The 57,671-nt window shown below is 29.7% G+C and carries 55 protein-coding genes, 1 tRNA gene, 1 other RNA gene and 1 pseudogene (1 of these 58 running past the window's edge); 19 read left to right on the top strand and 39 right to left on the bottom strand.

Translation table 11 applies throughout. The annotated features are described in order from the left end of the window. A protein-coding gene (gene dcd / locus L8W68_RS04440) for a dCTP deaminase (RefSeq protein ID WP_263675145.1) crosses the window boundary here: on the bottom strand, positions 1-189 show its beginning. The gene continues 372 nt to the left of window position 1, outside the view; only the first 189 of its 561 coding nucleotides appear in the window; it begins with the start codon at positions 187-189; its stop codon lies beyond the left edge, outside the window. A gap of 130 nt (positions 190-319) precedes the next feature. Between dcd and accB the strand changes: the two genes are divergently transcribed. Together accB and L8W68_RS04430 are read left to right on the top strand one after the other, a co-directional pair. After that, positions 320-769: an acetyl-CoA carboxylase biotin carboxyl carrier protein gene (gene accB / locus L8W68_RS04435; protein ID WP_039626958.1), complete on the top strand. Its 450-nt coding sequence runs from the start codon at positions 320-322 to the stop codon at positions 767-769. A gap of 1 nt (position 770) precedes the next feature. Continuing rightward, positions 771-2,102, top strand: a complete 1,332-nt coding sequence (locus L8W68_RS04430; RefSeq protein ID WP_263675144.1) for an acetyl-CoA carboxylase biotin carboxylase subunit — start codon at positions 771-773, stop codon at positions 2,100-2,102. A gap of 18 nt (positions 2,103-2,120) precedes the next feature. On the opposite strand, the gene L8W68_RS04425 is transcribed toward L8W68_RS04430, so the two are convergent. Continuing rightward, on the bottom strand, positions 2,121-2,948 hold the full coding sequence (locus L8W68_RS04425) for a peptidylprolyl isomerase (protein ID WP_263675143.1): 828 nt from the start codon (positions 2,946-2,948) through the stop codon (positions 2,121-2,123). A 64-nt stretch (positions 2,949-3,012) separates the two neighbouring features. Between L8W68_RS04425 and gltX the strand changes: the two genes are divergently transcribed. The 4 genes from gltX to gdhA all read left to right on the top strand — a co-directional run bounded on the left by gltX (position 3,013) and on the right by gdhA (position 7,933). Then, a complete protein-coding gene (gene gltX, locus L8W68_RS04420; protein ID WP_263675142.1) occupies positions 3,013-4,404 on the top strand; it encodes a glutamate--tRNA ligase in 1,392 nt (463 codons plus the stop codon). Then, positions 4,404-5,639 (top strand): malic enzyme-like NAD(P)-binding protein, encoded by a 1,236-nt coding sequence (locus L8W68_RS04415; RefSeq protein WP_263675140.1) that lies wholly within the window; start codon positions 4,404-4,406, stop codon positions 5,637-5,639. The genes gltX and L8W68_RS04415 overlap by 1 nt, the downstream gene beginning before the upstream one ends. Positions 5,640-5,887: 248 nt before the next feature. Then, positions 5,888-6,553, top strand: coding sequence for an MqnA/MqnD/SBP family protein (locus L8W68_RS04410; RefSeq protein ID WP_263675139.1), 666 nt, complete (start codon positions 5,888-5,890; stop codon positions 6,551-6,553). Between the two features lie 12 nt (positions 6,554-6,565). Next, positions 6,566-7,933: an NADP-specific glutamate dehydrogenase gene (gene gdhA / locus L8W68_RS04405; RefSeq protein ID WP_263675138.1), complete on the top strand. Its 1,368-nt coding sequence runs from the start codon at positions 6,566-6,568 to the stop codon at positions 7,931-7,933. 22 nt (positions 7,934-7,955) lie between these two features. Here gdhA and L8W68_RS04400 read toward each other — a convergent pair whose 3' ends face one another. From L8W68_RS04400 to selA, 4 genes are read right to left on the bottom strand one after another with little or no spacing between them, the layout of a single operon-like run. Then, a complete protein-coding gene (locus L8W68_RS04400) occupies positions 7,956-8,483 on the bottom strand; it encodes a hypothetical protein (protein WP_263675137.1) in 528 nt (175 codons plus the stop codon). Beyond that, positions 8,470-9,183, bottom strand: coding sequence for a thioredoxin fold domain-containing protein (locus L8W68_RS04395; protein ID WP_263675136.1), 714 nt, complete (start codon positions 9,181-9,183; stop codon positions 8,470-8,472). The genes L8W68_RS04400 and L8W68_RS04395 overlap by 14 nt, the downstream gene beginning before the upstream one ends. 53 nt (positions 9,184-9,236) lie before the next feature. Further along, positions 9,237-11,042: a selenocysteine-specific translation elongation factor gene (gene selB, locus L8W68_RS04390; RefSeq protein ID WP_263675135.1), complete on the bottom strand. Its 1,806-nt coding sequence runs from the start codon at positions 11,040-11,042 to the stop codon at positions 9,237-9,239. After that, positions 11,035-12,366, bottom strand: coding sequence for an L-seryl-tRNA(Sec) selenium transferase (gene selA, locus L8W68_RS04385; protein WP_263675134.1), 1,332 nt, complete (start codon positions 12,364-12,366; stop codon positions 11,035-11,037). The genes selB and selA overlap by 8 nt, the downstream gene beginning before the upstream one ends. 89 nt (positions 12,367-12,455) lie before the next feature. On the opposite strand from selA, the gene L8W68_RS04380 reads away from it, so the two are divergent. Next, a complete protein-coding gene (locus L8W68_RS04380; protein WP_263675133.1) occupies positions 12,456-14,108 on the top strand; it encodes a 4Fe-4S dicluster domain-containing protein in 1,653 nt (550 codons plus the stop codon). A 71-nt stretch (positions 14,109-14,179) separates the two neighbouring features. Here L8W68_RS04380 and L8W68_RS04375 read toward each other — a convergent pair whose 3' ends face one another. From L8W68_RS04375 to modA, 4 genes are all read right to left on the bottom strand, one after another. Beyond that, on the bottom strand, positions 14,180-14,434 hold the full coding sequence (locus L8W68_RS04375; protein WP_263675132.1) for a DMT family transporter: 255 nt from the start codon (positions 14,432-14,434) through the stop codon (positions 14,180-14,182). A 190-nt stretch (positions 14,435-14,624) separates the two neighbouring features. Then, positions 14,625-15,479 (bottom strand): sulfate/molybdate ABC transporter ATP-binding protein, encoded by an 855-nt coding sequence (locus L8W68_RS04370; protein ID WP_263675131.1) that lies wholly within the window; start codon positions 15,477-15,479, stop codon positions 14,625-14,627. Then, positions 15,473-15,862 (bottom strand): hypothetical protein, encoded by a 390-nt coding sequence (locus tag L8W68_RS04365; RefSeq protein WP_220566930.1) that lies wholly within the window; start codon positions 15,860-15,862, stop codon positions 15,473-15,475. The genes L8W68_RS04370 and L8W68_RS04365 overlap by 7 nt, the downstream gene beginning before the upstream one ends. Then, positions 15,859-16,605, bottom strand: coding sequence for a molybdate ABC transporter substrate-binding protein (gene modA / locus L8W68_RS04360; RefSeq protein ID WP_263675130.1), 747 nt, complete (start codon positions 16,603-16,605; stop codon positions 15,859-15,861). Before modA ends, L8W68_RS04365 begins: the two co-directional genes overlap by 4 nt. 211 nt (positions 16,606-16,816) lie before the next feature. On the opposite strand from modA, the gene L8W68_RS04355 reads away from it, so the two are divergent. Genes L8W68_RS04355 through L8W68_RS04345 form a run of 3 tightly spaced genes read left to right on the top strand, consistent with a single transcriptional unit; the run spans position 16,817 to position 20,512 of the window. Further along, positions 16,817-17,512 (top strand): VacJ family lipoprotein, encoded by a 696-nt coding sequence (locus L8W68_RS04355; protein ID WP_263675129.1) that lies wholly within the window; start codon positions 16,817-16,819, stop codon positions 17,510-17,512. A gap of 1 nt (position 17,513) precedes the next feature. Beyond that, complete coding sequence (locus tag L8W68_RS04350) at positions 17,514-18,083, top strand: ABC transporter substrate-binding protein (protein WP_263675128.1); 570 nt, start codon at positions 17,514-17,516, stop codon at positions 18,081-18,083. After that, positions 18,083-20,512 (top strand): efflux RND transporter permease subunit, encoded by a 2,430-nt coding sequence (locus tag L8W68_RS04345; RefSeq protein ID WP_263675127.1) that lies wholly within the window; start codon positions 18,083-18,085, stop codon positions 20,510-20,512. The genes L8W68_RS04350 and L8W68_RS04345 overlap by 1 nt, the downstream gene beginning before the upstream one ends. A 61-nt stretch (positions 20,513-20,573) precedes the next feature. On the opposite strand, the gene L8W68_RS04340 is transcribed toward L8W68_RS04345, so the two are convergent. Further along, positions 20,574-21,191, bottom strand: a complete 618-nt coding sequence (locus tag L8W68_RS04340) for a non-canonical purine NTP pyrophosphatase (protein ID WP_263675126.1) — start codon at positions 21,189-21,191, stop codon at positions 20,574-20,576. 76 nt (positions 21,192-21,267) lie between these two features. Here L8W68_RS04340 and L8W68_RS04335 point away from each other — a divergent pair, with 76 nt between their 5' ends. Further along, positions 21,268-22,569, top strand: coding sequence for an MFS transporter (locus L8W68_RS04335; RefSeq protein ID WP_263675125.1), 1,302 nt, complete (start codon positions 21,268-21,270; stop codon positions 22,567-22,569). Between the two features lie 6 nt (positions 22,570-22,575). Here the strand turns inward: L8W68_RS04335 and L8W68_RS04330 are convergent, their stop codons facing one another. After that, complete coding sequence (locus L8W68_RS04330) at positions 22,576-23,619, bottom strand: AI-2E family transporter (protein WP_263675124.1); 1,044 nt, start codon at positions 23,617-23,619, stop codon at positions 22,576-22,578. After that, complete coding sequence (gene ruvB / locus L8W68_RS04325; protein ID WP_039619088.1) at positions 23,609-24,619, bottom strand: Holliday junction branch migration DNA helicase RuvB; 1,011 nt, start codon at positions 24,617-24,619, stop codon at positions 23,609-23,611. Before ruvB ends, L8W68_RS04330 begins: the two co-directional genes overlap by 11 nt. 87 nt (positions 24,620-24,706) lie before the next feature. Between ruvB and L8W68_RS04320 the strand changes: the two genes are divergently transcribed. Both L8W68_RS04320 and ssrA read left to right on the top strand, forming a co-directional pair. Beyond that, positions 24,707-25,117, top strand: coding sequence for a hypothetical protein (locus tag L8W68_RS04320; protein WP_039619086.1), 411 nt, complete (start codon positions 24,707-24,709; stop codon positions 25,115-25,117). A 1-nt stretch (position 25,118) separates the two neighbouring features. After that, positions 25,119-25,477, top strand: a transfer-messenger RNA (tmRNA) gene (gene ssrA / locus L8W68_RS04315). 4 nt (positions 25,478-25,481) lie between these two features. Here the strand turns inward: ssrA and L8W68_RS04310 are convergent. The 3 genes from L8W68_RS04310 to L8W68_RS04300 form a co-directional block, all read right to left on the bottom strand. Beyond that, positions 25,482-25,703 carry a hypothetical protein gene (locus L8W68_RS04310; RefSeq protein WP_263675123.1) on the bottom strand — a complete coding sequence of 74 codons (222 nt, stop codon included), beginning with the start codon at positions 25,701-25,703 and terminating at the stop codon, positions 25,482-25,484. A 119-nt stretch (positions 25,704-25,822) separates the two neighbouring features. Next, positions 25,823-26,752, bottom strand: coding sequence for a ribose-phosphate pyrophosphokinase (locus L8W68_RS04305; protein WP_263675122.1), 930 nt, complete (start codon positions 26,750-26,752; stop codon positions 25,823-25,825). 64 nt (positions 26,753-26,816) lie between these two features. Next, on the bottom strand, positions 26,817-27,221 hold the full coding sequence (locus L8W68_RS04300; RefSeq protein ID WP_039619080.1) for an acyl-CoA thioesterase: 405 nt from the start codon (positions 27,219-27,221) through the stop codon (positions 26,817-26,819). A gap of 64 nt (positions 27,222-27,285) precedes the next feature. Here L8W68_RS04300 and ciaB point away from each other — a divergent pair, with 64 nt between their 5' ends. Beyond that, complete coding sequence (gene ciaB, locus L8W68_RS04295) at positions 27,286-29,121, top strand: invasion protein CiaB (protein ID WP_263675121.1); 1,836 nt, start codon at positions 27,286-27,288, stop codon at positions 29,119-29,121. A gap of 18 nt (positions 29,122-29,139) precedes the next feature. Here ciaB and L8W68_RS04290 read toward each other — a convergent pair whose 3' ends face one another. From L8W68_RS04290 to L8W68_RS04195, 20 genes are all read right to left on the bottom strand, one after another. Beyond that, complete coding sequence (locus L8W68_RS04290) at positions 29,140-29,334, bottom strand: hypothetical protein (protein ID WP_087690067.1); 195 nt, start codon at positions 29,332-29,334, stop codon at positions 29,140-29,142. Beyond that, positions 29,327-30,796: a DNA methylase gene (locus tag L8W68_RS04285; RefSeq protein WP_263675120.1), complete on the bottom strand. Its 1,470-nt coding sequence runs from the start codon at positions 30,794-30,796 to the stop codon at positions 29,327-29,329. The genes L8W68_RS04290 and L8W68_RS04285 overlap by 8 nt, the downstream gene beginning before the upstream one ends. An 84-nt stretch (positions 30,797-30,880) precedes the next feature. Next, a tRNA-Ser gene (locus L8W68_RS04280) sits at positions 30,881-30,970 on the bottom strand. A gap of 49 nt (positions 30,971-31,019) precedes the next feature. After that, positions 31,020-31,574 carry a PepSY-associated TM helix domain-containing protein gene (locus tag L8W68_RS04275; protein WP_263675119.1) on the bottom strand — a complete coding sequence of 185 codons (555 nt, stop codon included), beginning with the start codon at positions 31,572-31,574 and terminating at the stop codon, positions 31,020-31,022. A gap of 63 nt (positions 31,575-31,637) precedes the next feature. Further along, a complete protein-coding gene (gene pssA / locus L8W68_RS04270; protein ID WP_173787723.1) occupies positions 31,638-32,348 on the bottom strand; it encodes a CDP-diacylglycerol--serine O-phosphatidyltransferase in 711 nt (236 codons plus the stop codon). Next, positions 32,345-32,962, bottom strand: coding sequence for a phosphatidylserine decarboxylase (locus tag L8W68_RS04265; RefSeq protein ID WP_087699227.1), 618 nt, complete (start codon positions 32,960-32,962; stop codon positions 32,345-32,347). The genes pssA and L8W68_RS04265 overlap by 4 nt, the downstream gene beginning before the upstream one ends. Further along, complete coding sequence (gene ftsH, locus L8W68_RS04260; protein ID WP_263675118.1) at positions 32,962-34,884, bottom strand: ATP-dependent zinc metalloprotease FtsH; 1,923 nt, start codon at positions 34,882-34,884, stop codon at positions 32,962-32,964. Before ftsH ends, L8W68_RS04265 begins: the two co-directional genes overlap by 1 nt. Further along, entirely contained in the window at positions 34,884-35,720 is an 837-nt protein-coding gene (locus L8W68_RS04255) for a 50S ribosomal protein L11 methyltransferase (RefSeq protein WP_263675117.1), read from the bottom strand. The genes ftsH and L8W68_RS04255 overlap by 1 nt, the downstream gene beginning before the upstream one ends. A gap of 12 nt (positions 35,721-35,732) precedes the next feature. Then, positions 35,733-36,110, bottom strand: coding sequence for a chemotaxis response regulator CheY (locus L8W68_RS04250; protein WP_039619063.1), 378 nt, complete (start codon positions 36,108-36,110; stop codon positions 35,733-35,735). Between the two features lie 111 nt (positions 36,111-36,221). Continuing rightward, positions 36,222-37,985 carry a UDP-N-acetylglucosamine 4,6-dehydratase (configuration-retaining) gene (gene pglF / locus L8W68_RS04245; protein ID WP_263675116.1) on the bottom strand — a complete coding sequence of 588 codons (1,764 nt, stop codon included), beginning with the start codon at positions 37,983-37,985 and terminating at the stop codon, positions 36,222-36,224. Position 37,986: 1 nt separating this feature from the next. Next, positions 37,987-39,147, bottom strand: a complete 1,161-nt coding sequence (pglE, locus tag L8W68_RS04240) for a UDP-N-acetylbacillosamine transaminase (protein ID WP_039628859.1) — start codon at positions 39,145-39,147, stop codon at positions 37,987-37,989. Next, on the bottom strand, positions 39,144-39,740 hold the full coding sequence (gene pglD / locus L8W68_RS04235; RefSeq protein WP_263675114.1) for a UDP-N-acetylbacillosamine N-acetyltransferase: 597 nt from the start codon (positions 39,738-39,740) through the stop codon (positions 39,144-39,146). The genes pglE and pglD overlap by 4 nt, the downstream gene beginning before the upstream one ends. Continuing rightward, on the bottom strand, positions 39,727-40,329 hold the full coding sequence (gene pglC / locus L8W68_RS04230) for an undecaprenyl phosphate N,N'-diacetylbacillosamine 1-phosphate transferase (RefSeq protein WP_087685512.1): 603 nt from the start codon (positions 40,327-40,329) through the stop codon (positions 39,727-39,729). The genes pglD and pglC overlap by 14 nt, the downstream gene beginning before the upstream one ends. Further along, positions 40,322-41,449, bottom strand: a complete 1,128-nt coding sequence (gene pglA, locus L8W68_RS04225; RefSeq protein ID WP_263675113.1) for a N,N'-diacetylbacillosaminyl-diphospho-undecaprenol alpha-1,3-N-acetylgalactosaminyltransferase — start codon at positions 41,447-41,449, stop codon at positions 40,322-40,324. Before pglA ends, pglC begins: the two co-directional genes overlap by 8 nt. After that, positions 41,446-43,584 carry an STT3 domain-containing protein gene (locus L8W68_RS04220; protein ID WP_263675111.1) on the bottom strand — a complete coding sequence of 713 codons (2,139 nt, stop codon included), beginning with the start codon at positions 43,582-43,584 and terminating at the stop codon, positions 41,446-41,448. The genes pglA and L8W68_RS04220 overlap by 4 nt, the downstream gene beginning before the upstream one ends. A gap of 1 nt (position 43,585) precedes the next feature. Further along, complete coding sequence (locus tag L8W68_RS04215) at positions 43,586-44,686, bottom strand: glycosyltransferase (RefSeq protein WP_263675110.1); 1,101 nt, start codon at positions 44,684-44,686, stop codon at positions 43,586-43,588. 1 nt (position 44,687) lies between these two features. Then, entirely contained in the window at positions 44,688-45,752 is a 1,065-nt protein-coding gene (locus L8W68_RS04210) for a glycosyltransferase (RefSeq protein ID WP_263675109.1), read from the bottom strand. Then, positions 45,749-47,443 (bottom strand): ABC transporter ATP-binding protein, encoded by a 1,695-nt coding sequence (locus tag L8W68_RS04205; protein WP_263675107.1) that lies wholly within the window; start codon positions 47,441-47,443, stop codon positions 45,749-45,751. Before L8W68_RS04205 ends, L8W68_RS04210 begins: the two co-directional genes overlap by 4 nt. Further along, positions 47,437-48,423: a UDP-glucose 4-epimerase GalE gene (gene galE / locus L8W68_RS04200; RefSeq protein ID WP_039626879.1), complete on the bottom strand. Its 987-nt coding sequence runs from the start codon at positions 48,421-48,423 to the stop codon at positions 47,437-47,439. Before galE ends, L8W68_RS04205 begins: the two co-directional genes overlap by 7 nt. A gap of 58 nt (positions 48,424-48,481) precedes the next feature. Then, positions 48,482-49,261, bottom strand: a complete 780-nt coding sequence (locus L8W68_RS04195) for a 3'-5' exonuclease (RefSeq protein ID WP_263675105.1) — start codon at positions 49,259-49,261, stop codon at positions 48,482-48,484. A gap of 66 nt (positions 49,262-49,327) precedes the next feature. On the opposite strand from L8W68_RS04195, the gene waaC reads away from it, so the two are divergent. From waaC to L8W68_RS04175, 4 genes and pseudogenes are all read left to right on the top strand, one after another. After that, positions 49,328-50,347 (top strand): lipopolysaccharide heptosyltransferase I, encoded by a 1,020-nt coding sequence (gene waaC / locus L8W68_RS04190; RefSeq protein ID WP_263675104.1) that lies wholly within the window; start codon positions 49,328-49,330, stop codon positions 50,345-50,347. Next, entirely contained in the window at positions 50,344-51,216 is an 873-nt protein-coding gene (locus L8W68_RS04185) for a lipid A biosynthesis lauroyl acyltransferase (protein WP_263675103.1), read from the top strand. The genes waaC and L8W68_RS04185 overlap by 4 nt, the downstream gene beginning before the upstream one ends. A gap of 8 nt (positions 51,217-51,224) precedes the next feature. Next, the gene (locus tag L8W68_RS04180; RefSeq protein WP_263675102.1) at positions 51,225-52,772 is read left to right on the top strand and encodes a glycosyltransferase family 2 protein; all 1,548 of its coding nucleotides are present in this window, start codon (positions 51,225-51,227) and stop codon (positions 52,770-52,772) included. A 3-nt stretch (positions 52,773-52,775) separates the two neighbouring features. After that, positions 52,776-53,946 (top strand): annotated as a pseudogene (locus L8W68_RS04175) (glycosyltransferase family 2 protein). Here the strand turns inward: L8W68_RS04175 and L8W68_RS04170 are convergent. Beyond that, complete coding sequence (locus tag L8W68_RS04170) at positions 53,933-54,928, bottom strand: capsular polysaccharide synthesis protein (RefSeq protein WP_263675101.1); 996 nt, start codon at positions 54,926-54,928, stop codon at positions 53,933-53,935. The pseudogene L8W68_RS04175 and the gene L8W68_RS04170 sit on opposite strands and share 14 nt — an antisense overlap. A 57-nt stretch (positions 54,929-54,985) precedes the next feature. On the opposite strand from L8W68_RS04170, the gene L8W68_RS04165 reads away from it, so the two are divergent. Then, on the top strand, positions 54,986-56,155 hold the full coding sequence (locus L8W68_RS04165) for a glycosyltransferase family 2 protein (RefSeq protein WP_263675100.1): 1,170 nt from the start codon (positions 54,986-54,988) through the stop codon (positions 56,153-56,155). Here L8W68_RS04165 and L8W68_RS04160 read toward each other — a convergent pair. Both L8W68_RS04160 and L8W68_RS04155 read right to left on the bottom strand, forming a co-directional pair. Further along, the gene (locus L8W68_RS04160) at positions 56,135-57,343 is read right to left on the bottom strand and encodes a glycosyltransferase family 2 protein (RefSeq protein ID WP_263675099.1); all 1,209 of its coding nucleotides are present in this window, start codon (positions 57,341-57,343) and stop codon (positions 56,135-56,137) included. The two genes, L8W68_RS04165 and L8W68_RS04160, sit on opposite strands and share 21 nt — an antisense overlap. Before the next feature lie 10 nt (positions 57,344-57,353). Then, positions 57,354-57,671: hypothetical protein (locus L8W68_RS04155; RefSeq protein ID WP_263675097.1), on the bottom strand; the 318-nt coding region annotated here is incomplete at its 5' end.

Below are 57,671 nucleotides of genomic sequence, written 5' to 3'. Positions count from 1 at the left end.
TTTAGGATCTACAACAGTGGAATTTACATTAGTAAAAATCTTAAATTCTCTTCCAACTCTTATATCATATCCATAGCTTGAAAGCCCATAACTAACTATACCTTTACCTATATTTGCTTCACAAAATGGCTCTATCATATTGTGCTCTAATGCCATTTTTTTGATCCAATTATCTGCTTTTAAGCCCATTTTTGTCCTTTATAATTAAAGTGAATTTTTAAATTATATCTTAAAATAAAAGTAAAATATAAATAATTGAAGTTATTTTTAGTATTTTTATATATAATTATAAATTAAGTCTTATAAATAAGGAGAATATATGACAAAAGAAGAAATCAAAGAACTAATGCAACTTTTTGCAGAAGCAAATATAAGCAAGATTAAAATAAAAGAACAAGATGGATTTGAAATAGAACTAGAAAGAGATATGTGTTGTGAATTACCAGCTCCAGCTCCTGTTGCTCCAGCACCACAGCCAATTAATGTAAATGTAGTTAATGAAACCAAAGCAAGCTCAAACTCTTCTAATAAACCAACTATCAACAGCCCTATGGTGGGTACTTTCTATCAAGCTCCAAGCCCGGGTGCAGCACCTTTTGCTAAAGCAGGACAAACTATTAAAAAAGGAAGTACTATAGCAATTATTGAAGCAATGAAAATCATGAATGAAATCGAAGCTGAATATGATTGTAGGATAGTAGAAGTATTAGTTGCAGATGGTCAGCCTGTAGAATTTGGTATGCCTTTATTTGTGGTGGAGAAATTATAAAATGGAAATTAAAAAAGTTTTAATAGCAAATCGTGGAGAAATTGCATTAAGAGCTTTAAGAACTGTAAAAGAAATGGGAAAAAAAGCAATTTGTGTGTATTCTACTGCAGATAAAGATGCTTTGTATTTAAAATATGCTGATGCGAGTATTTGTATAGGAAATGCTAGAAGTTCAGAAAGCTATTTAAATATCCCAGCTATTATTAGTGCAGCTGAAATTAGCGAAGCGGATGCGATTTTCCCAGGGTATGGATTTTTAAGTGAAAATCAAAATTTTGTTGAAATTTGTGCAAAACATAATATCAAATTCATAGGTCCTTCAGTAGCTGCTATGGCACTAATGAGTGATAAAAGCAAAGCAAAACAAGTAATGCAAAGAGCAGGTGTGCCTGTAATCCCAGGAAGTGATGGGGCTTTAGGTGGGGTTGAAGCAGCAAAAAAACTTGCTAAAGAAATAGGCTATCCTGTAATTTTAAAAGCAGCAGCAGGTGGTGGTGGCCGTGGCATGCGTGTAGTTGAAGATGAAAAAGATTTAGAAAAAGCTTACTGGTCAGCAGAAAGTGAAGCGATGAGTGCTTTTGGTGATGGAACTATGTATATGGAAAAATATATCCAAAACCCACGCCATATAGAAGTGCAAATCATAGGAGATAGCTTTGGAAATGTGATACATTTGGGTGAGAGAGATTGCTCTATGCAAAGACGCCATCAAAAACTTATAGAAGAATCTCCTGCAATTTTACTAGATGAAAAAACAAGAGCAAGACTTCATGAAACAGCAGTTAAAGCTGCTAAGGCTATTGATTATGAGGGTGCGGGAACTTTTGAGTTTTTAGTGGATAAAAATTTAGATTTTTATTTTATCGAGATGAATACGCGTTTGCAGGTTGAGCATTGTGTGAGTGAGATGGTAAGCGGGGTGGATATTATCGAGCTTATGATTAAAGTAGCAGAAGGGTATTCTTTACCAAAACAAGAAGAAATCAAACTTAAAGGCCATTCTATAGAATGTAGAATCACTGCCGAAGATTCTAAAACTTTCTTACCTTGTCCAGGTAAAATCACAAAATACGTAGCTCCAGCAGGACGCAATGTAAGAATGGAAAGCCATTGTTATCAAGATTATAGCGTACCTCCTTATTATGATTCTATGATTGGAAAATTAGTCGTTTGGGGAGAAGATAGAAACACAGCTATAGCTAAAATGAAAATAGCCTTGCAAGAGCTTATTGTAGGTGGGATAAAAACAACTAAAGATTTTCATTTAGCGATGATGGATAATGCAGATTTTATCAATAATAATTATGATACAAATTATCTTTCAAGACATTAATTAAGATAGGTTTTAAACCTATCTTAATTCTTCTATATGAGCATTTGCTCTTATTTTATCAAGATGATTTTTTAAGGCTTGTTCTCTTTGGGTTAGAGTATAGACATTGCTAACTTGATCTTTGATTAAGTCAAATTCGATAGGATTTTTACCATATTTTTCTTTTACAAAATATACTATATAAGCATTTTCGCCATTTAACACTGGAGTAAATTCTCCTATTTTGGTATTATTTAACAAAGCAAGTAATCTTGGATCTATGCTAGCTGCGTTTAAACTAATGGCTTTTGATTTAACTTGAGAATTTTTATACATAGGATTTTGTGCAAGCTGTTGTAAAAGTTCTGGATTAGTAGAATTATAAACAACTAAGTCTATATTTGAAAAAGTGCTAAATTTATCAAGATTGCTTTCATAAAAATGTTTTAGTGTTTCATCATCAATATTGATTTTTGCATTTTGCATTATACTTCTATAAAGTTTTTCTCTTTCAAGATCTTTTTTAATCTTGTTTTTAAAAACTTCAAAACTTAAACCGTCTTTTTCTATCTTTGCTTGCAAACCATTGATATCAGTTTTATTGCCTTTTGCTATTTGGGCTAATTTTTCATTAAGTTCAAAAGTACTTACATAAATTCCTAGTTTTTTAGCTTCACTTTGTTGAATTTTATCATCTACTAAAAATGCTATAGCCTTTTGTCTATCATTGGTTTTTAATTCTTTCATGGTTTGTTCTATATCATAAAGAGTAATAGGTTGATTTTCTACTACCATTGCTACACCACCAAGAGTTTGAGCATATAAAATATTTGCAGCAAAACAACAAGATATTAAAAATTTTCTCATATAAAACCTTTATTTAAGTGTAAATATAGCATTATAACAATAAAAATTTAAAAAAGGTAAAAATATGCAAGAAATCACAACGCGTTTTGCTCCTTCTCCAACAGGATATTTGCACATAGGAGGGCTTAGAACGGCTTTATATAATTATCTTTATGCAAGAAAAAATAAGGGTAAATTTTTATTGCGTATTGAAGATACGGATTTAAAAAGAAATTCACAAGAAGCTACACAAGCTATTATAGAAGCATTTAAATGGTGTGGGCTTGATTATGATGGTACGATTGAGTATCAATCTCAAAGATTTGATATTTACAAAAAATACATTCAAAAATTACTAGATGAGGGCAAGGCTTATTATTGTTATATGAGCATAGAAGAGCTTGATGAGTTAAGAGCTAAGCAAGAAGCAGCTAAAGAGCGCCCAAAATATGATGGTAGATATAGAGATTTTAAAGGAACTCCCCCAAGTGGTATTGAACCTGTGGTGCGTATAAAAGCACCACAAAGTGGAGAGATTAAATTTATAGATGGTATTAAAGGCGAGGTTAGCTTTAAGGCTGAGGATATTTTAGATGATTTTGTAATCGCAAGAAGCGATGGTAGCCCAATTTATAATTTAACCGTTGTAATTGATGATGCGCTAATGGGTGTGAGTGATGTTATAAGAGGGGATGATCATTTATCAAATACTCCAAAACAAATCGTTCTTTATGAAGCATTAGGCTTTAAAATACCTAAATTTTATCATGTGGCTATGATACATGGTGAAGATGGTAAAAAACTTTCTAAGCGTCATGGGGCAACTGATGTGATGGAGTATAAAAATATGGGGATTTTACCTCAAGCTCTGCTTAATTTCTTAGTGCGTCTTGGTTGGAGCCATGGCGATGATGAAATTTTTTCTTTAGAAAGTATGCAAGAGCTTTTTGATCCAAATCATATTAATAAAAGTGCTTCTTGCTATAATTTTAAAAAGCTAGAATGGCTTAATGCTCATTATATTAAAACTTTGCCTTTTGAAGAAAACAATAGACAATTAAAAGATTTAGGTTTTGATTTGAGTCAGTATGAAAAAGCAGGCTTTTTGCTAGATATGTTAAGAGAGAGAGCTAAAACCTTGCATGATATCATTAGCGGGGCCAAAGTGTTACTAAATGACCCAAAAGAATACGATCAAAAGGCTGTAGATAAATTTCTTAATGTAACAAATTTAACTTATTTGGAAAAATACGCTATGGTTTTAAATGAGCAAAAAAACGCTTGCGAATTTGAAGAATTAACTAATCAATTCTTAGAAGAAAATAATCTTAAGTTAAAAGATCTAGCCCAAGCTATACGCATTGCACTCACTGGAAGCTCGGTAAGTCCTAGTATATTTGAAGTATTAGAATTTTTAGGAGTGCAAAAAGCTAAGCTTAGAATAGAAAATTTACTAACTTACATGAAGGAGAAATAATGAATTTAAAAGAAGAGGCTTTAGAGTACCACCTAGGTGGTAAAGTAGATATTATTGCTAGAAAGCCTATGGATAGTGCGCATGATTTGTCTTTAGCTTATTCTCCAGGGGTTGCTGAACCTTGTGTTGAGATAGCAAAAGATGAAACCTTAGCTTATAAATACACTAATAAAGCTAATTTAGTTGCTATAGTAAGTGATGGTAGTGCAGTTTTGGGACTTGGTAATATAGGAGCAAGTGCAAGTAAGCCCGTGATGGAAGGAAAGGCTTGTTTGTTTAAAAAATTTGCTAATGTTAATGCTTATGATTTAGAAATTAATGCTCATAGTGTAGATGAAATTGTTACCTTTTGTAAAGCTATAGCACCTACCTTTGGAGGAATTAATTTAGAAGATATTTCGGCACCAAAATGTTTTGAAATAGAAGCTGCTTTGCAAGATCTTGGAATTCCTGTAATGCACGATGATCAACACGGTACTGCGATCATTTCTACAGCAGGATTAATGAATGCTATGGAAATTAGTGGTAAAAAATTTGAAGATATTAAAGTAGTAGTAAGTGGTGCGGGTGCAGCGGGTATCGCAAGTGCTAGAATGTATAGAAATTTAGGGGTTAAAAATATCGTTTTAGTAGATAGTAAAGGTGTGATTAATACCCAAAGAGATGATTTAAATAAATACAAACTAGAATTTGTAAGCGATATCAAAGATAGTACCTTAAGAGAGGCTTTAAAAGATGCTGATGTGTTTTTGGGTTTGAGTGCGCCTAAGATTTTAGATGATGAGATGATTTTAAGTATGGCTAAAGATCCTGTGATTTTTGCACTAGCTAATCCTGTGCCTGAAGTAATGCCTGAAGATGTTAAAAGGGTTAGAAATGATGCTATAGTTGGAACAGGTAGAAGCGATTACCCAAATCAAATTAACAATGTTTTAGGTTTTCCTTTTATTTTTAGAGGAGCCTTAGATGTAAAAGCGACTAAAATCACTGAAAATATGAAAGTAGCTGCTGCTAAAGCTTTGGCTGATTTAGCTAAGCTTGAAGTAACTGATGAGGTAAAACAAGCTTATGGAGTAGAGGAGCTTAGCTTTGGTAGAGATTATGTGATACCAAAACCATTTGATAGTAGGGTAAAAGCTGTAGTTAGTGCTGCTGTGGCAAAAGCTGCAGTTGAAGATGGAGTAGCTTTGGTAAAAGAATTTGACTATCAAAAATATCTAGCAAGCTTACAATAGTTTTTATAGATTAAGTTTTATTTAAAATATTTTTTTGAATAAAACTTAATTTTTATTTTTAATCTTTCAATTTGACTTTTCTATTATTTTAATTTTTTACTTAATAATCTAAGATTACAAAATAATTTTTTACAATAAATGTTAAATTTTGATATAAATTTTAGTATTGATTATATTTTTAATTAAATTAATTTATATTTAAGATATTTTTTTATAGGATAATAATACTTAATCATAGAAAGGCTAAGATGGTTTTTGGAAAGATAGATTATCTTAATTTACTCCCTTTGCATATCTATCTTAAAAAAACAGCTTTTCCTAGCTATGTTAAGCAAACTACAGAATACAAAAAAGGGGTTCCTAGTAAGCTAAATCGCCATTTGTATTTTAGACGCATTGACGCAGCGATTATTTCAAGTATTGAAAGTCGTAGAAAAAAATACAAAACCTTAAATGTGGGAATTTGCGCAAGCAAAAAGGTAAAAAGCGTTTTAGTAAAAAAACATTCTCAAAGCAAAGAAGATGCAAGTTCTGCAACTTCTAATGCTCTTGCAAAAGTTTTAAAGCAAAAAGGGGAGGTTATCATCGGTGATAAGGCTTTAAAACTTTATTTGCAAAATCCAAAAGATTATATTGATTTGTGTGAATTATGGTATGAAAAGACAAAACTACCTTTTGTTTTTGCACGCTTTTCTTGTGTTGAAAATTTTTCTATTTATAAAAGAATGATGAAAAATTTCACAAAAAGTAAAATTTTCATTCCACAATATATTTTGCTAGATTATTCTAAATCAAGAAATCTTTCTCAAAAGGAAATTAGCGCATACTTAAAGCTAATTTATTACAAAATAGGAACAAAGGAGCAAATGGCGCTAAAAAAATTTTTAGCTAAAACAAACAGCAAGATACTATAAAAAGGACAATTTATGAGTATGGCTAAACAATATATCAATGAAACTTTAGAAAAAATTCAAACAATTTCCCCAAGACAACCTATATTTTTTCAAGCAGCAACTGAGGTATTAAATTCTTTAGAACCTTTACTTGAATCTAATAAAACCTATCAAGATCATGCAATATTAGAGCGTATTGTAATGCCTGAAAAAACAACTATATTTAGAGTTGTATATATCAATGATGCGGGTAAAGCTCAAACGCATTTTGGCTATAGAGTGCAGTTTAATTCTAGTTTAGGTCCTTATAAAGGTGGGATTAGATTTCATCCTAGTGTGAATTTGGATGTTTTGAAATTTTTAGGTTTTGAGCAAATTTTCAAAAACTCTTTAACGGGTTTGATGATAGGCGGTGCTAAAGGTGGAGCAAATTTTGATCCTAAAGGTAAAAGCGAAGCAGAAATTATGCGTTTTTGTCAAGCTTTTATGGCTGAACTTTCAAAAATCATAGGTGCAAGCACTGATGTGCCAGCAGGCGATATAGGGGTTGGTGCTAGGGAAATTGGATATATGTTTGGAGCTTATAAGAAAATTAGCTCTAATTTTGATGGAACTTTAACGGGAAAGAAAATTCCATGGGGTGGAAGTTTAGCAAGAACAGAAGCAACAGGATATGGTTGCGTGTATTTTACTCAAGAAATGCTAGCAAAATACAACAATGCATTAGAAGGAAAAGAGTGTGCAGTTTCAGGTAGTGGAAATGTGGCAATTTATACCATAGAAAAATTACACCAACTTGGCGCAAAAGCAATCACAATAAGCGATAGTGATGGATTTGTTTATGATAAAGATGGAATAGATTTAGATTTATTAAAAGAAATTAAAGAAGTAAAAAGAGCTAGGGTGAGTGATTATGCAGCGCTTAAAAAAGGTGCTGTTTTTACTCCAAAAAGCGCGTATAAACAAGGTTGTAATGGAGTATGGAGTATACCTTGTGATATAGCTTTTCCAAGTGCTACGCAAAATGAGTTAAATTTAGAAGATATTAAAACCTTATATCACAATGGTTGTCGTATGGTAGCAGAGGGAGCTAATATGCCAAGTACACTTGAAGCGATTGATTTTATGTTAAATCAAAAAGACTTTTTATTTGCCCCAGCTAAGGCTGCAAATGCAGGCGGTGTAGCGACTTCTCAACTTGAAATGCAACAAAATGCAAGTATGTGTCAATGGAGTTTTGAGGAAGTTGATGCAAAATTGCATAAGATTATGAAAAATATTTTTGAAAATTCATACGAGTGTGCAAAAGCTTATAATCATGAAGGAAATTTAGTAGTAGGTTCAAACATAGCAGGCTTTAAAAAAGTAGCTGATGCGATGATTGATCATGGTTATATTTAAAAAGATGGCTTAAATGCCATCTTTAATGCATATAAAAAAAGCTTGTTATTTGATTAGCAATTTTTTCTTCTAAAGATTCTTTGGCTCTATCTATATTGCTAAGATAAGCAGTTCTTGCTAAAAGCGAGGTGCTTTGAGTAGAGTTTTTGTAGCTAATTTGTAAATTAACTTGCAAAAGATAATAATTTTCTACTTCCATTTCAAAAACATCATCTATTTTATCAAAGTCATTATAAAAAAATCTCGCATTAGAAGCAATTAGTCTTTGTGCGTAAGAAAATTTTTTAAAATCTACTATATTGATATAAATTTTATAATCACTTTGATCATTATCTAAAACCAATCCCAAATTTTGTAATTTTTGAGTGAGTTTGGCTTCTAAATTTGTGTTTAATTTTGAAGGATTATTGATGTGTAAAGAAAAACTTTGATTTTTATTAGCATGTAGGAAAATACCCTCATTGTTTGTTTGGATAAAAGTTTGCATAGGGCCTGTACAAGCACTTAAAAATAGTGCAAGTACAAGCAAGAAAAGATTATTTTTGAGCATCGATTATCGTTGGTACGGCACGAAGACCAAGTTTAGAGTATTTTGCAAAAGTTTCTCTTACTGCTTTAACTTCAGCTTCACTAGGTTTTTTATAATCTTTTAAATTTTTATCATAGTATTTTTTCATGATAGCAATTTTTTGTGCATCATCTTTGGCATTTTTACTTTCTTTATAAATTAATGCAGATTTTTCAAATGCGCTTGTATCATGGATAGGGGTTAAGATAAATTTAACTTGATGAGTTTTTAGTGTTTCTTCTATCTTATCTAAATGCATTCTACAATATGGACATTCAGGATCACTAAAAACATAAAGCAAAGGTTTGTTTTTATCGCCTAAAGAAATAAACATTTTTTCTTTTTTAAGTTCCACTAAGGCTTTTTTTGAAAATTCAGCTTGTTGTTTTTCCATGAGTTTTGCTTGATAAACTTGAGAATAAAACTCACCTTTTTTTACATCAATTACTTCAGTTGTGATGATATTATCTTGAGTGAAAACGATTTCTTGGAAATTTTTACCACTAATTTCGAAATTAACTATCACAGCTTCAAAGTTAGTATCAGGAATTTTTTCTCTACTAGAAACACTAATGTTTGCATTTGATAAATTTGGATTTTTCTTAAAAAAATTAATAATTTCTTCATTGTTTGCAGCAAATAAAGAGCTAGCAAGAGTTAAAAGAGCTAAAGATTTTTTCATCATTTTCCTTTGTTTTAAAATTTTTGCACATTATAAAATGTAATCTTTAACACTTAGATTTTTAATATTCTTTTTTCCTCGATTTTTACCACTTGAGGATAATTTTTATCAAGGTATTCTAAGTAAGCTATGGCGTATTTTCTTGAAATTTGAAAATGATTTTTAACAAAAGCTACATCTAAATGATGATTTTGCAAAAGCTTTAAAAACTCTTGCATTAGATTTTCAAGGACATTTTTTTCTATAAAAAGATTATGCGCTAATCTTTTGACTTTGTTTTCTTTAGTGAGTTTTTTTAAAATAAGATCTCCATTTTTCCTATCAAGCTCTAAATACTCATAAAGATTGTAAGGTGCGGTAGGTTTTATGCCTTCTTTTTTTAAAATTTCATAAAGCTCACAATGAGCCTTTTCTTGTAATTTTTCAAAATCTTGTCCTTTTAAAAACCATATGCCATCTTTAAAATCTAATTTTTCTTGCATTTGCTTGAGTGTATAAGCGCAAAAGCTCTCACTTGCCCAGCTAAGCCTTAAGGCGATAGAATGAGGCGAGATTAAAGCATAAGGATTTTTAGAGAAAATAAAATCAATAAATTCTTTCAAAGTTTGCATAGCATTTAAATCATATACATTTAAAGCTTGCTCATCGACAAAAACATGATCTAAGCTTTTTGCTAAGTTTAAGGCTTGCTCATGAGTGAGTTTAAAGCGTTGATAGCTTGAAAGTAAGCCAAAGCCAAGTTTGTGAGTTTGTTTTAAAAACTCAAATACTTTTTTAAAATCTTTTTGTTCTAAAAGTGCTAAATACTTAGCTTTTATATCTTTTTTTAAAGGCTCACTCACTGCATTTAATACTACACCACCACTTTTAATACGCCCATTTTCAAGCAAGATGAATTTATCATCAAAGCACAAAGGTAAGTTTTTATCAAACTCTAAGCTAATATAAGTCTTATCTTCAAATTCTTTGATTACACTAATTTTTGCATTAAGCTTTTTTGAGCCACTACAAAATTCTAAAATACTTCCGTGTTTAATCTCTGTATTAAAAACAACCCCATCGATACTTTTAAAACTTTTAAAAACACCTTTTTTGCTTAATACATAGCCTTTTTTTAACTCATGATAATCACAATTTAAACTCAAAGCAACTCTATTATAAGCTTTTGCTTCTAAAACATTTTCTTCATGAATTTGTATATTTTTTACAATGATCTCTTTTTGATTTTCAAGGCAAAAGATTTTTTCATTTTTGCTGATTTTTCCTTCATTTAAGCTTCCTGTTACTACCGTTCCTATACCTTTTAAAGAAAAAACCCTATCAATGTAGTATCTAAAAATCAAATTTTCATCATTTTCTTTAGGCTTTAAACTAAGCAGATAGTTTTTTAAATTTAATATACTTTGCTTATCATAAATGCTTGTTGGAAAAACTTTTAAGATATTGATTTTAAAAGCTTTTAATTCTTTTAAAAGCTCTGCTTGCTTTTGTGATAAATCCTTGCATAAATCAACCTTACTCAAAATAAGCACCACATCTTTTACGCCTAAAAATTCCAAAACCCTTAAATGCTCTATACTTTGAGCCTTTAAACCCTCATTTATATCTATGACAAACATACATACTCTAAAGCCAAAAGCACCACTTATCATAGTTTTAATCAAACTTTCATGTCCAGGCACATCGATAAAAGCAATATTTAAATTTTCACTTTTTAAATTTGAAAAGCTAAGATTAATCGTAATGCCTTTTTCTTGCTCTTCTTTTAAATTATCACCTTCAAAACCATTTAAAGCTTTAATAAGCGAAGTTTTACCATGATCAATATGTCCAGCAGTACCTATGATGATACTATGCATGAAATACCTCTTTGATAATGCTTATTATTTTATTTAAATCTTTTTCTAAAATACTTCTAAAATCTAGTATAAAATGTCCATTTTCAACACGGCCAATCACACCTTTTTTTCTAAATTTTTCTTGTAAAAGCAAAGCTTTCTCATCAAAACTTAACACAAAAGTATCTAAGCTTTTATCAGGCATAGAGCCACCACCTACTAAACTTTTAGAAGCTTTTAACTCACATTTAATAGGAATTTTTTCTTTGACAAAAAGAGCCTTTTTTTCTATGGTTTTTAAATCATCATTTAAAAGTTTTAGTGTAGGAATTTTTTCATATTCTTTTTCTAAGTAAGCTTTGGTAGTTTCATTTAAAAAAGCTAGAGTGATTTTATCAACCCTTAGCATTCTTAGAAGTTGATTTTTCTTTAATTGTTGAATGTATTTTTTCTTTCCAAGAATAATGCCTGCTTGCGTAGAGCCAAAAAGCTTATCACCACTAAAACTTAAAATATCACAATGTTTTAAAAGCTCTTTTACGCTTGGCTCGTTTTTACTAAGTTGTTTATTAATTTTTTCACACCATCCAGCACCCAAATCATAATAAGATATGAGTTTTTTCTTTTTTGTTAAAGCATGAATTTCATCTAAACTTACTTCTTCAAAAAATCCTTTAAAAGCAAAATTAGAACGATGAGTTTTTAAAATCATCTTAGTATTTTCATTGATGGCTTTTTCATAATCATATAAATGAGTTTTATTAGTCGTGCCTACTTCTTTTAGCTTAACACCAGCTGCTAGCATAACTTCAGGAATTCTAAAATTTCCCCCAATCTCAACTAGCTCACTTCTTGAAGTAATAACTTCTTCATTTTTTGCTAAGGTGTTTAAGATCAAAAATACAGCCGAGGCATTATTATTAACAACTAAGCAATCTTCACAATCAAATAATATTTTTAAATTCGCACTAAGTGCGTCATACCTTGAGCCTCTTTTGCCACTTTGCATGTTAAACTCTAAATTTGAATAAGAGCAGATGATTTCTTTAGTTCTTTCAAAAATACTCTCATCAATAATGCTACGACCAAGATTAGTATGTATGATAACTCCAGTAGCATTGATCAAACTTTGACTTTGCATATTTAAAAACTCATCAATACTTTGAGCAATTTTACTTAGCAAATCTTGCAAGCTAAAATTTAAATTTTCATTTTTACTTAGTTCTTTTTTACAATTTGAAACAACTATTTTTGCAAAATGAGATCTTAAATATAAAGGGTAATTAGCCAAGTTTTCATTGTTTATAAGTGTGTTTATGGGTGGAAAATTTCTAAATTTGTTCATCTTAAACCTTAAGAATAAATTAGTAAAATTATAACTTTTTTATAATGAAATTTATATAATTAAGATTAAAAAATTTAAAAGAGAGTGTTATGAAAGATTTTGTATTTTTAGAAAATGAAGATTTGATTCCTTTAAGTGATGATATTAGTATAGTTCAAAAAGCCTGTAATGAAGAAGTTTTTATAGGAAATTCAAAGCTTTTAAACCCTGAGGTTTATGCACCTGAGATTAATTTTTACCTTAAAAACTCACAAGATGATGTGCTAAAAAAAGCTAAAACTATTGAGTCTTTATACAAGATTAGATCTAAAGTTTATGATTTAGGACTTGATTTAGAATACACCAAAGAAGTGGGTAAAAATGTAATTATTGTAAGCAATGAGGATCAAAATGAGCTTATAGAAAGTTTAAAAAAACAAGAATACAAGGTTTTAAAACTAAGTAATGAGCAATGCTTGGGTGTTTTAGGTTGCGTGGGCGAGCTTTGCGTGATAGCTTTAAAAGATAATGAGCAAGTAGAGATTGATTGTGATTTTTTCTTATATGATGTAAAAAAAGAAAGTTTTGATCAACAAAGTGGTTGCTATGATTTAACTACTTTAAGTCAAGAAGAAATTATAAAACTTTTAAATTCTAATTCTCCAAAATATAAATTTAGAAATTATATTAGTTATGATGATAGCATTTGTCAATACCATGAAAGAAGAAGTGTTCATTGTGGAAAATGTGCTGAAATTTGTCCTAGTGTAGCTATTTTAAAAGATGATGAGCAAAGAAAATTAGAATTTTCTCATGTAGATTGTTTAAGCTGTGGTGATTGTGTGGGGATTTGTCCTAGCGGGGCGCTTGATTATGCACCTATGCCACGCAATAGCTTTTATGAAATTTTAAAATTTTATGAAGATAAAATCATTTTAATAATCCCTGAGAAAATGTCTATAGAAAATTTAAATATCACTTTAAAAGAAGATGTAATGCCTTTTATGATTAAAGGCGAAAACTATCTTGATCAAGCACATTTTTTAGCCATGCTTCAAACAAGTGGTGCGAGTGTGGTTTTTTATAGCGATGGCTTATCACAAGGTGCTTTAGAAGTGATAGCTTTGATGAATGAAATTTTTCAAAGAAAATTTAAACAAAATGCAATTTTTCTAGCTAAAGATGAAAAAGAACTTTTAGAGGCTATAAATCAAGCACATTTTATAGAAAATCTTAAATTTATATCTTATAATCCTGCGCTTTTAAAAAGAGAAGATTTTGCTATAAGATTAAGAGAGCTTATAAAAGAAGAAAATTTAGGCAATATCCCAAGCAAAGAATGGATACGCTATGGAAAAATCACTATCAATACAGATACCTGCACCTTATGTCTTTCTTGTGTGGGAGCTTGTAATGTAGGAGCTTTAGTGGCTGATGCTAAGGATAATTCTTTGAAATTTAATGCAAGCTTATGTACTACCTGTGGATATTGTGAGGCAAGTTGTGCTGAAAAAGATACTTTAATGCTTCAAAGAAGTGGGATAGATTTAGAAAAAGAGTATTTTTCTTTTATGGTTTTAGCTCAAGATGAACTTTTTGCCTGTGTAGAATGTGGGAAAGAATTTGCTACTAAAAAAGCTATTGAGAAAATCGCTAGCATTATGAAGCCAAGATTTATGGGCGATGAAGCTAAGATAAAAACACTATATTGTTGTGCTGAATGTAAAGCAAAAGTAATGATACAAAGTATGAATGTGCTTTAAGCCAAAAGGCTTAAGCACTAAGTTTTAATCCCACCACTCCAGTGATGATTAAAATAATAAAAATGATTTTATTAAGAGTAATTGTCTCTTTTAAAGATTAAAAATCCCACCACGCTAACTAATGCCAAACCACAACCTGCCCAAGTTGCATAAGCTATACTTAAATCAATTTTTTTCAAAGCATAAAATAAACCTACTAAAGAAAATGAAAAAAACACCGCAAAAACGATTAAATAAAGATTATTTTTACTTATGCTTGCATACTTCATCGAGCTTGTTGCAATCACTTCAAAAACTATACTAATTGCTAATACTAACCAATGCATTTTATATCCTTTTAAATTAATTAAAAATGAAACTACAAAAGGATAAAAGGTGGAGCTATGGCGTAGAAAAAATAACCATATGCAGTTTTTATTTTCCATTTTGTCCATAAGCTAGTATAAAATTTTAAGATAAAAAATCCATAAGTCATTTATAACCTTGCAATAATTTATCTTATTTTAGCATTGTTTTTTATATCTTAGTTAAATTTAGTGCAAAAGCTTTTTGACTCAAAAGCACTTCATCGTTTTCTTTAAAATCTTTAGCTTCTAAAGGGCTTAGTGCTACTTGGCTGATTTGATTACCTATGGCAAGTATGGCTATAAATATGCTATCTTGCTTTTGTAGTTTTAAAATGCGTGCTTTTATGGCAAATTTTTGCGAGCCTTGTGTCTTTAAAAAAACTTCATTAGGCGAGCCTTCTTTGATGATAGCTCCATTTTCTAAAATGACGACTTTATTGGCTAGTTTATAAACTTCACTTACATCATGACTGATTAAAATAGTAGTGATTTTATAAGTTTTATGTATATTTAAAAGATAATCATGCAAGTGTAGTTTTATCTCATTATCTAAGGCGCTAAATGGCTCATCTAAAAGTAAAAGTTTGGGTTTTTGCATAATAGCTCTTGCTAAAGCTACGCGTTGTTTTTGTCCTCCGCTTAGTTCTAAAATATGACTTTTTTTGTGTTTGCTTAAATCTAAAAGTTTTAAAAGCTCATTAGCAAATTTTAGATCTTTTTTGGCAAAAAGTAAGTTTTGCTCTACATTCATATTTTCAAATAAAGCATAATCTTGAAAAACAAAACCAAGTTTTCTTTTTTGTGGACTTAGAAAGTTTTTATCATCAAAAAATATCGTATTATTAAAAGTGCAAATTCCTTGCGCTTTTTCAAAACCCGCTAAAATTCTCAAAAGCGTAGTTTTACCACTACCACTTTTTCCAAAAATAGCACAAAATTCTCCTTCTTTAACTTCAAATTTAACCTTAAGTTTAAATTCTTTTTCTTTATTTTTAAAGATTTTTTCAAAGTCAAGTTTTAGCATAAATACTCTTTGATAAATAAAGCACTAGGATGTACATAAGCAAATACAAAATCATTTTTTTGATAATTTTGCTCTAAAAACTCATGGGTGCTAATTTGAGCTTCGAAAGTGCAAATTTCATTTTCTAATCTTACGATAGTGATGATTTGTCCTTGAAAAATATCAATGATTTTTGCATAAAAGGTATTTAAAAATGAATTTTCTAAATTTTTTTTACTAAGTAAGCACTCGCTACTTTTAAAAGCTAGTAAAACTTCTTGATCAATGCTTGCTTTTTCATCAAGTTCTAAAGCAAGCATAAATAATTTATGTTTATTTATAAGAAATTCTACCCAGTTTATATTTTCATGATTTTTTATAGTATTTATTTTAGCTTTAATCATGGGATATTATAGCCATAAGCTTTGAAAATTTCCTTAGCCTTTTTGCTTAAAATAAAATCATAAAATTTCTTAGCTTTGGCATTATCTTTACCATAAGAAGTGATGATAATACCTTGATTGATTGGTTCATAAAGCTTTGGATTGATTAAAATATAATTTTTTCCTTCTTGGAGTTTATAAGATTTTAGCGTATCTTCATATAAAGCACTTGCTGCTATAAAACCCACATCGGCTGCTTTCAATGTTTGAGTAAGTGCTTCTCCTATGGATTTTGCCTCGATGATTTTAGTTTTTGTTTGCTCATAAATTTTAGCATTTTGTAAAGTTTCTATACTAGCTTGACCATAAGGAGCAGCTTTGGGATTAGCTATGGTGATGATTTTTACTTTTTCTTCTTTAAGCATGTCTAATCCTTTGCTTAAATCCATTCTAACACTGAGTAAAGCTAAAGCTCCTTGAGCATAAATAACAGGTTTTGTACTAGCAAAATTATCATCATACAAGCTTTGTGCAAATTTCATATTTGCAGCCATAAATATATCAAATGGCGCTCCATTTTTGATTTGTGAAACTAAATTTCCACTAGCACCTAAGCTTACATTGATACTAATATCAGGGTTTTCTTTTTGAAATTCTTTTTGTAAGGCTTTAAAAGCGTAAGCTACATTTGCAGCTGCAGCGATATTTACATCAGCACTATAGCCAAAAATACACAAAAAAAGTAGGGTAAAAATTTTTTTCATTTTTTATCCTTTTAATAGTAAATTTTAAAAAAATTATAGCTTATTTTTAAAAGCAAAAATAAATTTATATTTTTTGCATATTTTCTAAGACTTATTTCATAAGCAAATAAAAATTACTAATTTTTTTTAAAGAATATTTTTAATGTAAAAATTTATTTTAATTTTTGTATAATATAAGATTTCAATTTATGAAATTTTAAAAGGAAAAAGCTTGTTAAAATACATACTAATTTTGTGTTTATTTTTTAACACTTTGATTTTAGCAAATGACTTTGAAGATTTTGAACAAGAATATCAAAAAAAAGAAGTCAAAGATAGCTTTTATACCTACAATAAAGCTATGAGTAAATTTAATTATGATCTTTATACTTATTTTTTAAGACCGGTTGTGCTTTCTTATAAAAGCATTACTCCAAGCTTTATAAGAACAGGTGTAAAAAATGCTTTTGATACCACAAGATCACCTTTTAGATTTATTAATCATCTTTTAAGTTTAGAATTTAGAAAAGCTGGTGAGGAATTTGGAAGATTTTGTGTGAATGTGATTTTTGGATTTGGTTTGTTAGATAGTGCGAGTAAAACTCCTTTAAAAAGTTATGAAGCTGATTTTGGAACGACTTTGGGTAAATGGGGAGTAGGTAGTGGACCACACTTAGTGCTTCCACTTTTAGGTCCTTATAATGTAAGAGATGCTTTAGCTTTGCCTGTAAATTGGTTTATGGTGCCTGAGGGGTATATTGAGAATTTTTGGGTTGGTGTGGGTGTAAATGCTGCATTAAAACTCAATGAATTAAGTTTTGAGTATGAAAAAATAGATGATATTTACCAAAATAGTGTAGATTATTACATTTTTATACGCGATGCATATGAACAAAGACGCCAAGAACTCATCAAATTAAGGAGATAAAATGAAAAAAATCATAGTTTTGCTTTTTAGCGTAGTATTTACTTTTGCTTTAAATTTGCAAGATATTTCTAAAACCATGCAAGAAAAAATTGATGAGAGCTTAAAAATTCTAGATCAAAATAAAAACGATAAAGCTAAAGCAGCGGAAAAAATCTTTGCTTTATTTGATGGTGTTTTTGATTATGAGCTTATGGCTAAGCTTAGTCTTTCTACAAGATATGAAAAATTAAGTGAAAATGAAAAAAATGAATTTAACAAAGCTTTTGAAAAAAACCTTAAAAAAAGTTTCACAGATAAGCTTGCTTTGTATGATTCTCAAAAATTAAAAGTGATTAATTTAGAAGAAAAAAATAAAAGAGCCTTTTTAAAAACTTCTATGATAGTAGATGGTAAAGAAAATTTTGTAATCTTTAAATTTTATGATAAAAATAATGATTGGCAAATTTATGATGTGGATATTTTTGGTATAAGTATTATACAAACTTATCGCTCACAATTTAAAGATGTCTTACAAAATGGTGATTTTAAAACCTTGCTTGAAAAGCTTTCTAGTGTTGATTTTTCTAAATAATGCTAAGTAAAATTTTAAAAATCTTTCTTAATTTCCCAAAGCTAACTTTGGGGATTACTTTAATCTTTTGTATATTTTTTAGTTTTTTTGCTAAAAATTTAAGTGTTGATGCAAGTGCTGAAAGCTTGCTTTTAGAGCATGATGAGGGTTTGAAACTATATAGAGAAGTTTCAGCGCGTTATGGCAATGATAATTTTTTAATGCTTGCTTTTGCTCCTAAAAATAAAGATATTTTTGCTAAAGAAAATTTAGAAACTATCAAAAACTTAACCCTTGATTTAGAAAAAATCAATGGAGTGCAAAAGGTATTTTCTATCGCTAATGCACCTTTACTTGCAAGTTCTAAAGGTAAAGAGTTAAAAGAGCTTATCCAAAATATACCTAATATTTTTAGTCAAGATGTGGATATTAATCTAGCTAAAAAAGAAATTTTAAATCAACCCTTTTATAAAAATAATATTATCTCAAAAGATGGAAAAACAACGGGAATTTTGATTTATCTAGCGCCTGATCTTGTTTATAATGACTTGATTAATTCAAGGGATAATGCGCAAAATGAAAATGAAAAAGAACATTTTAGAGCCTTGATTAAAAAGCACCAAGAAAGCTCAAGGGAATTTAGTGCAAAAAGATTAGAAGAAATTACTAAAATAGTATCTAAATATAGTCAAAATGGAGACTTTTTACACCTTGGTGGTGTTGAAATGATCGCTAATGATATGATTAATTATGTAAAAAGTGATTTAAAAATTTATGGACTTAGCTTAATAGGGCTTTTATTTATAGCACTTTGGTGGTTTTTTGGCTCTTTGCGTTTAGTGTTTTTGGCTTTGGGAATTTGTGTGGTTTCGCTTTTTACTTCAAGTGGGATTTTCGCGCTTTTGGGCTTTGATATTACTGTGGTGTCTTCAAACTATGTAGCTTTGGTACTCATTATCACCGTTTCTGTTGTGATACACTTAATCGTGCATTTTATAGAAAATTTACACAAACACCCAAAAGCTAGCGTTTATAAGCTTTTACTCTCAACCTTACTTGATAAAGCAAGTCCTAGTTTTTTTGCTATTTTAACCACGGTTGTTGGGTTTTTAAGTTTTGTTTTTTCAGATATTGAGCCTATTATCAAACTCGGTATTATGATGAGCCTTGGCATCAGTGTGAGTTTGATTTTAGCTTATATTTATTTTGCAAGTATTTTGGTATTAATGCCGCGTTTAAATTTTAAAGAGCTTAATCAAAATTCGTTGAAATTTTTAAGTTTTTGTGCAAATGTAAGTTTACAACATAGAAAATTTATCTATGGTATAAGTTTATTTTGTGTAGCTTTTGCTTTGTATGGAATTTTACAAATTAAAGTAGAAAATAGTTTTGTGAGTTATTTTAAAGATAGTTCTAGGATTAAACAAGGTTTGTTGATTATAGATAAAGAGCTAGGTGGAACTATGCCTTTAGATGTGATTGTCAAATTTAAGCAAAATCCAAAACAAAATGAAAGCTTAGATGAGTTTGAACAAGAATTTGATGATTTAGCCAAAGATGATAGGTATTTTTTTAGTAGTGAAAAAACAAGAATAGCTGCTAAGGTTCATGAGTTTTTAAGTAAGCAAAAATATGTAGGCTCTGTGCTTAGCTTGCAAAGTTTGCTAGAACTTGGAAAAAGCATTAATGATGGTAAGGCTTTAGATGATTTTGCCTTAGCGTTTTTATATGAAAATTTAGATGAGAATTTTAAGAAGCAAGTTTTAACCCCTTTTGTAAGTGTAGAAAATAATGAGTTGCGATTTAGCGTGCGTATGCTAGATAGTGATCCAAATTTAAGACGCGATGCTTTTTTAAAACAGCTTGAAAAAGACCTAAAAGAACTTTTACAAAATGATAATGTAGAGGTTAAAATCAGTGGTATTATGCCTTTGTATAATAATATGCTTCAAAGTCTTTTTTCATCACAATTTGACACTTTAGTCTTTGTGGTGCTTGTGATTTTTGCTTTGTTTGTGGTGATTTTTAGAAGTTTTGTTTATGCTTTTGTGGCGATTTTGGCCAATCTCATACCTTTAGCTTTGGTATTTGGCTTAATGGGTGTTTTAAATATACCACTTGATATTATGAGTATTACCATAGCTGCTATTTGTATAGGAATAGGAGTTGATGATATGATTCATTATATTCATCGTTTTAAAGAAGAATTAAAACATAAAAGCTTAGAAGAGGCTATAAAAGCTTCACATATAGGTATAGGAAGTGCGATTTATTATACTAGTGTTACGATTATTCTAGGTTTTTTAGTAATGATTAGTAGTAATTTTATCCCGACGATTTATTTTGGTTTGCTTACGGTTTTGGCTATGAGTTTGCTTTTATTTGGTTCGCTTTTTTTATTACCAAGTTTTATTTTAACTTATCATTATTTTAAAACAAAATTAAAATAAAGTAAAATCCAAATCACATAAACACCAAAAGCAATAAGCATATATTTTATAAATTGTTTCATCAATACTCCATTTTTTCTAATACCCTTAAGATATAAGTAGCAAACATTAGCGCTTGTGAGCGGTGTGAAATTTTTAATTTTACTTGCTCATCTAATTCACCTAAAGTTTTATCAAAACCTTTTGGGATAAATAAAGGATCATATCCAAAGCCATTATTGCCCCTTGGAGTATCAATAGCAAGGCCATGCATATATCCATGCGTGCTAAAATGTCCATATTTTGAGCTTATGGCTATGGCTGCAGTGTAAAAAGCCTTGCTTTGATGTAAGTTTTTTTTATGTAGGGCTTGGATGAGCTTGTTTCTATTGGCCTCATCAGTGCCTTCTTGAGAGTATCTTGCAGAAAAAATCCCTGGCGCATTGTCTAAAGCCTCTACGCTTATACCACTATCATCGCTTAAGGTGATAAATTCATCTTGTTTTTTTTCTAAAGCATTAAAAATAGCTTTAGATTTTATCAAAGCATTTTCTTTAAAACTTATGCCATCTTCGATGATTTCAAAAGGGGTGATGATTTCATTTAAGGCATAAATTTCATAAGTAGTTAAAAATTTTTTGATTTCTTCTACTTTGTGTGCGTTAGAAGTTGCTAGAATGATTTTTAATTTTTTCTTCATAAATTACTCTTTTTGTTTTGACTTTAAAAAAAGTTTATCAAAATCATAGTAAAATTATCCTTTATAAGGAGAAAAGATGTTAAAAACCGTTTTACCTTTGTCTTTTATTGTAGGAACTAGATTTTTCGGATTATTTATAGTTTTGCCGGTTTTAAGTTTATATGCTTTAAATTTAAAAGGAGCCAATGAGTTTTTAGTAGGGCTTTTAGTAGGTGTGTATGCTCTAACTCAAATGGCATTGCAAGTTCCTTTTGGAATCATTTCAGATAAAATAGGGCGTAAAAAAACTATGCTAATAGGACTTGTGGTGTTTATCATAGGTTCTTTGGTGTGTTCATATGCTGATGATATTTATACGATGATGTTTGGAAGGCTTTTACAAGGTGCAGGAGCCATAGGAGCAGTAGCTACTGCTATGATAAGTGATTTTATCAATGAAGAAAATCGCGGTAAGGCTATGGCTATCATGGGTTCATTTATAGGACTTTCTTTTGCAGCTTCTTTGGTGCTTTCTCCTTTAATGAGTGCTAAATTTGGACTTTCAAGTTTGTTTGATTTAAGTGCAATTTTGAGTTTAATTTGTATCGTGCTTTTATTTAGCGTTGTGCCAAAAGAGCATACAATAGTACATGAAAATACTAAAACCCCATTAAAAAAACTTTTAAAAGAAAAAAACTTAGCTTTGATGAATCTTACTAATTGTATGCAAAAAATGCTTATGAGTATCGCGTTTTTAAGTATTCCTTTGGTTTTAGTGCATGAGTTTAATTACCCAAGTGAGAATTTATGGCATGTTTATGTTAGCTCTATGGTGCTTGGGTTTTTAGCTATGGGTTTATCAGGATCTTTAGGAGAAAAAAGAGGCTTAAGTAAAGAGATATTGCTTTTAGGTGTGGCATTTTTTATCATTGCTTATATTATATTTGCTTTTTCGCATAATGCTTTAGTGTTTATGGTGGGCGTTGTAGTATTTTTTATAGGATTTAATTTACATGAGCCTATTATGCAAAGTTGTGCGAGTAAATTTGCCAAAGTAAATGAAAAAGGCGCAGCTTTGGGTGTGTTTAATGCTTTTGGCTATTTTGGAAGCTTTTTAGGTGGTGTTGTTGGAGGGTATTTTTTACACCATTTTAGTTTAGTTTCTCTTGCTTTTATTTTGATAACTTTGTCTGTAATTTGGTTTGTGTTGCTTTTGTTTTTACAAAGTCCAGCAGATTTTAAAAATGTCTATTTATCTTTAGAAACAAAACATGATTTAAATAATATTAAAGGCATAAATGGAGTTTTAGATGTGTATAAAAACTCTAAATTTTTAGTGATTAAATACAATAAAAAACTTACAAGCGAAGAAGAAATTTTAGCGATTATTGAAAAATAATCGCTTTTATACAAAATGCTTTTCTTTTAAAATCACATATAATTTTAAAGTAGAAATAAAGAAAGTTAAAATAGCAGGTCCAAGGATAATACCCCAAAAGCCAAAACTTGAAATTCCTGCTATCATCGCAAAGAAAATTAAAAGTTCGTTAATTTGCGTTGGAATTTGAACAAGTTTTTCATTGATCCATTTAATGATGTAAGGCTTTACTAAAGTATCTGCGATAAAAGATATCATCACCACGCTATAAATGAAAATCACTAAAGCGCCACTTAGATTGTTATTTGCAAATTCATATAAAGAAACAGGCACATAAACTAAGGCCCCACCTACCACAGGGATTAAAGAGCTAAAGCAAAATAATATTCCCATTAAAATCGCATCATAACCATAAAATTTAGTAATGATAGCAAAAAGCACCCCTTGTAAAATGGCATTTAGCACCATAGAATAAAACACAACAGACATTACATTACTCACTTCACTTAAAATGCCTTGAGTTTCTTCTTTTTTCATAGGCACTATACTTTTTATATAGCCAATGAGTTGGGCTCCATACAGATTAGCAAAGAAATAAAACACACAAATTAACACCATATCAGTTAGAAATTTAGTCCCAAATTTAGTTGCACTTGAAAGATAGGTTAAAACATTTTTAGAGATAGAGTTTAAATCAATACTTGCCAGTGCTTCTTTGATTTTGGGTTCTATAAAGCTTAAAGATTCAGGTAGGTGCAAAGAATAATTTTTAAAATATTCTATGGTATTGTGAAAATAGCTTATATCAAAACCTTTTGCAGCCTTTACTAGCTCTATAATAGCATATACAAAAGGTATAAAAAATAAAGCCAGCATAAAAGCAGTAGTAGCTGCTGCTGCAACGACTTTTTTACCTTTGAAAATATTTAAGAATTTAACATTAACATTAGAAGTAGAAACAGCCATTAAACTTGCTATGGCTATATTCATCAAAAAAGGTTTAAATAAAAAAAGTACCCAAAATAAAATAAATAAAATAAAACTAATCAAGAAAAAATTACTACTTTTCATCAAATAAACCCTTGTTGTATTTTAATTTTAAAACATCAAAACTTTTTAAGCTCGCAATACGACCTTTGGCTGTTCTTTCTATATAACCATTTGCTAGTAAATATGGCTCTATTACATCTTCTATGGTATTTTCATCCTCACTTAATGCTGCAGCTATACTAGAAAGTCCTATAGGTTTTCTTTTAGCTTCAGTTAAAAGCTCTAAATACCGCAAATCCATCGCGTCAAAACCAAGCTCATTTACCCCTAAAGAATCAAGTGCTTCTTTAGCTCTTTTTTCGCTAATGATTTCTTCATCATTTACATCAGCAAAGTCTCTTACACGCTTAAGCAATCTTAATGCTATTCTTGGGGTTGAGCGACTGCGTTTGGCTATTTCTAAAGAAGCTTTTTTTTCGCAAGTTTTATTAAGCTTTAGAGCTGCTTTTTCTAAAATGATAGCAAGTTCTTCATTTTTATAAAATTCCAAGCGAAATTGCATACCAAAGCGATCGCGTAAAGGATTGCTTAGCATACCTGCTCTTGTAGTAGCACCTATTAAAGTAAATTTGGGCAAATCGATTTTGATTGTTTGTGCAGCAGGGCCACTACCGATGATGATATCAAGACGAAAATCTTCCATAGCAGGGTAAAGCACTTCTTCTATGGCAGGACTTAAGCGATGAATTTCATCGATAAATAAAATATCTCCTTCGCTAAGGTTAGTTAAAATCGCAGCTAAGTCCCCGCTTTTTTCTATCATAGGTGCAGCGGTAGTTTTGATATTTGCATTCATTTCATATGAGATAATGTTTGCTAAAGTTGTTTTACCAAGTCCTGCAGGCCCACTAAAAAGGATATGATCTAGACATTCATTTCTTTTTTTAGCAGCTTTGATGAAAATTTCTAAATTTTTTTTAATGTTTTCTTGTCCTATGTAACCGTCAAAATTTGAAGGTCTAAGGCTTGTTTCATAAGTTTCATCAGGGGAGAATTTTTCAATCTCTACGATTCTATCCATATTTTTTCCATTTTATTTTGTAAGAAATTTTAATTTTATCTAAAATTTGCTAAAATAAACATTTAAACTTAGATTATAGAAGTTTTTATGGGAATTTTAGAGCAATTAGAGTTAGATTACGAGCTTGAAGAAATCGAGCGTTTTTTGTATTTTTTTAGAAGTCTTTGCGATGTTTTAGAGCCTTTGATAGTAAAGCTAAGCAGTGATAGCTCAAAATACAAAGAAGCTTTAAAAGACTTAGAACAAAATATCCACAATGTAGTTTGGGCTGCTAAAAGATTAAATTTAGATGAGATTGCAAATTTTTGCACATTTTGTGAGGAAATTATGCAAGAAGCAGCTAAATTTGATGGGCCTGCTAGCGATGAATTTGTGGATTGGATGTTTTTAGTGGGTGAGCAGCTTGATAGATATTGCAGTGATTATGAAAAAAATGCTTCTTTTTTAAGTGTATTTAATCCTCAAATTGCAAATGTTCCTGATAAAATTTCTAAATAATGGGGACGACTTGGCTTCGACAGGAGTAGAGTGGCCTTGGTGGCATGTCGCTTTGAGCAAAGCGTATAAAGCTCAAATTAAAATTAAACGCAAACAACGTTAAATTTGCTCCTGCTTACGCTAAAGCTGCGTAAGTTCAGTTGAGCCTGAATTTTAAGTGATACTATCTAGCTTAGAATTTGGTCATTTTTGATAGTGTAGATTGAAATCTGACAAGTTTTGATTGAAGTTAAAGTCTTAGTCTAGCTTGAAATTTTGGAAGGTGAGTTTGGCTAGATGAAATTTTCACCTTTGCTAAGCATGTAGATGCCGTGGTTGTTTTATTTTTGGACAGGGGTTCAATTCCCCTCGTCTCCACCAGTAATTAGTTTTTATTAGCTAGTGCATCTCTTATATCTATGACAAGATAAATTACAAAAAAGCTTAAAAATATCGCAACTAAAGATCCAATAAGTGTTACTAGACCTACTATAAATCCTAGAGTAAACATCAGCGCAATAGAATAAATAATCGCTATAATAAAGCTTAATGCAGCCGCTATATCAAGTATAGTTCTACCAAAATTTAAGATTAAATTTTTAATCATAATAGCTCCTTAATTAATAATAATTTATTAATTATAGAAAAATATAGTTTTAATTAATATAAAATTGTAGAATTATTTGAAGTTTAGATTTTCTTTGCAAGGCTATCCTTGCAAAGAATTTATATAAATAAAGAATTCACACTTTCATTATGATAAACTCTGCGTATTACCTCACCAAAGATAGGTGCTACGCTTAGGATTTTGATTTTATCCATTTGTTGTTTTAAAGGTATGGTGTCAGTTACTACTAGCTCATCAAGCGCATCTTTGGCTATTCTTTCATAAGCTACGCCACTAAGCACAGGGTGGGTACAGCAAGCTATAACTGACTTTGCACCTTTGCTTTTAAATACTTCAGCAGCTTTTACTATGGTTCCTGCTGTATCGATGATATCATCTACTAAAATCACTTCTTTATCTTTTACATCACCGATGACATTCATCACTTCGCTTTCATTAGCTTTTTCGCGTCTTTTATCTACTATAACTATATCAAGTCCTAAAGCTTTTGCCACGCTTCTAGCTCTTGCTATACCACCTATGTCAGGACTTGCGATGATAGGATTTTTGTAGTTTTTATTTTTAATATAATCATTAAAAATAATACTCCCATAAAGATTATCCACCGGTATATCAAAAAAGCCTTGAATTTGTCCAGCATGTAAGTCTATGGTAGCTACTCTATCCACACCAGCTGATTCTATAAGATTTGCTACTAATTTTGCAGTAATAGGCACCCTAGGACTTGCTTTTCTATCTTGTCTAGCATAACCAAAATAAGGGATGATAGCTGTGATAGAGCTTGCACTTGAGCGACGCAATGCATCTGTCATGATTAAAAGTTCCATTAGATTATCATTTGTTGGAGCGCAAGTACTTTGTATGATAAACACATCTTTACCACGTACGCTTTCATCTATTTGAATGCTAATTTCACCATCGCTAAAACGCTTCACACCTGCATTACTTAGAGGTAATGAAAGGTATTTTGAGATTTTTTTAGCAAATTCCTCATTTGCTGAACCAGAAAATATTTTATATCCACGCATATATAAGCCTTAGAAAGTTTTTTGTGATGATATAAAAATTTTTTTAAAAATACAATAAAACATATTAAAAGCCGTGTAATCTTTTTAAATCCGCATCAATAGGAAATTTATTTCCATCTTTATCTACGCTCACATAAGTTACTACAGCTGAAGTTACATGCATACAATACACACGGCCATATTCATTAGCTCTTTGAGTAACTACTTCTACTTCTACGGTGATAGAAGTATTACCTGCTTTGATTATTTTTGCATAGCAAGATACCAAATCACCTACGAAAATTGGCTCTTTAAAAATGATTTTATCTACCGCAACTGTGACAACTCTTTGTGGGGAAAGTTCTCTTGCGGCAATGGCTCCAGCTAGATCAATTTGTGACATGATCCAACCACCAAAGATATTACCAGCAGGGTTTGTATTGCTTGGCATAGCTATAACTCTTAGCTTAGGTTCTCCCATATCTTTCATACATTCTCCTTGTGTTTTAAAAAAAACATTATAATTAAGTTTTAAAAATAAAGAAAGGTAAAAAATGAATGATTTTAAGCAAATAGCAAAAATTGTGAAAAATAGGAAACAAAATATCAATAGTCTTTATAATATACTTCAAACTAATCAAAACCATCCTTTGATAGATAGAGCTTTAGAACTAGCTAATCTTGAAAATGAAAAAAGCAATGTTTTGGCAATGTTGCGTCGTTTGGTAGATTTAAAAGAGGAAAATTTAGTCCAAGAGCTTGAGAAAAAAGGTTTAAATGAAGAAGAAATTTCTCAAATAAAATATAAAGTTTTTTCTTTAGTAAGAGCCTTTTATGAAGTAGAACACCAAGATTTAATCGATGAGATTAAGAGTAAAAATTTACTTGATGAGTTTTATTTGGCTTTAGTTCAAGGTGTGCATAATATAGGTGTAGTTATGAATTCTTTTGAGCTTGTTTGGAGTAAGCAAATTTTAGATACAAATAATAAAATTTTAAAAGAACAATTTCCAAATTTAAGTGATGCTTTGGAGTTTTTAAAACAAAATGAGCTTTATCAGCTTAATCAAGATGGCGAAATTTGTGAAAGAAGCTATGGGGCTTTAGTTAAAATAGGAACACTTTGGAGATTTTTACCTTATGCAAAAGCTTTTGAAAATGAAGTTTTAAAGCTTGAATATGAGTTTGATAAACTTTTAGAAAAACTAAGAAATTGTGCGTTAGATGATGAAAAAAATGCTTATATTGACTATATAGAAAAATTAAAATTTGCTTTTTGTGAAAAAGATAATAATGAAGTGGTTAAAAAATGGCAAGAAGCAGAGCTTGCGTGGATGGAAGTAAAATGCCCATTACAAATTGGCCATCCTTTAGAGTACTATGAAGACTCTTATACGCATGCAGTAGCACTTGAGTGGGATATACGCTTAGAAGATGTGAGTGATTTTAATGCGAGTGAGTTTAAAGATAAAATCAAAGAAAGCTTTGCAATGGTGTATGCGAATTTAGATGAAGAAGATAAAGCTTTGTTTGATGAAGTGAATTTTAATCTTGAAAAAACTCAGCTTTATATTTGTATGCCTATGATTTTTTATGGAGCAGAGCTTAAGGGGCTTTTTTCTGCTCAAGTAGTGCCAAATGATGAGTATGTAAGCAATATAGCAGGAAAAAAGATCTTTGCTTTTTTAAATTATGTTTATGAAAATGCTAAAACCAAGCCTTTTATGAAGCTTTCTTCTATGGTATTTGAAAAAGAATTTTTAGATTATGGTAGAGAAATTTTATTTTACAATGAAAAATTATGGAAAAGAATTTATGAAGTTTCTACCATAGGTCATGAGTTTGGGCATATTTTCTTTGTGGCAAATGATAGCGAAAAGAAAATGAATGAAAGTGGTGTGTTTAAAAATATAGAAGAGTTTAAAGCTACTGCGGGTGGGCTTGTAAATTTCTTTTTGCATGAAGAAGATGACTTAAAGCTTCCTGTGTTTTATGAGCTTATTAAAAGGGCTATAGGATTGATTGCCTGGCAAAGAGTAGATGAGGTTAAGCCTTATTATACAGAAGGTTTGATTCATTTATCATTGTTGTTTAAATCAGGGGTGTTATCTTTTGCAAATGAGAAATTAAACATTAAATTTGATGAGGAGGCTTATGAAGCCTTTAAAGCTGTGTTTATGCAAAATTATTATAAGTTAGCAAGACATTATATGTTAAAAGAAGATGCTAAAAATTATTTAGATGAGTTTTGTGTTTTAGAAGATGAGGTGTTTTTACCACTTGATGAAGAGTGTAAGGAATTTGTAAAATACTACTATGAATTACACAAACTTTATGGTAATGAAATTGATGAAAGTGGAGAGTTTGAAAAATACTCTAATGTAAAATAAAATTTTACCAAGAAGAACTTAGCTTTCTTCTTGATATTTGCTATTTTCTAATGCTTTTTCCATATCTTTTTGCGTTTTTAAAATAGCTTTGCTAAAGCCATTTAGCACTGAAAATGGAGCAAATTGCGCCGCTCTTTTTTCTCTTGGCATTGGCGGGAATTGTTTTGATTTTTGATATTTTTTATCTATTATATCTTTATACTCATCATGCATTATGACCTCCTATTAAAGAAGTAATTTCTTTAGTTTCATTATCTAAGCTTGAAGCTTTTAAAATAGCTTTTTTACCAAATTTTTGTATGATTTGAAGTCTTGCTTTTTGGAGCTTTTCTTCTTTTTCAAGTTGATTTTTTTCTTGCAAAATTGCATTAAAATCACTAAATAAATTTAATTCTTGGAAATTTTCTTGTGCTTTATCTGTGATATTATTTAAACTTAGACTGATTTTTCTAATGCTTAAGTTTTTATCGCTGATTTTGCAAAAAAGTTCCAAGGATTTTTTATTGATGATTTTTAAAGAATGGGTAAAATTTTCTAAATTTATACTTCCATGAGCATTTTTAGGTATAGTTCTTCCATAATTATCTTTAGTAATAGCTCCTTTGTAAGAACCCAAAAAACTTGAATTTTCTAAATTGCTTTTATCATATTGTATATCTAGTGTGATATGGTTTGTTTTAAGGTTATTTTGTATAAGTTCAAGCACTAAATAATCCACAAGTTCTTTTAAAACTTTCATTGCTTGAGTGCTATCATATGCAAAGGGTAAAACCTTAGCCATGACTTTAGAGTGATTTTGTGATTTGTAGTTTTTAATATCTTTCATCGTGCAAGTTTCAATACCCCATGCATGATCGATTAATAATTCAGCATTAACACCAAAGTGTTTATAAAGCAAAGCTTCGTGTTTTAAAGAAAATCTTGCAAGATCTCCCATAGTATGAATGTTTAAATTTGCAAGTTTTAAGGCAATGCCTTTACCTATACGCCAAAAATCTTTTAAAGGTTTATGCTGCCATAATTTATATCTGTATAATTTTTCATCTAAAAAGGCTATAAGCAAGCCATTTTCATCTACTTGTTGTCTTTTAGCAAGTATATCCATGGCAATTTTAGCTAAGTATAAATTTGTGCCTATGCCTGCTGTTGCGGTGATTTTACTTGTATGTAAAATATCAAGTAAAACCTTAGTAAGTAACTCATAAGCTGATAGTTTGTATTTTTCAAGATAAGAACTAAGATCGATAAAAACTTCATCAATAGAGTATATATGGATATCTTTTGCATCAAAATACTTTAAATAAATGCTGTATATTTTTGTGCTAAATTCTATATAAGTTGCCATTCTAGGTTTAGCGATGATGTAATCTAGTTCTAAATTTAAATCATTTTCAAGTTCTAATGTATCAAAACTTTTAGCTTGAAAGCGGTGTTTTTGAGCTTGTTTTAATCTTTCTTGATTGATTGAGTGGATTTTTTGTTTAAACTCAAAAAGCCTTAGTCTGCCGGGTATATTGTAAGTTTTCAGCGCAGGCGAAACTGCTAGTATGATGGTTTTATCTGTTCTTGATTCATCTGCTACAATGAGATTAGTTGTTAAAGGATCTAGATTTCTTAAAACACATTCAGCTGAAGCGTAAAAAGATTTCAAATCAATAGAAGCATAAATTTTCATAGTATGTGAAGCTTGCCTTTAATTTATTATAATTATAACAGTAAAAATTATTAAAATAGATGAAAGGAAATGAATTTTATAAGGTGGCGGACAGAGAGGGATTTGAACCCTCGAGACCCGTTAAGATCTGCACCCTTAGCAGGGGTGTGGTTTCAGCCACTCACCCATCTGTCCATATTAAAAGGGAAAGTATATCTTATTGTTTATAAGATATACCTTAAATTTATACACTAAGATAAGCTATGATTAAAGTTATAACAAAACCAGCACCTAAAACTGCGATTTGTTTACCTCTGTCTTTACGTATAGCTATGATAGTGATTAAAAGTCCTGAAATATAAAGGATTATCATAGCAAGTGCAAAAGCTAGTCCAAGCACAGAAAAATACCACATACCTTTATCTTTATGAAGCAAAATCATATTTCCAAGTAAACTTCTTTCTTTTGTGATGATTTCATAATTGTTTTCATCTATTTTAATAATACTTACAGTATAGCTTATAGTGCCAAGCTCTATACCATCACCTTTTTTGTTAAGTTTTGGTTCTAAAGATGAAGGAAGTTTTAAGTTATTTTTCTTTAAAAAATCAATTAAAAATTCAGCTTCGGCACCTTCTTGGATAATGGCTTGAACTTTTTGACTTTGAATTTTAGCTCCACTTTCTCCATCAAAACCAGCTATATAGGCAAAACCAGTAACAGCATATAAAAATGCTAGTGGCAAGAAAAATAAGCTAATGTAAATGTGAATTTGTCTGAATAATTTGTTTTTATTCATTTTTAACTCCTTTTTTAAAAATAATGAAAAGTATATTATTAAAAAATGAAGTGAAAATAAAATTTAATCTTTTTTAAATTTACGGGCTAGGGTAAAAAAGCTTCGAATGATTCCATAAAGTACATATAAACTTGCGACGATTAACGCACTTTCTAAAAAATACAAATAAAGCATTGAAAATAAGATTACTAAAAGGATTAACACTTTTAAAACATTTGCGCGTTTTAAATCGATTTTTTTAAAGCTTGGATATCTTATATTGCTTACCATTAAAAAAGCTAAAAGCATTTGAATGCATACTATCATCAAAGAAAAATCACGCAAAAAATCATAATATAAATAAGCACTTACCCATAAAGCGCTTACAACTGCTGCTGTTGGTATAGGAAGTCCTATAAAAACTGAAGGTTCATAAGTACCTGTGGTAACATTAAATCTTGCTAAGCGTATGGCACCAAAAACTACAAATAAACCTGCTATTAAGGAGCCAAAACGACCATATTCATAACCTATGCTCATATAAAAAAGCATAGCAGGTGCTACGCCAAAGGCTATTAGATCTGCTAGTGAGTCAAACTCAACTCCAAATTTAGAAGTTGAATTTGTAGCTCTTGCAACGCGTCCATCTAAACCATCACAAATTAATGATAAAATGATATAAATTAATGCTTTATCAAAATTTTGATTAATAGAAGCAATCACTGAAATAATGCCCAAAAATATTGAAGCAGCTGTAAAAAGATTAGGTAAAATATAAATTAGTTTAAAATTCATGGATTTAAATACCCTATCAATGCACCAATGCGTACTTTGTCATTTTCATTTACGCAAATTCTAGTATCTTTTGGAAGCAATAAACTCACACTACCATCAAACATAAAACCTATATTTTGTCCATGGTTTAAATGATGACCAAAATCATCAATATGAGCTTTTCTATTTAAAGCGCCAAAAATGATGCGTAATGCCCATTGTTTGCCTTTGGAGCGTGCTAAAAATAGCATTCTTTCACCCATTAAATTTGTATTTTTCATAAATGGACATAAAAAAAGTCCGTGTCTTAGTCTAGTTTCTTCTATATCCATATCAAGTGGAGCTATGATGTTGCCTTGATGAATGATATTGTTTATAATTTGCACTTCTATACATTCGCCAAGCTCTTTATATGAGCTTGTTTTAATGCTTTTTATTTTTCCTTCTATGGGAGCTATGATAGTATTTGGATCTGCTATATAATCGATTTTACTAGTTCTAAAAAGACAAGCAAAAAGTATAAAAATACACCATAAAAGCCAAGAAAATCCCCATATAAATTGAGCTATTGCAAAAACTATAGCTAGAACTATGAGTAAATTCCAGCCTGCCTTTGCAATAAAATTTGTTTTCATTAGTTATCCTTAGTAGCTTCTTGCTCTTTTTCTTCTAAGCGCGTTGGAAGATTATTTTCTTCTTCATAATTTTTAATAATCTCTCTTACTTTAGCACCATCAATAGTTTCTTCTTCATAGAGTGCTTGTACCATTACTTCTATAGCACCGCTATAAGTTTTTAAAATTTCTTTTACACCCGCGTAGCGTTCATCTAAGGTTTTCTTCACATACTCATCTAAATCTTGAGCCATTTTATCAGAATAATCTTTGATAGTTTGTCCGCCACTTAAGAATGTATTTCTTTGTTTTTCAAGCACCATTAAACCTGCGATTTCACTCATACCATACATAGAAATCATAGCTTTTATGATATCAGTTGCGCGTTCAAGGTCATTGCTTGCACCAGTTGAAATTTCTTTAATGAAAATTTCTTCAGCTGCACGCCCACCTAAAAGTACATCAACTTCAGCTAAAAGCTCGTGTTTTTGCATTAAAAATTTATTTTCTTCAGGAGTATTGAGTGTATATCCTAAAGCTGCTAAACCGCGCGGTATAACAGAAACTTTACTTACTTTTTTGACACCTTTTGTGGTTTCAGCGATTAAGGCATGGCCACATTCATGATAAGTTACGATTTTTTTCTCTTTATCATTAATTCTACGTGATTTTTTCTCAAGTCCTGCTATGGCTCTTTCTACCGCTTCAACTAAGTCTTTTTGTTCTACATGTTTTTTAGAATCCCTACCTGCAAGTAAAGCTGCTTCGTTAATGATATTTGCTAAATCAGCACCCGCAAGTCCTGCTGTTAATCTTGCAATATCTTCTACTTTTACTTCAGGCGAAATTTTAACATCTTTCATATGAACTTTTAAAATATCACATCTGCCTTTAAAATCAGGCTTATCTACTAAAACTTGTCTATCAAAACGTCCCGGTCTAAGTAATGCTGCATCAAGTACTTCAGGACGGTTTGTCGCTGCTAGTACGATTACTGGTGAGCTTTCAGTACCAAAGCCATCCATTTCTGCTAGAAGTTGATTTAAAGTTTGCTCTCTTTCATCGTTTCCACCCATCATGCCACTTGCGGCACGTGATTTACCTATAGCATCGATTTCATCTATAAATACAATAGCTGGAGCTTCTTTTTTAGCATTTTCAAATAAATCTCTAACCCTACTAGCACCAACACCCACAAACATTTCTATAAAAGATGAACCTGAGACGCTAAAAAATGGTACATCAGCTTCGCCCGCTACTGCTTTTGCAAGTAAAGTTTTACCTGTACCTGGAGGACCTACAAGCAAAAGTCCTTTTGGAATTTTTGCCCCAAGATTGATATATCTTTCAGGATATTTTAGAAAATCAACTATTTCTTTAACTTCTTCTTTTGCTTCCTCAACACCTGCAACATCATTGAATTTAACTTTTGGTTTTTCTGAATTTACAAGTTTTTTAGAGCTTCCTATACCAAGTATGGATCCGCCCATATTTTTTTGCATACGAGAGGCTAAAAACATCCATATACCAAAGAAAATAAATACCGGTAAAACCCAAGAAAGCAAGATATCTATAAACCAATTACTTTCATTAAAAGCTCCATAAGAAACGCCTTTTGAATCAAGTAAAGGCACAAAAGTAGCATCATTTGGAACTTTTTTAGTAATATATACCATATTTCCTGCTTTAGACACTGCTTTTATGGTAGTTTGGCCTATATTAACTTGGGCAATTTGATTGTTTTCAATTAAAGTTTTTAATTCAGAATAAGTAACTTTTTTGGTATTTTCTCCACCCATAATACCCATGCTACCATCATCTGAAAATCCTTTAAATAAAAGAATCATCACAATGGCAAAAATAGCGAAAATAAAAATAGGATTTTTATTAAAAAAGCTATTATTGCTTGGATTATCTTTTGGTTCGTTTGGTTTTTTATTCATTATTTTATTTCCTTTTTGTAAGCTAAACTCAACCACTCTCCTTTGTGTTTGCATTCTAACAAAGTTAAATCTTTGAATTTATCTTTAATTCTTTCTTCATATTTGTTTAAAATACCAGATAAGATTAAAATTCCACCTTCTTTGGTTTTTTCTTTAAGATCTTTTTCTAGTATGATTAAAATATCAGCAATGATATTTGCTACAACTATATCATATTTATGTAAGCTTTTATTAATAGAACCTACCCAAATATCGTCAAAGTTAACTTGGTTTAATTTTGCATTTTCCTTGCTTGCAACTATGGCTAGTTCATCTGTATCGCAAGCTTGTACTTTAGCTCCAAGCTTTGCCATGATGATACTTAAAATCCCACTTCCACAGCCTACATCTAAACAAAATTTGGAATCATCTGTGTATTTTTGTAAAAATTCTATGCAAGTATAAGTACTTTCGTGATGTCCTGAGCCAAAAGCTAGGGCAGGATCTATAATGATATTGATTTTATCTTGCATAGGTTTTTGCCAAGTGGTATGAATGTGAATATTGTCAATAGTTAAAGCTTGTATGCCTTTTTTATACTCTTCTATCCAGTTTTTATTTTCTTTTTTTTCTAAAGTAGAATGAAAATAAATCTTAGTGTTAAATTTTTCACATAATTTTTGATGAAAATTTTGTAAGGCTATTTGAATGAGTTCTATATCTTCTTCTGATCGTATATAAATGCCATCGTTTTTTTCTTCTATGGCGTCTATATCTAGAGAAAAAATAAGATCAAGGAATAAATCTAAATATTCCTTGTCTGTTTGAAAAAAAAGTTCGTAATAATGTGTTTGCATAAAAACTTATAATTAGCCTTCGTTTGTTCCTAAAACATCTTCAAGTTTTTCTTTTAATACTTGAGGTGTAAAAGGTTTTACGATATAGTTATTTACACCTGCTTTTAAGGCTGTAATAACTTCTGCCTTACCACCTTCTGTAGTTACCATGATAATAGGCATATCAGCATATTTTTCTTCTGCTCTCACTTTTTTTACTAATTCTAAGCCATTCATTTCAGGCATATTCCAGTCGGTAATTAAAATTTTAATATCATCATTTTGTGAAAGTAAATCCCAAGCTTCAACTCCATGTTCAGCTTCTAAAACATCTTTATGACCTAATCTTACAAGAGTGTTTTTGATTATTCTTCTCATGGTAGAACTATCATCAACTACTAATAACTTCACTTTTTTTCCTTTATTTCGATGTAATTACATAAGTGTAATTGTATCGTTTTTATTTTTATTAATCAATTAAAAGTATATATTATACCATTTTAAAATAAAATTAGAATTTAATCACTCTCCATTTTTGTTATGATTAAACTCAGGCACAATTTCCTTTAAAACTTTTGCAGGATCTGTGCTTTGGAGTAATTTTTCTATTTCTTGATTTAAAATTTTCAAATCTTTAATTTCGCTAGTGGTAACAAAAATACTTTCATATTGAGTTTTTAAATCATCTTCATGGATTAAAAGTTCTTCATAAAGTTTTTCACCTTTTCTAAGTCCGGTGATTTTAATTTCTAATTTTTTATTAGAAAGCAAAAGCATTTTTTTAGCTAAATCCATGATTTTAACAGGCTCACCCATATCAAGTACAAATAATTCTCCGCCTTTTGCAATAGCCGCAGCTTGTAAAACAAGTTGCACAGCCTCATCTACTAGCATAAAATAACGCACTATATCAGGATGAGTAAGAGTAAGTGGCTCATTAGCTGCAATTTGAGCTTTAAATTTAGGTATAACGCTTCCACTTGAACCTAAAACATTACCAAAACGTACACAAGCTACTTCAAAATTTTCACAACTTGAACTTAGCGCATAAAGCTCACAAATTCTTTTTGTACAACCCATGATATTAGTTGGTCTTACAGCTTTATCAGTGCTTATCATAACAAATTTAGCAACCTTGTAAGTTTTTGCAAGATCGATTAAATTTTTAGTACCTATGATATTATTTAAAATAGCTGAGTGTGGATTTTGCTCACACAAAGGCACGTGTTTATAAGCTGCTGCATGCAAAATCAAATCTATGTTTTTTTCTTGTAAAAGTTTTTCTAGAGCCTCTTTGTCTAATATACTCATCATAATAGGCTCGATTTTTTCTTTATGCAAGCTTAATTCTTCATTGATTTTATATAAATTATACTCACTATGATCAAGCATGATTAAATGTTTTGCACCAAATTTAATGCATTGTTTACAAAGCTCGCTTCCTATAGTCCCACCAGCCCCACTAACTAAAACTACCTTATCTTTGATAAAATCAATCACGCAAGCATTATCTAAATCTTTTGGCTTGCGCGCTAATAAATCTTCAATGCTTATATCTCTTGCTTCATTTTGTGTAAAAGAAAAAAGTTTTATATCATTAATCCCATAAGCAATAAGCTCATCAAAAAGCTTTTTGAGTTCTTCTTGCTCAAGTTTTAAAGCAATGATAGCAGTATGAATACCTTCAGCGGTATATTTTCTAATAGCTTCTTTTTCTTCAACTATAAATTTATCACAATAAGTACCTATTAAATTTTTACGCTCATCTACCACAGCTACAGGGAAAAGCCCTAAGCTTCCTTCTTTGGCTCCTTTTAATAAATGTAAAGCCTTTGAAGTGGCACCAACTACTATACAAGGATGTTCTTCATTATATTTTGGCTTTCTAAAATCAACTATCATTCTTTTGCTTATACGCAAACTTCCAATTAGCATACAAGATAAAACAAAGTCTATCCCTATAACGCTTCTTGGAAAAGGATTAAAAAAATCATCATAAAAATAATAAATTGCTAAAAATACAAGTTCAGCTAAAGCTAAAGCGATAACTAATTTACGTGCCTCATTAAGTGAGAAAAATCTCCAAGCAACTTGATAAATTTTAAAAAAAGCTAGAAAAATGATTTTAAGTAAAATCAAAATCACAGCACTTTTAAACATACCTTCATAAAATTCACTTGGGATGTCTGCGCTAAAGCGTAAAGAAAAAGACAAATAAATACTTATAACAAAAAGTAAAATATCAGCGCCTAGGAAAAATCCTAAGCGTTTGCTTTTATAATCCATCTTAGTCCTTTAAGGTGTTTAAGATTAAAGTAGAAACTTCCTCTACATCGGCCTTACTCATAGTAGTTGCGCTTGGAAGACAAATTCCATTGCTAAAGAAAAATTCACTATTACCATTTAAGTAAGCATCGCAGCCTTTGTAAAGTTCTTGTAAATGCATTGGTTTCCAAAGCGGGCGACTTTCGATTTTGTTATCTTTTAAAACTTGTATGATTTTTAAAATTTTATCTTGAATTTGAACATTCTTATTTTCACATATACAATGTTTTTCATAAGTATTAAGTTTATTTAAATCAAAATCAAGTAAAGCAGTGCTTAGCCAGCGATTTGACTTGGTATTTTCAAGCTCATCTAAAAAAGTAAAAGTTCCACTTAAAAATTCTTTATACCAGCTATAAATTTCACGCTTTTTACTCACTCTTTCTTCTAAAACTTCCATTTGAGCAGTGCCGATTGCACCTAAGATATTGCTCATTCTATAATTATAGCCGTATTCTTTATGCTCATAATGAAGGCAATTTTCTCTAGCTTGAGTGCTATAAAATCTTGCTTTTTCAAGATTAGCATGATTTTCACTTACAAGCATACCACCACCACCTGTTGTGATGATTTTATTACCATTAAAAGAATATACTCCAAAATCCCCAAAAGTACCTAAAGCTTTATTTTTGTAAAAACTTCCCAAAGCTTCAGCAGCATCTTCGATTAAAAAAATCTCATTTTCTTTACAAATTTGGACAATCTCATCCATTTTAGAAGCATTACCATAAAGGTGTGTTAAAATGAGAGCTTTTGGTTTTTTAGGACTTTCTTTGATAGCTTTTTTTAATAAATTTACATCTAAATTATAAGTTTCATCACAATCAATAAACACAGGCGTAGCATTCATGTAAGAAATAGGCGCTACTGAAGCAATAAAAGTAAAACTTGAAGCTAAAACTACATCACCTTCTTTGATACCCAAAACTCTTAAAGCTAGATGAATGGCTGCAGTGGCTGCATTTAGAGCAAGTGCATTAGAGCTTTTTGTATAATCTTTAATACTTTGTTCTAAGGCATTAACAAACTCGCCCAAAGGTGCTATATAATTACTTTCAAAAGCTTTGTGTATGTATTCTAATTCTTTTCCACTCATATGTGGTGCTGATAGAAAAAATCTCATTTTACCTCCTTTATTTTCTTAGCAGGAACTCCGGTATAAATACCTTTAGAAGTTAAGTTTTTAACCACAACTGCTCCTGCACCTAAAGTTATATCATCATTTAAACTCATACAAGGAATAACGCTTGAATTAACTCCCAAAAAACAACGCTTTCCTATTTTTACATTTCCTGTTAGCTTAGCTCCAACGCTAATATGGCTAAACTCATCTACAAAACACTCATGCTCAATCACACAAGCAGTATTTAAAATCACACCTTTTGCAATGCTAGCTTTAGCATTAACTACGACATTTGGCATGATCAAAATACCCTCATCATCTAAAAAAGCACTTGAGCTAATAATAGCACTTTTGTGTATCAAATTTACTAATCTAAATCCATCTTCTTTTGCTTTTTTGAAAAGTTTTTCTCTAATAGAGTTTGTACCAATAGCAATAAACATATCGTGTTTTTCTAAGTTGGAGTGATATTTTAAGCCTTTATTATCATCCAAAAAGATAATTTTTTCATACCCTAAATTTCTAGCTACATCAGCACAGACTAAACCATGTCCACTAGAGCCATATATATAAATACTTTTAGTTGTGCCCATTGAATTTATCCGTTGTAGCTACTCCTTCTTTATTAACCCCACTTCTTTTTAAAACTTTAATAATGGTCATAAAAAAGATTTTAAGGTCAAATAAAAAAGAGCAATTTTGCACATATTCTACATCATATTTAAATTTTTGCTCCCAAGAAATAGCATTGCGTCCATTAATCTGAGCCCAACCTGTAATGCCTGGTCTTACGTCATGACGTTTTTTTTGCTCTTGATTGTATAAGGGTAAGTATTCTACAAGTAAAGGTCTTGGGCCTATGAAGCTCATATCGCCTTTTAATACATTAAAAAGTTGTGGTAATTCATCCAAGCTCAAGCTTCTAACTAGCTTACCAAAAGGCTTTAGGCGTAATTCATCAGGAAGTAATTCTCCATTTTCATCGGTTTCATCACTCATAGTTTTAAATTTATAAATATAAAAAATTTTTTCATTTAATCCTGGTCTTGCTTGTTTAAAAAGCACACTTCCTTGAACAATTTTTAAAACAATACCTATAAGCACTATAAAGGGTGAAAAAACAATCAGCAAAATCAAAGCCAAAAAAAAGTCAAAAACACGCTTTAAACCATTTTTATACATTTGTAAAACCCCTATAAAAGTCAAGATATTTCAAAGCTATGATATTTTCATCATAATTTTGTGCTCTAAGAAAAGCATTTTGCGCTAAAGTATTTTTTAGTTTTTCATCTTCTAATAAAACTGCGATTTTTTCAGCTAAATCTTTACTATCTTTGCATTTACAAATTAAACCATCTATGGCATTATCCACTGCTTCAATGCAACCTTCAGCATCACTTACCACACATGCTTTTTTACAAGCTTGTGCTTCTAAAACCGTTCTTGGATAACCTTCTTTATAGCTTGGTAAAACAAAAATATCGCATAAATTTAATAAATGTGCAATATCACTTCTTGCGCCAAGATAAAAAACATCACTTGAGTTTAAAAATTCTAATGGTGCGCAAGATTTATTATCATCTCTTCCACCTACCAAAACAAAATTTGCCTTATCTTTTAAAATTTGACTTGCTTCATAAAATTCTTTAATACCTTTATGCCAAAGCGCTCTTGAGATCATTAAAATGATAGGTTTATCAGGCATGTTATGTTTTTTTAAAAAAGCTTGTTTTTCTTCTGTGCTAATTTTTAAAGGTAAAAATTGTTTTAAATTTAGTCCTACGGATTTGATGATTTTGATTTTTTCTTCTTTTAAGCCTAAATTTTTCATAAATAAAGCATTGCTTTCATTGACAAAAATAAAACCATTAGCAAGTTTAAAAGAAATTTTATAAAGTAAATTAATGCTCATTCTTACTAATTTGCTTTTAAAATCATCATCTATATAAAAACTTCCTAAGCCTTCAACCAAACCAAAAGTATATTTAATGCCTGTCATTTTAGCTGCTATGATACCTGTTGTATTGCTTTTGTGAGCACTTGTTTGTAAAAGATCTAAATTTAAACTTTTGAGTGTATTTTTTAAACTAAGTAGATTTTTAAAAACAATCAAAGGATTAACACTTGATCTAGCTAAATCATAAAAGCAAACCTTATAGCCTAGCTCTTGTAATTTAATAGCAAAATCATCTTTTGGAGTGATGATTATAACTTCATGATTATTTTTTTCTAAAGCCCTAATGAGTGCAAGACGAAAATAATACACACTCATTGCACTGTGGGTTAAAATTCCTATTTTCATCTTTTTAGCCTATAAATTTTTGCTCTTGCATCATTAGTGACTTGTTCAAATAAATCTTGATCATATTGATTTAATAAAAACATTTGTATATAAGCGCTATTATAAAGACTTTCATCTAAAATCACAAAGCTTTTGTATTCTCTTAAAAAGAGCAAATAAATTTGAGCTTTTGAATCAATTTCATTGTAATAAAATTTGCCATTAGTGATGGATTCTATATCCACAAAAGCTTTTAAAGGTATGCTTGCACCTTCTACTTTTAAGGCTCTAAAATCATTAATAATTTCTACCCCATTATCAAGCATAACAGAACCTGTAGTTTTATCTTGAGCTATGGCATTAGCTTGGGAGAAAAATAAACTTTTTTCTTGCTCTCCATTGTCAGGATTTGTATTTGCAAATTGTGCTACCACAGGCATAATACGCAACATTCTATAAGGCATGTAAATATATACATCTCTAGTTTTATTCGTATCAAATTTAAAATTTTTATCATTTAAACTTTCTAAAAAATCTTTAGCACTTGTTTGATTATAATCTTTAACCATAGCTTTTAAAACATCAGGATAGTTTTCTTTGAAAGATTTTTCAGTGTATTCTACACTAAGTCTTGCCATATTAGCTGCTGGAATTTGTTCTTTGCTTAAGACAAAAGATGAGAAAAAATTATCTTTTCCTAGGTGTTTTCCACCATCGATTAAGGTTTTTACATCGCTATAATAGCGTATTGGATAACCATAATCCCACCAAGCAACGACATAATCTTCTCTTTGAGCTTTATTTTTTAAATCATTTAAAATGCTAGCTTCATAGGAAGTAAAAACAGTAGAGGATTTATAATAATAAATATGCACCAAAGCAGGGCTTATACTAAAAAATGTAATGAGTATGAGTAAGATATTTTTATTTCTTAGACTCAGTTTGATTTGTTTTTTTTCTAAAAAATTAAAAAATGCATATAAAAAATACCCAAAACCCAAAGCCATCACAGGAACTGCATAAATAGTAAATCTAAGTCCAGCTCTTAAAGCCATAAAACCTAGTGCAAGCATAGGTAGAGCTAAAAGCATGCTTTTATGATCTTTACAAAGTAAGATAAAACCTATAAAAGAAAGGATAAATACTAAAACACTAGAGCTAATTCTTTGCATAAATACTTCAGGATCGATAGTATTTACTTCCATAATGGTTTCATTGACATTAAAATACATAAAGGCAGCATCTTTTAAATTTTGCACATCAGAGGCTTTAAAAACATAAAATTTAATTTGATATAAAACAGGATCTAAACCACCACTTAAATGTAAAATCAAAATGCTAATAAAAATCAAAGCCCAAATCATATAAAAATTAATTTTTTCTTCTTTAAAAGCAAAAATAGCAAATAATAATACAATCAAAGCAAGTTTATATTGCCATGCTAGCATACTTAAAGCTATGATCATCAAAGCAATAGCTAGATAAAAAATCTTTTCTTTTCTATGAAATACTAAAGTATAAAGTCCAAAAAGTCCTATCATGGCAAAATTTAAAGAATAACTTGATGGATACCACCACAAATAAATCATGATGAAAACCGGACTCAAAAGTAGGGTGAAAATGTCTTTATTGATAGTTAAGCGTATAAAGGTAAGCAAAATAAGCATTGGTAAAACTAATACTAGCATATCTGTATCATAATACCCACTCATAGTGCGGTTATAATAACTATTTGCAATGCTTCCAAGTAAGGCTGCTATAAAGCCATAAGTAGTGAGTTTATACTCTCTTGCGATTAATATAATAGGCACAACAATTAAAGAAGCAAAAAAAGTACTCATATATAAAATAATACTTTCAAAGCTAAAAGGCAAAATACTATAAAGCCAGTAAGTCAAAGTAGAAAGTGAGCTTCCAAAATAAGACAAGTCATTAGGTTGATGAAAACCTGCTATCATATCCCTTGCACCTTCTGCAAACGCATAGCCATCATTAGTAGTAATCATAAGTTGATCATTAAAGAAAAACTCATAAAACTCACTTGCCCAAGCTACCCAGTATAATCTACATAAAACACTAAAAGCAAAGGCTATAAGGATTAAAATACAGGTATATTTTATAGAATTATTATCAGTGAAATTTTGTTGCAGTTTCATTTTATGCCTTGTTGAAAAATTCAAATAATTGCTTTGCTATGCTAATTTTATCAAATTCTTTTGCACGCAAAAAAGCCTTTTGTCTATATGAAGCTTTTAATGCTTCATCATTGCACATTTTTTCTAAGCCTTCTTGCATGGCTTTTTCATCATCTACTTTTACCAAAAGTCCAAACTCATCATTTAAAAATAGCTCCCTTGCACCACTTTTATGATCAGTGCAAAGCACGGCAGTATTACAAGCTAGGCATTCGATTAAAACATTGGAAAAGCCTTCAAAACTTGAAGCAAAAGCAAAAAAGTCACATTTGCTCATGTATTTATAAGGATTTTTATCAAAACCTAGTAAAAAGACTTTATCTTTTAAATTTAAAGTTTCTATTAAAGCTAAAAGCTCATCTTTTAAAATACCCTCGCCTAAAATGACTAATTTTAAATCAGTTTTAACTTTTGCATAAGCTCTTATAAGCATAGCATGATTTTTACCATGATCAAGTCTACCAACACTTAATATAAAAGGATCTTTAAAGTCTATTTCTTCTTTAGATTTTTCTATAATGTTTTCTAAGTCTATGGCATTGTATAAAATATCACATTTTTTTGCTTCTATATTGAAATTTTGTATTAAATCTTCTTTATTTCCTATAGAATTTGCTAAGATTAAATCTGCGTTATTGTAAAGTTTTTTAATAAGAAATTTATTGATAAAAGAATTTAGATTATTATGTTTATAAATCACACTTGGAGTAGTACATTCATTGATAATAAGGGTTGATTTAAGTCCTAGGGATTTTGCCATTAACGCAATATAATTAGGTCTATTTAATAATACAAATTGTAAATTGATTTTTAAATCTTCGCAAAGCTTTTTGTATTTCATAGCTAGCAAGGGTAGTTTTAAAAATTTAGCTAAATTACTTTCGCTTGGATTTGATTTTTCAAGATAGTGGATATTGACCTCAGGAATATCATATGATATTTTATCATTCATTAAAATCAAATGTACTTCATATTTTAAATTTAACACAGGTAATAGCGTAGATACAACTCTTTCAGCACCACCACTTCCTAAAGAATAAATAAAAATTGCTAGTTTTTTCATGTTAAACCCTTACTTCTTTGATCAAATCAAGCCATTTTTGTGTTACATTGGCCACTTCATAATCTTTACATCGCTGCTGTGCATTAAGCGCTAGTGTTTTTCTTAAATTTTCATCTTGCATTAAAAGGGCGAGTTTTTCGCTTAAATCCTTCTCATCATCTAAATCTACTAAAAATCCATCTTTTCCATCATCAATTAAATCTTTATGACCACTTGTATATTTAGTACTAATGCGTGCTACTTGATAATATAAACTTTCAAGTAAAACTGTTGGCAAGCCTTCTATGAAAGAGCAAAGGCAGATTATTTTTGCTTTTTTATAAAGCTCTTGCATATTTTCAACTTTACCTAAAAAATTAACTTTAATATTTAAATTCTTAGCTTCTTGTTCTAAATCTTGTCTTAATTCTCCATCGCCTGCTATGAAAAAATTGTATTGATTTTGTAAATTTGTATCTAGTCTTGCTATGGCTTTTAAAAACATAGAAGCATTTTTATTATGATCAAGTCTGCCTACGAAAATGACATTATTTTCTTTTTCTAAATTTTCTTTAATGGGGCTAAAATGACAAGGATTTGGCATATTGACAACATTTTTAACAAAGTTTTCATAATAATTTTTATCATCATTACTTAGCACGGTTAGAGCATTTGCATGAGGAAAACTTATACGGCGTAAAAATTTCCAAATTTTAGATTTTAAATAAGTATAAGAGCTATGCTCGCTAATGATTAAAGGTATATTAGAACCTTTATTTGCCCAAATACAAGCGATGTTAGTAGTATCTAAAAATGAGATAAAAACATCACTTTTATGGTCTTTAAGTGCTTGTTTTAAGGCTTTGAATTTTTTAATGCGTGAGGCTATTTTATTATAAAGAGTGGAAAAGTCAAATTGCTCTAGGGTAAAAAGTTTGATTTTTGGATCAAGCTTGTAAAAAGAGTCTTCTTTGTGAAATTTAATAATATTTATTTCATGATTTTTACAAAGCTCATTAGCTAAAGTGACCAATACTCTTTCAGCACCGCCTGAATTTAAAGTAGCTATGATGAAAGTGATTTTCATGCTTGTTCCTTTAAATGCCCATGATTTACTTCAAATACTCTATCGCAACCTTGTATAGTTGAGAGCCTATGAGCTATAATGATGAGGGTTTTGTCTTTTGAAATTTTATAGATTTCTTCCATGATTTTTGCTTCACTTTCTTGATCAAGAGCGCTAGTTGCTTCATCTAAAACTAAAATTTCAGGTTGTTGATAAAGCGCTCTTGCTATGGCTATTCTTTGTCTTTGACCCCCACTTAAAAACGAACCTGAATCACCCACCTTAGTATGCACTCCATCTTCAAGTGAATTTACAAAGCTTTCAAGATTAGCTTGTTTGATTACCTTATGCAAAAGTGCTTCATCTATTTCTTCTCCAAAGCTAATATTTTTAGCAATAGAATCATTAAAAAGATAAATTTGTTGAGGTATGTAGCCAATTTTACTTCTAAAACTTTTTATATTGTTCTCATCAAGTTTAATTCCATCTACAAATATAGCTCCATCGCTTGGTTTTAAAAGCCCTATAATAAGATCGACTAAAGTGCTTTTACCACTTCCACTTTTACCTATAAAAGCGATTTTTTCATTTTTATTAAGCTCAAAATTTAAATTTTTAAATAAATTTTTCTTGCCCTTATAAGCAAAGAAAAGATTGTTCAAAACGATTTTTTCTTTAAATTCAATGTTTTCATCACCCAGTTTTTCTTCTTTTTCATTGAGCATGTTATAAATAATATCTAAAGAGTTTTTATAATATGTGATTTCATTATAACTTGTGATGATACGATTAGCACTTGGCATAAGCCTATAAAGAGCTACTACGAAAATGGTGATAGTTGCTAAGATAGATGAAATATCACTTTCATATCTTAAAACTAAATATACTACAATAAAACAAAGCATACAAAAACCTATACATTCAAGGTAAATTCTAGGAATGCTTGACATGCTTTCATTACTAATGTTTGCTTTGGCAAAAAGCCCACTTTGAATTTCATAAAGCTTTTGTGTGCTTTGTTCTTTGGTTTTGAGTTTGATGATTTTAAGGTTGTTTAAATTTGCATTTAAAATTTCAAAATAATTTTTCATTGCTTCTTCTCTAGCTATGGAAGCCTTTTTTACCAAGGGTGAGAGGATTTTAATCAAAATAAAAGCATTTAAAAGTAAAAAAGCACTTAAAGCTAGGGTGATTTTATAGTTGATAATTAGCAATAAAGTATAAAGTAAAAACACCACAAAGCTTTCACTTAGCATAAGTAAAAAAGCGCTAATTAAAGTGCTTAAATGAAATACTTCTTGTGTGATGGTTTTTAAAAGTTCTGATTGATTTTTGTTAGTAAAATTTTCATATTCAAGGTGTAAGTATTTATCAAAAATACGACAAGCAAGGCTGTGGTAACGCCCTTTAGAAAAACGCGCAAGCAAATGAAAATAAAAGGCATTTAAAAAGGCTCTAAAAATATAAAAGGCGATTAATATACAGCCAAAATAAGCAATAATCTTATAACTTGGTAAATTTAAATACTCATATATAGGTTGAAAATAGGAGCTTTTTTCTAAAAGCTCAAAATTACTCGCTACCGATACAAAGGGCATGATTAAAGAAATAGCAAAGCTTTCTATGAATCCTATAAAAATAGAAAAAATTAGCAAAGCAAATAAAAATTTCTTATCATGGGCATTGAGTATGAAAAAAAGTTTTTTTAACACTGTTTTTCCCACTCATAAGCACTTTTGCAGATTAATTCTAAATCATCATATTTTGGTTTCCAGTTGGTTAGAGTTTTGATTTTATCAGCATTTGAAATAAGCACAGAAGGATCTCCGGCTCTTTTTGGTGCAAGTTCTACTGTGAAATCTACCCCGCTTACTTTTTTCATGGTTTCAATAACTTCTTTTACGCTAAAGCCATGTCCATAGCCTACATTGAAAATATTACTTTCATTGTTTTCTAGGTATTCTAAAGCGGCTAAATGCGCACTTGAAATATCATCAACATGGATAAAATCTCTAATACAAGTGCCATCTTTAGTATTATAATCATCGCCAAAAATATAAAGTTTTTCTCTTTTTCCTGTGGCTACTTCAGCAGCAACCTTGATAAGTAAAGTAGCTTTTGGATAGCGTTGTCCTATAGGATAACTCATGCAAGCACCTGCTACATTGAAGTATCTTAAAATGCAGTATTTAAATTCAGGATTAGCCATATTAGCATCTTGTAAGACTTTTTCGCTCATTAGTTTGCTTTGTCCATAAGGATTAATCGGTGCTAATGGACTTTGCTCATCTACAATAGGAGTTTGTGGCTCTCCATAAGTAGCTGCGGTTGAGGAAAAAATGAATTTTTTCACACCTGTTTCTAAACAAGTTTGGATTAGATTACTTGTGTTTGCGGTATTGTTCATATAATATTTTAAAGGATTTTCCATACTTTCAGGAACTTCAATACTAGCTGCAAAATGCACAATTGCATCAAATTTTTCTTCTTTGAAAAGTTTTTTAATCCCAGCATAATCGCTTAAATCTTGCTCAAAAAACTTAAAAGGTCTGATTTTAGAAAGTTCATCCAAACTTTTTTTACTGCCTTTTGAAAGATTATCTAATACACAAATTTCATGATTTGTTTCTAGAAATTGTTTTAAGGTGTGAGAGCCTATGTATCCTGCGCCACCGGTGATTAAAATTTTCATTTTTATCCTTTTTGTGATATTTAATAATAGTTATTTTAATATACTTTTCTTAATTAATTTAAAACTTGTTTTTTTCTTTTTCTATGGCTTCTAAAAATGGCTTTTGATAACTTTTTTCACTATGTTTTTGCAAAAGCTCTTCTTTGAAATTTTCTAAAATATTAAGATAATCTTCTTGGGTTAAATTGCCTTTGATGAGTTCGTATTTTAAAAATAGCATATAAGTGTTTAACACATCACTTTCACAGTATTCGTGAATTTTTTCTAATTTGTTTTGATAAAAAAGTTCTAATACTTCATTTCCATGCACATCAAACTTTCCAGGAAGTCCTGCCATAGCGCAAAGTGTGTCAAGTTTTAAGCCTTTTTGGCCAAAACTTCCTAAAGATTCTAATAAATCACAATGTTTATTTTCTACAAATTTGCTTTTGTAGTTATCCCATTTATCTCTTGTGTCTAAATACGCACTTGCGTTGATATTGTATTTTAATGCTCTTATAACAAGCAAAGGCATGTCATAGCTTTTGCCATTAAAACTTACAAGGCGGGGTTGGTGTTTATCTATGAAGTTAAAAAACTCTTCTAGCATTTGTTTTTCGTTGTCGCCTTTGATTTTATTGACTTTGATGAAATTTCCAAATTTATCTGCAATCACTGCACAAATGCTTACAACTTTATGAAAAGGCAGGGGTAAAAATTCACTTCCGCTTTCTTCTTTTTGTCTTTCTAAAGCTTGCTTGCTAATGCTTAAATCATCGCCATTAAAATCATAAAGATGTTTTATCAATTCTACATCAGGAATACTCTCACAATCAAAAACGCAAATATATTCTTGCATGATAAACCTTTTTTTAAAAAAATCTTTGTTAAAATCATAACAGAAAATTTAAAAATAAAGTAGCATATGAAAATAGGTTTGGTTAAATTATCCGCACTTGGAGATATCATCCATGCGGTAATTGTTTTACAATTTATTAAAAAGCATTATCCTAAGGCGAGTATTGATTGGTTTGTAGATGCAAGATTTGCAGGATTATTGCAAGATCATCCAATGATAAATGAAGTTTATGCCCTGCCTTTAAAAGATAGAAAATTCAAAGAAGTTTTTGCTATGCTTTTTGAAGCTAGACAAAATAAATATGATGTTGTGATTGATTTGCAAGGTTTGATTAAATCCGCTTTAGTGAGTAAATTTTTATGTGCTAATACTTTTGGTTTTGATCAAGAAAGTATCAAAGAGGGTTTTGCGAGCAATTTTTATACGCATAAATTTGCGTGTAATTATGAAGAAAATATTATCGTGCGTAATCTTTCTTTGGTAGCTTATGTGCTAAATGAGCATTTTGATCATAGCGATATAGAGTTAAAACAAAGTTGTTTTAGTATAGATGATGAGTTAAAAGAAAGCTTAGAACAAAGACTTTCTTTAAGTGAAAGTGCGCCAAATATACTTATACATGTAGGCTCATCTATGCCTAATAAAATTTACCCAAAAGAGCGTTTGATACTACTTTGTAGAATGCTTTTAGAGTATTTTACTAGTGCAAAAATCATGCTTGGTTGGGGTAATGTTAATGAGTTTAATTTTGCTAAAGATATAGTTTTAAATTTAAAACATTTAAAAATAGAACTTGCGCCAAAATTAAGCTTAAGTGAGCTTTGTGCTTTAACTAAGGCAAGCGATTTGATTATCGGAAATGATAGCGGGCCTACTCATTTAGCCTTTGCATTAAACAAGCCTTCTATAACGATTTTTGGTGCTACTCCTAGTCAAAGAAATGCTTATGAAACAAATATCAACAAAACAATCAATGCAGGTAAAAAAATACTGCATTCAAAGCATATAGATAAAAGTGATTTTTGCATACAAAATATCGATGAAAAAGATATTTTTAAACTAGCTTGTGAGCTTTTAGAAAAATGATAAATTATGTATATCTAAGCCTTTTTTACATGTTAAAAGTTCTTGTGAAGATTTTACCTTCAAAACTTTTAAGCTCTTTTGCAAATTTGGTTGCTTTAATCACTTATAGGCTTAATCACAAACACCGTAAAATCATTGACACAAACTTAAAAATTTGCTTTCCTGAAAAAGATCAAAAATGGCGCGATGAAACTAGTCTTAATATTTATAAAAATTTTGCTAAATTTGGGATTGATTTTATCAAAAATCAAAATGCAAGCAAAGAAGAAATCATCAATAAAATTTGCTTTGATGATGAGGAGCAAATTTTAAATATAATGCAAAGTAAAAGACCCTTAATCGTAACTACGGCTCATTATGGCAACTGGGAACTTTTGGCTTTATCTTTTGGAGCTAAATTTCAAGGAATCTCCATAGTTGGAAGAGCGCTTGATAGCGTGATAATGGATAAAATTTTAAGTAAAAATCGCACGCAGTTTAACATAGAGCTTATAGAAAAAAAGGGCGGGCTTAAAAAAATGCTAAAAGCCTTAAAAGAAGGTAGATCGCTTGGAATTTTAACCGATCAAGATGCAGTGGATAATGAAAGTATAAAAATACAGTATTTTAATCAAGAAGTAAATTTTATAGCAGGTGCAAGTGTGCTTGCAAAAAAAACAAATGCTATGATTTTACCTTGTTTTGTGTATCAAAAAGATGAGAAATTTTTTGTAAAAACTTTTAAGGCTTTAGATGCAAGCAAGGCAAGTATAGAAGAGCTTACTAAGTATCAAGCAAAGTGTTGTGAAGAGATGATTAAATTTAAACCTGATGAGTATTTTTTCTTTCATAAGAGATTTAAAAGATACAATCATGAATTATATTTATAGGGTATAAAATGGATTTAAAGCAAATTAGTGTGATAATGATTGTTAAAAATGCTCAAAAAACTTTAAAAGCTTGCTTGGAATCTTTGCAAGAATTTGGCGAGATAGTTTTGATAGAAAATGATAGCAATGATGATACTTTAAAAATTGTTTATGAGTTTAGTAAAAGTTATAAAAATATCAAGATTTATCAGCATAAATTTATAGGTTTTGGACCTTTGAAAAATTTAGCCATAAGTTATGCTAGTAATGATTGGATTTTTAATATTGACGCAGATGAGCTTACTAAGAAAGAATTTTTACAAGAATTAGGGCAAATTGAGCCTAATAAAGAAGATATCATAGCTTTACCAAGAGAAAATTTATATAATGGAGAGTGGATTAAAGCTTGTGGGTGGTGGCCTGATCATGTAATGCGGGTGTTTAATAAAACCCATACCAATTTTAATGAAAATTTGGTGCATGAGAGTTTGATTTTACATGAAGATAGCAAAAAAATTAAGTTGCAAAATGGTTTGAGGCATTTTGCTTTTGAGGATATCGATAGTTTGCTAGATAAGCTTCAAAAATACTCCAAGCTTTGGGCTTTGCAAAATTTACATAAAGAAAGTAGCATTTGCAAGGCATTGTTAAGAGGAATTTGGACTTTTTTTAGAAATTATGTTTTGAAAAAAGGGATTTTTTATGGCTATAAAGGCTTTATCATAAGTACTTGCAATGGTCTTGGGGCCTTTTTTAAATATATGAAATTGTATGAGTTAAAAAAACAAAAGCCAAAAACTTGTGCTTTAATCATCACAACCTATAATCAAAAAGAAAGGCTTGCTTTGGTGCTTGATAGCGTTAAAAACTTAGAGCCTTTACCAGATGAGGTTTTAATAGCTGATGATGGAAGCAGGGAAGATACGACTAAACTTATACAAGTTTATCAGAAAGATTTTCCATGTAAGTTAGAGCATATTTGGCAAGAAGATGAGGGGTTTCGTGCTGCGGCAAGTCGCAATAAGGCAATTAATGCTTCTGATAGTGAATATATTGTTTTAATTGATGGGGATATGATTTTAGAAAAAAACTTCATCGGTGACCATTTAAAATTTGCTAGTTTAAAGACTATTTTGCAAGGATCAAGAACTATTTTAAATGAAAATGAAAGCAAAGAACTTTTAAGAAAAAATGATTTTAGTTTGGCATTTGACAAAAAAGGTTTTAAAAATCAAAGAAATATTTTTTTAGCTAAATGTATATATAAATTTTCAAAACTAACTAAGAAATTTTTTAAAAAATCACAACTTGTTAAAGGTAGTAAAACTTGCAATATGAGTTTTTATAAAAGTGATTTTGAAGCCATTGAGGGATTTAATGAAAAATTTATAGGTTGGGGTAGGGAAGATAGTGAGTTTGTAGCTAGATTTTTATTTAATGACGGAGCGTTTAAAAGGCTTAAATTTAATGCTCTAGCTTATCATATTTACCATGAAGAAAATAGCAAAAATATGCTTGAAATTAATCATCAAATTTATCTTGAAACTATAAAAAATAAAAAAATAACTTGGAGATAAAGTATGAAAACCGTAGGCGTAGTAATCCCCATATATAATGTAGAAAAATATCTAAAAGAATGTTTAGATAGTGTAATCAATCAAACTTATACTAACTTAGAAATCATACTAGTAAATGATGGTAGTACAGATGAAAACTCACTCAATATTGCAAAAGAATACACTTTAAAAGATAGAAGAATCACTCTTTTTGATAAAAAAAATGGTGGTTTAAGCAGTGCTAGAAATGTAGGTATAGAATTTTTTTATGGAGAATATGAAATACAACATATTGAACAAGAAAATGAATTAAATATTTTTAATATTATTGGTAATAACCCACAAAATATTTATAAAATTTATAAACATAAAAATGCTTTAGTAGATGATAAATTAGAAATTCCAAAGATTGATTATATTATCTTTTTAGATTCTGATAATTATTGGGAGTTAAACTGCATAGAAGAGTGCGTTGCGAGAATGCAAAATGTAGATGTATTATGGTTTGATCATGCTTGCATTTATGATGATGGTATAGAAGATAAAGGTCAAAAGACAAGGATGAATATATTTAATTTTACTCAAGAATGCACTATCACTCCAAGAGACTATGCTAAACAAGCTACAAAAGTAGGTTCTAGAGATATTTCGTTTAGTTGGGGCGGTATGATAGATTTTTCATTTTTAAAACAATTAAAACTTAAATTTATTAACAAAATTATCAATGAAGATATTCATTTTGGCATGGTTTTATTTAGCTGTGCTAGTAATATTTATATTTTTCCTAAAAGATTGTATTTGTGCCGTTTGAGAGCAAATAGTATATCTAATCATGACAAAAAAGTTACAAGGGCAAATGTGTCAGAGTATTTTAAAGACTTATATGAATTTTTTGGAGAAAATGCTAAAGAGGCAAAAAATTATTTAAAAGCAGCAAGTAGGATGATAACAGCTTTAGAATTAATAGAATTTTTTAAAGATCAAAAAAGTGAAAATGTATTGGCTATAAAAGAGACATTTTTGCCTTTTTATGTAAAAAAAGCTTTGATGATTAAAAAATTTAAAAAAGATCCTTTAAATTTAAAGGAAAAATTACCTATAATTAAACCTTTTATCCAAACAAAAATTCCTTATGATCTTTGGAAAATTTGGCAAAAAATAAAAAGTATTTTTAGATAAAATCAACTTTGCATGATGATTTTATCTATCATTGAATCTTTTTTTATAGATTTAAAATGCGTGAGTTTGTGTAAAAAACTTTGCTTTTGAATTTCTTCCCAAAGAGTTGGATTAAATTTTTCTTTGGCGCTAAATTGTAATAAATGGCATTCTATATCGCTCATATTTTTATAGGTATCATTTACAAAGCCATGTTCTTTTAAAAGTTCAAAGATAATTTGAAAAGTAAAATAATAAAAGTTATTAAGGTTTTTCTCATTTGACCAATAGTATATAAGTATATCTTTCATAGCTTGGATATTTTTGTGATGAGATTTTGAGATTATAAAACTATTTAGTATTTTAACCTTAAAATCATCATTCCAGTTAAAATATCCGTAAGAAAAATATCCACTTTTGATAAATTTTTTCAATTTTTCTTTACTAGGTTTTGTTTTTGATCTTTCAAAGGTAAAAAAGTCTTTATCGCAAAGTTCACTAGGAATTTTAGAACTTAAAAATATACTTGCATCACACCATATACCACCATAAGTTGCAAGCAAGCATACTCTTAAAAGATCTGAAAAAAAAGTTATAGTTTTTTCTCCAAAAAAATTACTTTCTAATTTCTCTATAACATATGGTGGAAAATCAAGGTAATCTTTTATATTATCTTTATCTAAAATGATGATTGTGTAATCATCTTTCATTTGACTTTGCACTGAATTGAAACATTGCTGTATCATAGGTGAAGCTTGATCTTTACCTTGGTACCAAAACTGCCAAATAATTTTATCGTTTATAAAATGATATTTTTTTTCAAAATTAAAATGAGGAATTTTCCCTTCTAAAAAAGGATTGACATAGTTGTTTAAAAGATAATTAGTCACTTTAGGATGTTCTAGTTTATATTGAATGTGATTTCTTAATTTTCTTCTTATTGATTTTATAGGTATAAATGAGCTTAATTTTTTTATTAAATTATTATAAAATAAAGGGCTATTTTGTTGTATTTGCATATATATTCCTAAAAAGTTTTTTGATATAATATCAAAAATAATCAAGGTTATGCATATATGAAAACCGTAGGCGTAGTAATCCCCATATACAATGTAGAAAAATATCTAAAAGAATGTTTAGATAGTGTAATCAATCAAACTTATACTAATTTAGAAATCATACTAGTAAATGATGGTAGTACAGATGAAAACTCACTTAATATTGCAAAAGAATACACTTTAAAAGATAAAAGAATAACTCTTTTTGATAAAAAAAATGGTGGACAAAGCACAGCAAGAAATGTAGGTATAGAATATTTTAGTGGAGAATATAAACTCAAAAACAAAACCCAAACTATAAAAGAAAATTCTTTAATAGAATTTAATATAGAAGGTAATAATCCTTATGAAATATATACTGTATATAAAAGCTATAAAGCTTTTAATAATGAACAAGATTTAACTAGCTTTACTTATCCTATTATAGATTATATTATCTTTTTAGATTCTGATGATTATTGGGAATTAAACTGTATAGAAGAATGTGTACCTAGAATGGATGGGGTAGATGTGGTTTGGTTTGATGAGGCAAAATACTATGAAATATCTTGTAAAAATCAAAGTCAAAGTAGTAGGCTAAAAGACATTAATATAAAACAAGAAAAAAAGATTACTTCACTAGAATGGTTGCGATATTTAGCAAGAAGCAAGATGAAAGATTTTTCTTTTGTTTGTTCGGGTATGATAAATTTTAATCACATAAAAGATAAAAAAATAAAATTTAAAGATGGTATTTTTGCTGAAGATCATTTATTTGGAATTTTGCTTTTTTCGCAAGCTAAGAGTATTTATGTTTATCCTAAAGTATTTTATTATTACAGAATTCGAGCAAATTCATCAACAAATCAAGATAAGATAATCATTAAAGATAACATACTTCCTCATTTTAGAAATATATTAGATGCTTTTAATGGAGATGCATTTTTAGCAAAGGAATATTTTAGGTATTCTAGTTGGGTGTTAATAGCCTTAGAGTTAATTAATTTTATTAGTAGTTATCCAGATAAAACAATTTCTTTGTTTTTAAAAAAAGTGATTTTATATTTTTATATAAAAAATGCATTTAAGATAAAAAAATTTAGCAAAGACCCACTGTGTGCTCAGAGAAAACTTAAAGATTTAAAATCTTATAAGATATCAAAGATTCAATATAAAATATTTAGATTATTATCGAGTTTTATTAAATAATGAGATTATTTTTTTTGGATGTCTAATGTGCAATCTAATTATGTAATATAGTTTATATAATTTAACAAATTTTAAGTACTTATATAGATTCTCACGGATTTTTAGAGGATCTTTTGTAATTTTCTTTTGTGCTATAGAGTACAAATAACTTTTTGATGATTTTTTTAAAAAATAGGTTTGATTGTCAAATTTTTGTATTTTTAAAAAAATAACTAGTAGGCAGTGTAGGCGAAAATATTCTCTAAGTTCTTTATAATTATTAAAATGTTTTCTTAGTGGTTCTAAATGTTTAGGCATCTTGCTTGGTATCGGAGTATTTTGGATATTTGTTATGGAGCCTTTTCTGATTCTATATATCATTAAGGTTATATTGATATAAAAAACTTTCTTAGCCAAGCAAAACAATATGGTTCCAAAATCATGATCTTCATGATAAATTCCATGAGTGAAACGAAGATTATATTGATTTAAAATTTTAGCCTTAAAAGTTCCTTGCCAAGCAAAATAAAACTGAAAAAAGTTATTTTCTTGCAATAGTTCTATACCGGTATTAAAAAATATTTTTTTACTTTTTTGCATTAGATCTGTTGGTGGTTTTTTTAAAAAACAAGAATTTTCTTCATGATATTCTTCAAACCCATGCGCACAAATATCCAAATCTTTTTCAATCATTTCTTTCACGCAAAGCTCTATGCAGTCATTTAAAAAATAATCATCTGAATCTAAAAAGTGAATTATAGAATTTGGTAGCTCTTGCACTAATAAATCATTTATATTTTCTATATTTGTTTTTATGTATCTTTTTTGAATAGGTATAAAATTTGATTTTATAGTTTCTTTGCTAATTATTTTTGTATTTTTATCGAAAGTATGAGTTGAGGTAAAAGAGATTATATCTTGTTCTTTCTCATCTTCAAAAAAGCTTCTAAGTTTAGTTCCTTTTATAAATTCTAATCCCATATTTCTTGCCGAACTTAATCCTCCGTTTTCCTTAGAGATTAAAAATATTCTTTCATCTTTATTGAGATATTCTAAAGCTATATCTAAGCTTCCATCATCACTTCCATCATCTACTAAAACAATATCTAAATGTTTATAGCTTTGATTGACAACGCTATCTAGACATTCTTTTAAGTATGGTGCTACATTGTAAATTGGTATAATGATGGAAACTTGATAATCAAACACGATTTATCCTTTAAAATTTATGACATTTTAACATAAGTTTTATTGTTTTAACTTTTTTAGAAAATGATTTATGATTGATAGCAAAAATTTCCTTTCCTAATGTATAAGCAAAAGCTTCCTTTTTGCTTAGAAGAGGATTTGTACCGCATTCTTGGATGCTGTTTAAATAATTACTATTTTTAATCTTATGATATAACGCTAAAAATATTTTTACTTTTTTTATGATATTTTTTTCATTTAGAATTTTATTGCCTATTTTATAGTACAGACTTTTTTTTATGGTGTATAAATTCTTTCTATATTTATCTTTAATTTTTTCAAGTTGGTT

Origin of the sequence: Campylobacter sp. FU_497, from assembly GCF_025772425.1 — a bacterium.
GTDB classification, from domain to species: domain Bacteria; phylum Campylobacterota; class Campylobacteria; order Campylobacterales; family Campylobacteraceae; genus Campylobacter_D; species Campylobacter_D lari_C.
The sequence above is the reverse complement of the archived record's forward strand: the minus strand, read 5'-3'. Positions and strand labels throughout refer to the sequence as shown.

What these genes read in the sequence shown, in the direction of transcription:
- accB (WP_039626958.1), top strand. Translation starts at nt 320, where the DNA reads ATGACAAAAGAAGAAATCAAAGAACTAATGCAACTTTTTGCAGAAGCA.
- L8W68_RS04430 (WP_263675144.1), top strand. Translation starts at nt 771, where the DNA reads ATGGAAATTAAAAAAGTTTTAATAGCAAATCGTGGAGAAATTGCATTA.
- L8W68_RS04425 (WP_263675143.1), bottom strand. Translation starts at nt 2,948, where the DNA reads ATGAGAAAATTTTTAATATCTTGTTGTTTTGCTGCAAATATTTTATAT.
- gltX (WP_263675142.1), top strand. Translation starts at nt 3,013, where the DNA reads ATGCAAGAAATCACAACGCGTTTTGCTCCTTCTCCAACAGGATATTTG.
- L8W68_RS04415 (WP_263675140.1), top strand. Translation starts at nt 4,404, where the DNA reads ATGAATTTAAAAGAAGAGGCTTTAGAGTACCACCTAGGTGGTAAAGTA.
- L8W68_RS04410 (WP_263675139.1), top strand. Translation starts at nt 5,888, where the DNA reads ATGGTTTTTGGAAAGATAGATTATCTTAATTTACTCCCTTTGCATATC.
- gdhA (WP_263675138.1), top strand. Translation starts at nt 6,566, where the DNA reads ATGAGTATGGCTAAACAATATATCAATGAAACTTTAGAAAAAATTCAA.
- L8W68_RS04400 (WP_263675137.1), bottom strand. Translation starts at nt 8,483, where the DNA reads ATGCTCAAAAATAATCTTTTCTTGCTTGTACTTGCACTATTTTTAAGT.
- L8W68_RS04395 (WP_263675136.1), bottom strand. Translation starts at nt 9,183, where the DNA reads ATGAAAAAATCTTTAGCTCTTTTAACTCTTGCTAGCTCTTTATTTGCT.
- selB (WP_263675135.1), bottom strand. Translation starts at nt 11,042, where the DNA reads ATGCATAGTATCATCATAGGTACTGCTGGACATATTGATCATGGTAAA.
- selA (WP_263675134.1), bottom strand. Translation starts at nt 12,366, where the DNA reads ATGAACAAATTTAGAAATTTTCCACCCATAAACACACTTATAAACAAT.
- L8W68_RS04380 (WP_263675133.1), top strand. Translation starts at nt 12,456, where the DNA reads ATGAAAGATTTTGTATTTTTAGAAAATGAAGATTTGATTCCTTTAAGT.
- L8W68_RS04375 (WP_263675132.1), bottom strand. Translation starts at nt 14,434, where the DNA reads ATGCATTGGTTAGTATTAGCAATTAGTATAGTTTTTGAAGTGATTGCA.
- L8W68_RS04370 (WP_263675131.1), bottom strand. Translation starts at nt 15,479, where the DNA reads ATGCTAAAACTTGACTTTGAAAAAATCTTTAAAAATAAAGAAAAAGAA.
- L8W68_RS04365 (WP_220566930.1), bottom strand. Translation starts at nt 15,862, where the DNA reads ATGATTAAAGCTAAAATAAATACTATAAAAAATCATGAAAATATAAAC.
- modA (WP_263675130.1), bottom strand. Translation starts at nt 16,605, where the DNA reads ATGAAAAAAATTTTTACCCTACTTTTTTTGTGTATTTTTGGCTATAGT.
- L8W68_RS04350 (WP_263675128.1), top strand. Translation starts at nt 17,514, where the DNA reads ATGAAAAAAATCATAGTTTTGCTTTTTAGCGTAGTATTTACTTTTGCT.
- L8W68_RS04345 (WP_263675127.1), top strand. Translation starts at nt 18,083, where the DNA reads ATGCTAAGTAAAATTTTAAAAATCTTTCTTAATTTCCCAAAGCTAACT.
- L8W68_RS04340 (WP_263675126.1), bottom strand. Translation starts at nt 21,191, where the DNA reads ATGAAGAAAAAATTAAAAATCATTCTAGCAACTTCTAACGCACACAAA.
- L8W68_RS04335 (WP_263675125.1), top strand. Translation starts at nt 21,268, where the DNA reads ATGTTAAAAACCGTTTTACCTTTGTCTTTTATTGTAGGAACTAGATTT.
- L8W68_RS04330 (WP_263675124.1), bottom strand. Translation starts at nt 23,619, where the DNA reads ATGAAAAGTAGTAATTTTTTCTTGATTAGTTTTATTTTATTTATTTTA.
- ruvB (WP_039619088.1), bottom strand. Translation starts at nt 24,619, where the DNA reads ATGGATAGAATCGTAGAGATTGAAAAATTCTCCCCTGATGAAACTTAT.
- L8W68_RS04320 (WP_039619086.1), top strand. Translation starts at nt 24,707, where the DNA reads ATGGGAATTTTAGAGCAATTAGAGTTAGATTACGAGCTTGAAGAAATC.
- L8W68_RS04310 (WP_263675123.1), bottom strand. Translation starts at nt 25,703, where the DNA reads ATGATTAAAAATTTAATCTTAAATTTTGGTAGAACTATACTTGATATA.
- L8W68_RS04305 (WP_263675122.1), bottom strand. Translation starts at nt 26,752, where the DNA reads ATGCGTGGATATAAAATATTTTCTGGTTCAGCAAATGAGGAATTTGCT.
- L8W68_RS04300 (WP_039619080.1), bottom strand. Translation starts at nt 27,221, where the DNA reads ATGAAAGATATGGGAGAACCTAAGCTAAGAGTTATAGCTATGCCAAGC.
- ciaB (WP_263675121.1), top strand. Translation starts at nt 27,286, where the DNA reads ATGAATGATTTTAAGCAAATAGCAAAAATTGTGAAAAATAGGAAACAA.
- L8W68_RS04290 (WP_087690067.1), bottom strand. Translation starts at nt 29,334, where the DNA reads ATGCATGATGAGTATAAAGATATAATAGATAAAAAATATCAAAAATCA.
- L8W68_RS04285 (WP_263675120.1), bottom strand. Translation starts at nt 30,796, where the DNA reads ATGAAAATTTATGCTTCTATTGATTTGAAATCTTTTTACGCTTCAGCT.
- L8W68_RS04275 (WP_263675119.1), bottom strand. Translation starts at nt 31,574, where the DNA reads ATGAATAAAAACAAATTATTCAGACAAATTCACATTTACATTAGCTTA.
- pssA (WP_173787723.1), bottom strand. Translation starts at nt 32,348, where the DNA reads ATGAATTTTAAACTAATTTATATTTTACCTAATCTTTTTACAGCTGCT.
- L8W68_RS04265 (WP_087699227.1), bottom strand. Translation starts at nt 32,962, where the DNA reads ATGAAAACAAATTTTATTGCAAAGGCAGGCTGGAATTTACTCATAGTT.
- ftsH (WP_263675118.1), bottom strand. Translation starts at nt 34,884, where the DNA reads ATGAATAAAAAACCAAACGAACCAAAAGATAATCCAAGCAATAATAGC.
- L8W68_RS04255 (WP_263675117.1), bottom strand. Translation starts at nt 35,720, where the DNA reads ATGCAAACACATTATTACGAACTTTTTTTTCAAACAGACAAGGAATAT.
- pglF (WP_263675116.1), bottom strand. Translation starts at nt 37,985, where the DNA reads ATGGATTATAAAAGCAAACGCTTAGGATTTTTCCTAGGCGCTGATATT.
- pglE (WP_039628859.1), bottom strand. Translation starts at nt 39,147, where the DNA reads ATGAGATTTTTTCTATCAGCACCACATATGAGTGGAAAAGAATTAGAA.
- pglD (WP_263675114.1), bottom strand. Translation starts at nt 39,740, where the DNA reads ATGGGCACAACTAAAAGTATTTATATATATGGCTCTAGTGGACATGGT.
- pglC (WP_087685512.1), bottom strand. Translation starts at nt 40,329, where the DNA reads ATGTATAAAAATGGTTTAAAGCGTGTTTTTGACTTTTTTTTGGCTTTG.
- pglA (WP_263675113.1), bottom strand. Translation starts at nt 41,449, where the DNA reads ATGAAAATAGGAATTTTAACCCACAGTGCAATGAGTGTGTATTATTTT.
- L8W68_RS04220 (WP_263675111.1), bottom strand. Translation starts at nt 43,584, where the DNA reads ATGAAACTGCAACAAAATTTCACTGATAATAATTCTATAAAATATACC.
- L8W68_RS04215 (WP_263675110.1), bottom strand. Translation starts at nt 44,686, where the DNA reads ATGAAAAAACTAGCAATTTTTATTTATTCTTTAGGAAGTGGTGGTGCT.
- L8W68_RS04210 (WP_263675109.1), bottom strand. Translation starts at nt 45,752, where the DNA reads ATGAAAATCACTTTCATCATAGCTACTTTAAATTCAGGCGGTGCTGAA.
- galE (WP_039626879.1), bottom strand. Translation starts at nt 48,423, where the DNA reads ATGAAAATTTTAATCACCGGTGGCGCAGGATACATAGGCTCTCACACC.
- L8W68_RS04195 (WP_263675105.1), bottom strand. Translation starts at nt 49,261, where the DNA reads ATGCAAGAATATATTTGCGTTTTTGATTGTGAGAGTATTCCTGATGTA.
- waaC (WP_263675104.1), top strand. Translation starts at nt 49,328, where the DNA reads ATGAAAATAGGTTTGGTTAAATTATCCGCACTTGGAGATATCATCCAT.
- L8W68_RS04185 (WP_263675103.1), top strand. Translation starts at nt 50,344, where the DNA reads ATGATAAATTATGTATATCTAAGCCTTTTTTACATGTTAAAAGTTCTT.
- L8W68_RS04180 (WP_263675102.1), top strand. Translation starts at nt 51,225, where the DNA reads ATGGATTTAAAGCAAATTAGTGTGATAATGATTGTTAAAAATGCTCAA.
- L8W68_RS04170 (WP_263675101.1), bottom strand. Translation starts at nt 54,928, where the DNA reads ATGCAAATACAACAAAATAGCCCTTTATTTTATAATAATTTAATAAAA.
- L8W68_RS04165 (WP_263675100.1), top strand. Translation starts at nt 54,986, where the DNA reads ATGAAAACCGTAGGCGTAGTAATCCCCATATACAATGTAGAAAAATAT.